This is a genomic window from Embleya sp. NPDC025285, assembly GCF_055558835.1.
This window is the reverse complement of sequence record NZ_JBVHLU010000026.1, coordinates 56332-114002: the sequence shown is the minus strand read 5'-3', so window position 1 is coordinate 114002 and position 57671 is coordinate 56332. Positions and strand designations below refer to the sequence as shown.

General features: G+C 71.1%; 53 protein-coding genes and 1 pseudogene (2 of these 54 only partly in view). 32 read left to right on the top strand and 22 right to left on the bottom strand.

Going from position 1 to position 57671, the window contains the following annotated elements; genetic code table 11:
• The 8 genes from ACZ4FV_RS19795 to ACZ4FV_RS19760 form a co-directional block, all read left to right on the top strand.
• Nucleotides 1-405 carry the 3' portion of a carbon-nitrogen family hydrolase gene (locus tag ACZ4FV_RS19795; protein WP_465322986.1) on the top strand. Its footprint begins 378 nt before the window's first position, so 405 of the gene's 783 nt are visible here — the last part of the coding sequence; the start codon falls outside the window, past its left edge; the stop codon is at nt 403-405.
• Nucleotides 406-782: 377 nt separating this feature from the next.
• Nucleotides 783-1070, top strand: a complete 288-nt coding sequence (locus ACZ4FV_RS19790; RefSeq protein WP_395872532.1) for a hypothetical protein — start codon at nt 783-785, stop codon at nt 1068-1070.
• Nucleotides 1067-1309, top strand: a complete 243-nt coding sequence (locus ACZ4FV_RS19785; protein ID WP_395872530.1) for a type II toxin-antitoxin system RelE/ParE family toxin — start codon at nt 1067-1069, stop codon at nt 1307-1309. The genes ACZ4FV_RS19790 and ACZ4FV_RS19785 overlap by 4 nt, the downstream gene beginning before the upstream one ends.
• Nucleotides 1310-1666: 357 nt before the next feature.
• Complete coding sequence (locus tag ACZ4FV_RS19780; RefSeq protein WP_465322985.1) at nt 1667-2752, top strand: acyl-CoA dehydrogenase; 1086 nt, start codon at nt 1667-1669, stop codon at nt 2750-2752.
• A complete protein-coding gene (locus tag ACZ4FV_RS19775) occupies nt 2749-3531 on the top strand; it encodes a PIG-L deacetylase family protein (RefSeq protein ID WP_402241041.1) in 783 nt (260 codons plus the stop codon). The genes ACZ4FV_RS19780 and ACZ4FV_RS19775 overlap by 4 nt, the downstream gene beginning before the upstream one ends.
• Nucleotides 3528-4169, top strand: coding sequence for a class I SAM-dependent methyltransferase (locus ACZ4FV_RS19770; RefSeq protein WP_395872524.1), 642 nt, complete (start codon nt 3528-3530; stop codon nt 4167-4169). The genes ACZ4FV_RS19775 and ACZ4FV_RS19770 overlap by 4 nt, the downstream gene beginning before the upstream one ends.
• 35 nt (nt 4170-4204) lie before the next feature.
• Nucleotides 4205-4894: a glycosyltransferase family 2 protein gene (locus tag ACZ4FV_RS19765; RefSeq protein WP_395872522.1), complete on the top strand. Its 690-nt coding sequence runs from the start codon at nt 4205-4207 to the stop codon at nt 4892-4894.
• Nucleotides 4895-5338: 444 nt separating this feature from the next.
• A complete protein-coding gene (locus ACZ4FV_RS19760) occupies nt 5339-6574 on the top strand; it encodes an NAD(P)/FAD-dependent oxidoreductase (RefSeq protein ID WP_402241038.1) in 1236 nt (411 codons plus the stop codon).
• A 929-nt stretch (nt 6575-7503) separates the two neighbouring features.
• Here ACZ4FV_RS19760 and ACZ4FV_RS19755 read toward each other — a convergent pair.
• Nucleotides 7504-8721 (bottom strand): MFS transporter, encoded by a 1218-nt coding sequence (locus ACZ4FV_RS19755; RefSeq protein ID WP_402241036.1) that lies wholly within the window; start codon nt 8719-8721, stop codon nt 7504-7506.
• Between the two features lie 124 nt (nt 8722-8845).
• Between ACZ4FV_RS19755 and ACZ4FV_RS19750 the strand changes: the two genes are divergently transcribed.
• Nucleotides 8846-9178, top strand: a complete 333-nt coding sequence (locus ACZ4FV_RS19750; protein WP_402241034.1) for an ArsR/SmtB family transcription factor — start codon at nt 8846-8848, stop codon at nt 9176-9178.
• Nucleotides 9179-9193: 15 nt separating this feature from the next.
• Here ACZ4FV_RS19750 and ACZ4FV_RS19745 read toward each other — a convergent pair whose 3' ends face one another.
• From ACZ4FV_RS19745 to ACZ4FV_RS19725, 5 genes are all read right to left on the bottom strand, one after another.
• A complete protein-coding gene (locus ACZ4FV_RS19745) occupies nt 9194-9445 on the bottom strand; it encodes a hypothetical protein (RefSeq protein WP_402241031.1) in 252 nt (83 codons plus the stop codon).
• 246 nt (nt 9446-9691) lie between these two features.
• Nucleotides 9692-10666 carry an alpha/beta fold hydrolase gene (locus tag ACZ4FV_RS19740; RefSeq protein ID WP_465322984.1) on the bottom strand — a complete coding sequence of 325 codons (975 nt, stop codon included), beginning with the start codon at nt 10664-10666 and terminating at the stop codon, nt 9692-9694.
• A gap of 593 nt (nt 10667-11259) precedes the next feature.
• The gene (locus tag ACZ4FV_RS19735) at nt 11260-12183 is read right to left on the bottom strand and encodes a hypothetical protein (protein WP_402241026.1); all 924 of its coding nucleotides are present in this window, start codon (nt 12181-12183) and stop codon (nt 11260-11262) included.
• 755 nt (nt 12184-12938) lie between these two features.
• Entirely contained in the window at nt 12939-13214 is a 276-nt protein-coding gene (locus ACZ4FV_RS19730) for a DUF4873 domain-containing protein (RefSeq protein ID WP_395872508.1), read from the bottom strand.
• Entirely contained in the window at nt 13211-13474 is a 264-nt protein-coding gene (locus ACZ4FV_RS19725) for a hypothetical protein (RefSeq protein WP_395872506.1), read from the bottom strand. The genes ACZ4FV_RS19730 and ACZ4FV_RS19725 overlap by 4 nt, the downstream gene beginning before the upstream one ends.
• Before the next feature lie 315 nt (nt 13475-13789).
• Here ACZ4FV_RS19725 and ACZ4FV_RS19720 point away from each other — a divergent pair, with 315 nt between their 5' ends.
• Entirely contained in the window at nt 13790-14230 is a 441-nt protein-coding gene (locus tag ACZ4FV_RS19720) for a VOC family protein (RefSeq protein WP_395872504.1), read from the top strand.
• Between the two features lie 379 nt (nt 14231-14609).
• Here ACZ4FV_RS19720 and ACZ4FV_RS19715 read toward each other — a convergent pair whose 3' ends face one another.
• Complete coding sequence (locus ACZ4FV_RS19715; protein WP_465322983.1) at nt 14610-15281, bottom strand: DUF4097 family beta strand repeat-containing protein; 672 nt, start codon at nt 15279-15281, stop codon at nt 14610-14612.
• Between the two features lie 242 nt (nt 15282-15523).
• On the opposite strand from ACZ4FV_RS19715, the gene ACZ4FV_RS19710 reads away from it, so the two are divergent.
• Nucleotides 15524-16258 carry a GbsR/MarR family transcriptional regulator gene (locus ACZ4FV_RS19710; protein WP_395872501.1) on the top strand — a complete coding sequence of 245 codons (735 nt, stop codon included), beginning with the start codon at nt 15524-15526 and terminating at the stop codon, nt 16256-16258.
• Between the two features lie 63 nt (nt 16259-16321).
• Here the strand turns inward: ACZ4FV_RS19710 and ACZ4FV_RS19705 are convergent, their stop codons facing one another.
• Complete coding sequence (locus tag ACZ4FV_RS19705; RefSeq protein ID WP_395872499.1) at nt 16322-17191, bottom strand: aldo/keto reductase; 870 nt, start codon at nt 17189-17191, stop codon at nt 16322-16324.
• 629 nt (nt 17192-17820) lie between these two features.
• Between ACZ4FV_RS19705 and ACZ4FV_RS19700 the strand changes: the two are divergent.
• The 4 genes and pseudogenes from ACZ4FV_RS19700 (at nt 17821) to ACZ4FV_RS19685 (ending at nt 22670) form a co-directional block, all read left to right on the top strand.
• Nucleotides 17821-19288, top strand: a pseudogene (locus tag ACZ4FV_RS19700) (carotenoid oxygenase family protein).
• A 767-nt stretch (nt 19289-20055) separates the two neighbouring features.
• Entirely contained in the window at nt 20056-21357 is a 1302-nt protein-coding gene (locus ACZ4FV_RS19695) for a phosphatase PAP2 family protein (RefSeq protein ID WP_395872497.1), read from the top strand.
• A gap of 184 nt (nt 21358-21541) precedes the next feature.
• Entirely contained in the window at nt 21542-21910 is a 369-nt protein-coding gene (locus tag ACZ4FV_RS19690) for a VOC family protein (RefSeq protein ID WP_465322982.1), read from the top strand.
• A gap of 364 nt (nt 21911-22274) precedes the next feature.
• Complete coding sequence (locus ACZ4FV_RS19685) at nt 22275-22670, top strand: PPOX class F420-dependent oxidoreductase (protein WP_395872493.1); 396 nt, start codon at nt 22275-22277, stop codon at nt 22668-22670.
• Between the two features lie 439 nt (nt 22671-23109).
• On the opposite strand, the gene ACZ4FV_RS19680 is transcribed toward ACZ4FV_RS19685, so the two are convergent.
• Nucleotides 23110-23454, bottom strand: a complete 345-nt coding sequence (locus tag ACZ4FV_RS19680; RefSeq protein ID WP_395872491.1) for a hypothetical protein — start codon at nt 23452-23454, stop codon at nt 23110-23112.
• A 721-nt stretch (nt 23455-24175) separates the two neighbouring features.
• Between ACZ4FV_RS19680 and ACZ4FV_RS19675 the strand changes: the two genes are divergently transcribed.
• Nucleotides 24176-25057, top strand: a complete 882-nt coding sequence (locus ACZ4FV_RS19675; protein WP_465322981.1) for a hypothetical protein — start codon at nt 24176-24178, stop codon at nt 25055-25057.
• A gap of 405 nt (nt 25058-25462) precedes the next feature.
• Nucleotides 25463-25993 (top strand): hypothetical protein, encoded by a 531-nt coding sequence (locus tag ACZ4FV_RS19670; RefSeq protein ID WP_402241008.1) that lies wholly within the window; start codon nt 25463-25465, stop codon nt 25991-25993.
• 394 nt (nt 25994-26387) lie between these two features.
• Here ACZ4FV_RS19670 and ACZ4FV_RS19665 read toward each other — a convergent pair whose 3' ends face one another.
• Nucleotides 26388-26993, bottom strand: coding sequence for a TetR/AcrR family transcriptional regulator (locus ACZ4FV_RS19665; RefSeq protein WP_465322980.1), 606 nt, complete (start codon nt 26991-26993; stop codon nt 26388-26390).
• Between the two features lie 101 nt (nt 26994-27094).
• On the opposite strand from ACZ4FV_RS19665, the gene ACZ4FV_RS19660 reads away from it, so the two are divergent.
• Complete coding sequence (locus tag ACZ4FV_RS19660) at nt 27095-27529, top strand: VOC family protein (RefSeq protein ID WP_395872483.1); 435 nt, start codon at nt 27095-27097, stop codon at nt 27527-27529.
• A 298-nt stretch (nt 27530-27827) separates the two neighbouring features.
• Here ACZ4FV_RS19660 and ACZ4FV_RS19655 read toward each other — a convergent pair whose 3' ends face one another.
• The 3 genes from ACZ4FV_RS19655 to ACZ4FV_RS19645 all read right to left on the bottom strand — a co-directional run bounded on the left by ACZ4FV_RS19655 (nt 27828) and on the right by ACZ4FV_RS19645 (nt 31298).
• Complete coding sequence (locus tag ACZ4FV_RS19655) at nt 27828-28169, bottom strand: hypothetical protein (protein WP_465322979.1); 342 nt, start codon at nt 28167-28169, stop codon at nt 27828-27830.
• A 263-nt stretch (nt 28170-28432) separates the two neighbouring features.
• Nucleotides 28433-29908, bottom strand: a complete 1476-nt coding sequence (locus ACZ4FV_RS19650) for an MFS transporter (protein WP_402240997.1) — start codon at nt 29906-29908, stop codon at nt 28433-28435.
• Between the two features lie 493 nt (nt 29909-30401).
• Nucleotides 30402-31298 carry an aminotransferase-like domain-containing protein gene (locus ACZ4FV_RS19645; RefSeq protein ID WP_465322978.1) on the bottom strand — a complete coding sequence of 299 codons (897 nt, stop codon included), beginning with the start codon at nt 31296-31298 and terminating at the stop codon, nt 30402-30404.
• On the opposite strand from ACZ4FV_RS19645, the gene ACZ4FV_RS19640 reads away from it, so the two are divergent.
• From ACZ4FV_RS19640 to ACZ4FV_RS19630, 3 genes are all read left to right on the top strand, one after another.
• Nucleotides 31181-32437, top strand: coding sequence for a trans-sulfuration enzyme family protein (locus ACZ4FV_RS19640; RefSeq protein WP_465322994.1), 1257 nt, complete (start codon nt 31181-31183; stop codon nt 32435-32437). The two genes, ACZ4FV_RS19645 and ACZ4FV_RS19640, sit on opposite strands and share 118 nt — an antisense overlap.
• A 261-nt stretch (nt 32438-32698) precedes the next feature.
• Nucleotides 32699-34063: an NAD(P)/FAD-dependent oxidoreductase gene (locus tag ACZ4FV_RS19635; RefSeq protein WP_395872473.1), complete on the top strand. Its 1365-nt coding sequence runs from the start codon at nt 32699-32701 to the stop codon at nt 34061-34063.
• A gap of 65 nt (nt 34064-34128) precedes the next feature.
• Nucleotides 34129-34863: a DUF1365 domain-containing protein gene (locus tag ACZ4FV_RS19630; RefSeq protein ID WP_465322977.1), complete on the top strand. Its 735-nt coding sequence runs from the start codon at nt 34129-34131 to the stop codon at nt 34861-34863.
• 221 nt (nt 34864-35084) lie between these two features.
• Here the strand turns inward: ACZ4FV_RS19630 and ACZ4FV_RS19625 are convergent, their stop codons facing one another.
• From ACZ4FV_RS19625 to ACZ4FV_RS19615, 3 genes are all read right to left on the bottom strand, one after another.
• Nucleotides 35085-36191, bottom strand: coding sequence for a hypothetical protein (locus tag ACZ4FV_RS19625; protein WP_465322976.1), 1107 nt, complete (start codon nt 36189-36191; stop codon nt 35085-35087).
• 2 nt (nt 36192-36193) lie between these two features.
• Nucleotides 36194-37270, bottom strand: a complete 1077-nt coding sequence (locus ACZ4FV_RS19620) for a hypothetical protein (protein WP_465322975.1) — start codon at nt 37268-37270, stop codon at nt 36194-36196.
• 505 nt (nt 37271-37775) lie between these two features.
• Complete coding sequence (locus ACZ4FV_RS19615; RefSeq protein ID WP_465322974.1) at nt 37776-38108, bottom strand: SH3 domain-containing protein; 333 nt, start codon at nt 38106-38108, stop codon at nt 37776-37778.
• A 394-nt stretch (nt 38109-38502) separates the two neighbouring features.
• Between ACZ4FV_RS19615 and ACZ4FV_RS19610 the strand changes: the two genes are divergently transcribed.
• The 4 genes from ACZ4FV_RS19610 to ACZ4FV_RS19595 all read left to right on the top strand — a co-directional run bounded on the left by ACZ4FV_RS19610 (nt 38503) and on the right by ACZ4FV_RS19595 (nt 42274).
• On the top strand, nt 38503-39051 hold the full coding sequence (locus tag ACZ4FV_RS19610; RefSeq protein ID WP_465322973.1) for a hypothetical protein: 549 nt from the start codon (nt 38503-38505) through the stop codon (nt 39049-39051).
• A 511-nt stretch (nt 39052-39562) separates the two neighbouring features.
• Entirely contained in the window at nt 39563-40240 is a 678-nt protein-coding gene (locus ACZ4FV_RS19605; protein WP_395872461.1) for a class I SAM-dependent methyltransferase, read from the top strand.
• Between the two features lie 514 nt (nt 40241-40754).
• The gene (locus tag ACZ4FV_RS19600; protein WP_465322972.1) at nt 40755-41813 is read left to right on the top strand and encodes an MDR family NADP-dependent oxidoreductase; all 1059 of its coding nucleotides are present in this window, start codon (nt 40755-40757) and stop codon (nt 41811-41813) included.
• 41 nt (nt 41814-41854) lie between these two features.
• A complete protein-coding gene (locus ACZ4FV_RS19595; protein WP_395872458.1) occupies nt 41855-42274 on the top strand; it encodes a MerR family transcriptional regulator in 420 nt (139 codons plus the stop codon).
• 269 nt (nt 42275-42543) lie between these two features.
• Here the strand turns inward: ACZ4FV_RS19595 and ACZ4FV_RS19590 are convergent, their stop codons facing one another.
• Nucleotides 42544-43206 carry a response regulator gene (locus ACZ4FV_RS19590; protein WP_402240983.1) on the bottom strand — a complete coding sequence of 221 codons (663 nt, stop codon included), beginning with the start codon at nt 43204-43206 and terminating at the stop codon, nt 42544-42546.
• Nucleotides 43181-44353, bottom strand: coding sequence for a sensor histidine kinase (locus ACZ4FV_RS19585; RefSeq protein ID WP_395872454.1), 1173 nt, complete (start codon nt 44351-44353; stop codon nt 43181-43183). Before ACZ4FV_RS19585 ends, ACZ4FV_RS19590 begins: the two co-directional genes overlap by 26 nt.
• A 175-nt stretch (nt 44354-44528) precedes the next feature.
• On the opposite strand from ACZ4FV_RS19585, the gene ACZ4FV_RS19580 reads away from it, so the two are divergent.
• The gene (locus tag ACZ4FV_RS19580) at nt 44529-46799 is read left to right on the top strand and encodes an MMPL family transporter (RefSeq protein ID WP_465322971.1); all 2271 of its coding nucleotides are present in this window, start codon (nt 44529-44531) and stop codon (nt 46797-46799) included.
• Nucleotides 46800-46999: 200 nt separating this feature from the next.
• Here the strand turns inward: ACZ4FV_RS19580 and ACZ4FV_RS19575 are convergent, their stop codons facing one another.
• Nucleotides 47000-47644 carry a response regulator transcription factor gene (locus ACZ4FV_RS19575; protein ID WP_465322970.1) on the bottom strand — a complete coding sequence of 215 codons (645 nt, stop codon included), beginning with the start codon at nt 47642-47644 and terminating at the stop codon, nt 47000-47002.
• Between the two features lie 1114 nt (nt 47645-48758).
• On the opposite strand from ACZ4FV_RS19575, the gene ACZ4FV_RS19570 reads away from it, so the two are divergent.
• A complete protein-coding gene (locus ACZ4FV_RS19570; protein ID WP_395872446.1) occupies nt 48759-49430 on the top strand; it encodes a FadR/GntR family transcriptional regulator in 672 nt (223 codons plus the stop codon).
• A gap of 154 nt (nt 49431-49584) precedes the next feature.
• On the opposite strand, the gene ACZ4FV_RS19565 is transcribed toward ACZ4FV_RS19570, so the two are convergent.
• The gene (locus tag ACZ4FV_RS19565) at nt 49585-50427 is read right to left on the bottom strand and encodes a fumarylacetoacetate hydrolase family protein (RefSeq protein ID WP_395872444.1); all 843 of its coding nucleotides are present in this window, start codon (nt 50425-50427) and stop codon (nt 49585-49587) included.
• A 322-nt stretch (nt 50428-50749) separates the two neighbouring features.
• On the opposite strand from ACZ4FV_RS19565, the gene ACZ4FV_RS19560 reads away from it, so the two are divergent.
• From ACZ4FV_RS19560 to ACZ4FV_RS19550, 3 genes are all read left to right on the top strand, one after another.
• Nucleotides 50750-52144, top strand: a complete 1395-nt coding sequence (locus ACZ4FV_RS19560) for an L-fuconate dehydratase (RefSeq protein WP_395872442.1) — start codon at nt 50750-50752, stop codon at nt 52142-52144.
• Nucleotides 52141-52929 (top strand): SDR family NAD(P)-dependent oxidoreductase, encoded by a 789-nt coding sequence (locus tag ACZ4FV_RS19555; protein ID WP_395872440.1) that lies wholly within the window; start codon nt 52141-52143, stop codon nt 52927-52929. Before ACZ4FV_RS19560 ends, ACZ4FV_RS19555 begins: the two co-directional genes overlap by 4 nt.
• Nucleotides 52930-53031: 102 nt before the next feature.
• Nucleotides 53032-53976, top strand: a complete 945-nt coding sequence (locus tag ACZ4FV_RS19550) for an aldo/keto reductase (protein ID WP_395872438.1) — start codon at nt 53032-53034, stop codon at nt 53974-53976.
• A gap of 192 nt (nt 53977-54168) precedes the next feature.
• Here the strand turns inward: ACZ4FV_RS19550 and ACZ4FV_RS19545 are convergent, their stop codons facing one another.
• Entirely contained in the window at nt 54169-54480 is a 312-nt protein-coding gene (locus ACZ4FV_RS19545) for an L-rhamnose mutarotase (RefSeq protein ID WP_395872436.1), read from the bottom strand.
• A 331-nt stretch (nt 54481-54811) separates the two neighbouring features.
• Between ACZ4FV_RS19545 and ACZ4FV_RS19540 the strand changes: the two genes are divergently transcribed.
• Nucleotides 54812-55705 (top strand): amidohydrolase family protein, encoded by an 894-nt coding sequence (locus ACZ4FV_RS19540; RefSeq protein ID WP_402240968.1) that lies wholly within the window; start codon nt 54812-54814, stop codon nt 55703-55705.
• Nucleotides 55706-55790: 85 nt separating this feature from the next.
• Complete coding sequence (locus tag ACZ4FV_RS19535) at nt 55791-56477, top strand: hypothetical protein (RefSeq protein ID WP_395872433.1); 687 nt, start codon at nt 55791-55793, stop codon at nt 56475-56477.
• 412 nt (nt 56478-56889) lie between these two features.
• Here ACZ4FV_RS19535 and ACZ4FV_RS19530 read toward each other — a convergent pair whose 3' ends face one another.
• A protein-coding gene (locus ACZ4FV_RS19530; RefSeq protein ID WP_395872431.1) for an ROK family transcriptional regulator crosses the window boundary here: on the bottom strand, nt 56890-57671 show its 3' portion. It continues 406 nt past the right edge of the window; 782 of the gene's 1188 nt are visible here — the last part of the coding sequence; its start codon lies off the right edge, out of view — the gene reads right to left on this strand; its stop codon occupies nt 56890-56892.

The following is a 57671-nucleotide window of genomic DNA, read 5'->3' as shown; positions in this document are numbered from 1 at the left end:
CCGGGCGACACGTTGGAGGTCGCCGACACCGGGCTCGGCCCGATCGGCGCGACCACCTGCTACGACCTGCGATTCCCCGAACTGTGGCGGGGGTTGATCGATCGCGGCGCGAAGTCGGTGATCGTACCGGCCGCATGGCCGGCCGCCCGACGCGAGCACTGGCGGCTGTTCACCACCTGCCGCGCCGTGGAGGAGCAGGTACTCGTGATCGCGTGCAACGCGGTCGGCACGCAGGACGGCGGCGTCGAACTCGGCGGCCACAGCCGGGTCGTCGACCCCTGGGGCAAGGTGCTCGCGGAGGCCGGCACCGCGGAGGGCGTGACCTTCTGCGACGTCGACCCCGCAGTGATCGACACGGTGCGGGCGGAGTTCCCGGTGCTCGCCGATCGCCGTTGGCCGCTGTGACGGTCGTGGGCACCGGCGCGAAGTACCGACGACCGGAGCGCGGACCGCCGAGGGGCCCGCTGATCCCGCGGGGGCCTCGATCGAGCCGGTTGCACGAGGCATGCGTGCATCCGGCTCGGCGAGGTGCGTGACCGGATCGAACCGGGTATCGGCCACCGACTCGGAAGCAACTCGGATCGGCACATCGACGACCAAGCCGGTGGTGCCGAGGTCGTGGTGGCCCCGGGTATGACCGTGGCGAACCGGACCGTTCTCGAGGAGGCGGAGTCCTGGCGCCGGAGCGTGCGGATGTTCATCCGTTCGGTGTCTCGGATCACGGTCCCGGCACGAACACATCCGGACCGGTCGGCGGTTCGATGCCCATGGAAGGAGCGGATATGGAAGCGGAGCCAGGCGCCGTGTGGCGTACGCGGATCCGCGGACGGTCGACCGATCTGCCCGCGACGCTCGACGATATTCGCGCTGCCCTGCCCGAGGCTCGGCGGGCGGGCTTCGACCGTTGCGTCGGGTCGGCGCTCCTGGTCGATGTGCCCCTGGTGGCGGCACGGTGGAGTCTGCCCCCGGAGGCGATCGCCGAGGACGACACACTGATCGCAGCCCTGCGAGCCGGCGACGACTCGGGCTTCGTCGGATTGCACGACCCCGACGAGGAGGCCCGGCGATGAGTTTCCGAGTGCGATACGCGAAGGACGCCCAGGCCGACGTCCACGATCTCGCGTCCGAACCCCGCCGGCGCTTCGACACCGAACTCGCTCGCCTCGCCGGCGATCCGTTCGGCAGGGAATCGATCGCACTCGGGGAGCGCGACTACCGTCAGGTGCGCCTGGGCGGTTGTATCGCCACCTATCACGCGGACGAGGACGCGCGAATCGTGTCCGTCGTGCGTGTCATGGGTCCGCAATGACCCGTATGCGCCCGCCCGGAGCCCGCCCGACCCGGCGTCGCCGAACGAATCGAACTTCGGCGGCGCCGAGCCCGGTCGCCGCCCGGTGCGTCGGCGCTCTCGGCGTCCTGTCCGGCAGCCACGCCGCCCGGGACGACGAGGCGGCGCCCGGCGACGAAGGGGTGTAGGTCCAGCCGTCGGGACCTGCGGCGGACCGGCACCCACCCCGCCGTCGACGCGGGTCCCCCCGAGCGGCACCCGGCACCACACCGTGCCGAAGACCGTGGAGCGACCACTTCGTCACCCGCCCGGCGGCTCGGCCCTTGCCGCTCTCGTGTGACAGAGCGTGCAGATGGGCGTGAGGGGTAGCGGTGTGGGATGAGTATCGACAAGATCAGCGCAGATACGCGCGGTCTCCGGGAGCGGGATCTCGAGGTCGGGGCGTCGGCGGAGACTATCGCTCGGCTCCACCGGGAGGACGTGCGGGATTGGTTCGTCGACTTCGCCCGCCGGTATCCGACCGGCCTCGACGCGCCCGGGGGAGGGGCGACCCGAAAGCGGTGGGAGACGCTCACCGCCACGGCCGAACGGGACCTCGCCCTGGGGCGGTTGGCGGAGGGTCATGCCGATGCTTTCGCGATCATCGCCGAGGTCGGCGACGGCGTCGCGGTCGCGGCCCCGGGGGCACGCTGGGGGGTGTGGGCGGCCGAGCCGCCCGGCAGCAAACTCACCGCCGAACGGCTCGACCGGGGCCGGTGGCGGGTGCACGGGACCCGACGCTGGTGTTCGGGCGCCCTGATGTGCACGCACGCGCTCGTGACCGCCGACGCCCCGGACGGCCCGCGCCTGTTCACCATCGACGTCGGCGCCCCCGGATATCGCGTTCTGCCCGACTCGTGGCCGGCGATCGGCATGGCCGCGAGCGAGACCCTGGACGTCGAACTGGACGCGGTCCCGGCCGAACCTGTGGGCGACGTGGGCGCCTACCTCGACCGTCCGGGCTTTCATCACGGCGGAGTCGGCGTGGCGGCGTGCTGGCTCGGCGGCGCCCGCGCGGTGAGCCGACCACTCGTCGAGGCGGCGGGCAGGGGTCGGCTCGACGAGCACGGGCTGGCCCACCTCGGCGGCGTCGACCTCGCCCTGACCGTCGGCCGGACGCTGCTGGCGCAGGCCGCCGCGGACATCGACGCCGATCCCCTGGACCGGTCGGGCGCCGCACAGGTCCGGGCGTTGCGGGTCCGCGCCGTCGTCGAGCGCACCTGTGCGGAGGTCCTGGAGCGGGTCGGGCGGGCACTGGGCGCCGGGCCGCTGGGTCACGACGCCCGACACGCTCGCGCGGTCGCCGACCTGACGGTGTACATCCGCCAACACCACGCCGAACGAGACCTGGCACGCCTGGGGGCCCTGCGGGCCGCCGCGGTGTCGACCGAGGCGGACGGCCGGCTCCCGGGGGCGACCTCGTGACCGGCGAGCGCGCGCCCGCAGATCCCATCCAGGCCCCCGGCACGCCCGAGCGGGTGTGGCGTGCCTGGCGCGCATTGACCGACCTGCCCCGCGTGGACCCCTCGGAGGTGGCCGGTCCGTTCCGCGCCGGTGGCCTCGTGGTCGTCGCCGCGCACCCCGACGACGAGATCCTGGGCGCCGGCGGCCTGATCGCCGCCCATCTCGACACGGGTTCGCGCGTACGCGTGGTGCTGCTCACCGACGGCGAGAAGTCCCACCCGGGCGGGCCGATCCCGCCGCCGCTCCTGCGCGCGCGCCGAATCCGGGAGACGGAACGAGCCCTGGGCCTGCTCGGGCCGGCGGGGACCTCGACCGCCGAGATCGTGCGCCTGCGGCTGCCGGACACCGGGGTCGCCGAGCACGAGGCGAAGGCCGCGGACACCCTCGTCGCGCTCGTGGCCGGCTTCGGAATCTGCGCCGCCCCGTGGTCGGGAGACGTCCACGGCGATCACGAGGCGGCGGGGCGGGCCGCGGCGCTCGCGTGCGCGTCCGCCGACGTGGCCCATGTCCAGTACCCGGTGTGGATGTGGCACTGGGCCCGCCCCGACGACCCGCGGGTCCCCTGGGATCGCGCGGTCCGGGTGGACCTGACCCCCGAACGGCGACGGCGCAAACGTGATGCCGTCGGGTGCTTCGAGACGCAACTGCGCCCCCACGCCCCGGGCCGTGACGATCGGGTGATCCTGCCGCCCGAGGAGATCGAGCACTTCGTCCGCCCCTACGAGGTGGTGTTCCGATGAGCGAGGCATTGCCGAGGAAGGCGTTCGACGCGATGTACGCCGCCGCCGCGGACCCGTGGAGCCTCGCGGACCGCGCCTACGACCGGCGCAAGTACGCGCTCACGGTTGCGTCGCTGCCGAGAACGCGATACCGCGACGCGTTCGAACCGGCGTGCTCGGTCGGTGTGCTCACCCGGCTGCTCGCCGACCGTTGTGATCGGCTGCTGGCCTGCGATCTCTCCGAGGTCGCCGTCACGCAGGCCCGCACGCGCACGGCCGACCTCCCGCACGTCCGGGTGGAATGCCTCGTCCTGCCCCGGGAATGGCCGGACCGCCCCGGCGGATTCGATCTGATCGTGCTGTCCGAGTTCCTGTACTACTTCGAACCTTCGGAACGGGACCTGGTCCTGGCCCGGGCCCGCGCGTCCCTGGCCCCGGGCGGAACCGTGGTCGCGGTGCACTGGCGCCCGCCCGCGCCCGGACACGTGGACTCGGCCGAGCACGTGCATGCCGCCGTGCGGGCGCTGCCCGACCTGGTACGCGTGGTCGAACATCGTGAGCCCGACTTCCTTCTCGATGTGCTGATCGACACCCGGGACCGGCCCGGTACGGTCTCCGCCGCGCACGTGTCCCCGGCCGCGGTCGAGGGACTGCGTTGAGGGTCCACGGCAGTCGCCCGCCTCGGGTGCGGCGCGTGCTCGTGGTGGTGCCCGCACGCGACGAGGAGGACGAACTCCCGGGCTGCCTGCGGGCGCTCGCTCGCGCCAACGCGCGCGCCGCCGCCTCGGGCGTACCCGTCACCACGGTGGTCACCGCGGACCGTTGCCGTGATCGTACGGCGGACGTCGCCCGCGCGTTCGGTGCGCACGTGGTGGAAACCGACGCCGGGGCGGCCGGGGTCGCGCGCGCCGCGGGATTCGCGGCGATGTTGGGCGACAGGTGCGACGTACGGGACATGTGGCTGGCGACCACCGACGCCGACAGCCGGGTGCCCGCCCGGTGGTTGACCCGACAGATCGCGTGGGCCGGCGACGGCTGGGACGCCGTCGCCGGAACCGTTCGCGTGCGCGACTGGTCCGGGCACCCACCGGGCGTGCGGGAGGCATTCGAGGCCCGGTACGACCGCCGTGCCGACAGGAAGCGGCACGTGCACGGGGCGAACCTGGGGTTCTCCGGCGCCGCGTACCTGGAAGTCGGCGGATTCGCGGCGATGGCGGTGGGCGAGGACGGCGCGCTGGTCGAAGCACTGAAGGCGGCGGGCCGTCGTGTACTGCACACCGACGCCCTGCGCGTCCTCACCTCGGCGCGCACCGACCCACGCGCGCCGCGCGGTTTCGGCCACGACCTGCTCGATCTCGACGGCGCCCGCCCGGTGCCCCGGTGACCCTTGCGACGGGCGTGCCACCGCCGTCGGCGACCATCGCCGCCCAACCCCACGCCTCGAGTGGCGCCCGTCCACACCCGAACGCGAACGGCGGACCGGATCGTCGGCCGAAACCCATCGGAGCTTCGGCGCCGGTGACTTACCCGGGAAGCGGTTCGATGTCGTCGTCCGCCACCACGCGGATGCTGTGCTGGGCCGTTCGGGTGGTTGGGGGGCGGCGGGGGCGTCCGGACCCGTCGGCGGGTGCCCGGGGCGGTCAGGATGGCGGGGCCGGTTCCCGGATTTCCCCGGCGGGAGGTCCACTCGCTGTGTCGGTCCCGCCTTCGCGGCGTGGTGCCGCGGACTGTGTCGGTCGCCGTCGTGGGAGCCGTGCGTTCGATCCCGCCTCCGCCCCCGTCCCGGTGACCGGACCGGTGCGGAAACCCGACAAAGGAGGAAGAGAACATGACCGCGAACCGTGCCCATGTGATCGTCGGAGCGGGTCTGGGCGGGGCGAAGGCCGCGCAGACTCTGCGGGAACAGGGCTTCGACGGCCCGCTGGTGCTGATCGGCGACGAGCGGGAGCGCCCGTACGAGCGCCCGCCCCTGTCCAAGGGCTACCTGCTCGGGAAGGAGGAGCGCGAGAAGGCGTACGTCCATCCGGAGCGGTGGTACGCCGACCACGGGGTGGACCTGCGTCTGGACACGACGGCGACCGCGCTCGATCCCGCCGCGCACCGGCTGACCCTCGGCGACGGCAGCCGGCTCGACTACGCCGCGCTGCTCCTGGCCACCGGTGCCTCGCCGCGCCGGCTGCGGGTTCCCGGCGCGGACCTGGACGGGGTGTCGTACCTGCGCAGGTTGTCGGACAGCGACCGGCTCAAGGCCGTGTTCCGGCCCGGGGCCGCGATCGTCGTCATCGGTGCCGGCTGGATCGGCCTGGAGGCGGCTGCGGCCGCGCGCGCCGCGGGCGCCGACGTGACGGTGCTCGAAAGCGCGGCCTTGCCGCTGCTGCGGGCACTCGGCCCGGAGGCGGCCCGGGTCTTCGCCGAGCTGCACCGCGATCACCGAGTCGACCTTCGCCTCGGCGTCGAGGTCGCCGAGATCAGCGGCGACGCCGGCGCGGTGGACGGTGTCCTGCTCACGGACGGCACCCGGATCGAGGCGGACGCGGTGGTGGTCGGGATCGGCGTCACCCCCAACACCGGCCTGGCCGAAGCAGCGGGGCTCGCGGTCGACAACGGCATCGTCACCGACGAGCACCTGCGTACGTCCGCCCCCGACGTCTACGCCGCGGGCGACGTCGCCAACGCCCGCCATCCGCTGCTGGGGCGGCACATCCGAGTCGAACACTGGGCCAACGCGCTGAACCAGCCGCAGACCGCGGCCCGGGCGATGCTCGGCCAGGACGCGGTCTACGACCGGCTGCCGTACTTCTTCACCGACCAGTACGACCTGGGCATGGAGTACACCGGCTACGTCGAACCCGACGGCTACGACCGGGTCGTCTTCCGCGGCGACCTTGCCGCCCGCGAGTTCGTCGCCTTCTGGCTGTCCGGTGGCCGGGTCCTGGCCGGCATGAACGTCAACGTCTGGGACGTGGTCGAACCCGTCCAGGCCCTCATCCGCTCCGGTGCGGCCGTCGACCCGGACCGCCTGACCGACCCCCGGGTCCCGCTGGAGTCCCTGCTCCCGAACTGACCGCCGGGCAGCCCTCGCCGACTCCGTCCCCACGGGCGGCAGCACCGCCCCGGTGGCTCGGGCACTTGCGTGGCAGAGGATCCCGTCGCCTAATCCCGCCGGGGTCGCATCGGTCGATCCGAATTCCCTTGGCACACCCTCGAACGTGGGTCCAGGCCCTCCCTCGACTCTGGTGGTGCCCGGTTGCCGCGTGACCGCATGGGGGCACGATCGTGGTCACGTTCGCGGACGACGCGAGATCGCGGGTGCGGATCGGCCGGGTGCCGAGTTCCACTTCGGCGCCGAACTCCGCTCCGGTGCACCTCCGTTCCGGATTCGATGGGCACGCCCCGCGCTCCATGAAAGGGAACGGAATGACCAGATTTCGCAGCGCGTGTTCGGCGGTCGCGGCGGCCTCCTCGGTGCTGGTGTCGACCGCAGACGCTACCGCGTCCGCCGGCACCGGCGCGGCTCGACCGCCCGCCTTGGACGGCGTGTGGCGCATCGACGGATGCGGCATGCTCGTGACGATCCAGGACGGCACACTGCGCCAGTACCAGACCACTTCGGTCGGTTGCCCGCCCGGGCCGAGCGCACGGCGTTCCGGGCGCCCTGCCGCCCGTCCTGGTGGTCAACGCCACCCACGACCCGGCTCCCCCGCTGCCGGGTGCACGCCGCATGGCCGCGCCTTCCCGAAGACGAACCTGGTCATGGTGGACACCGTGGGCCACTGGGTGTGTACCCGCGAGGAACCGAGGCAGGCGATCGACGCCTACCTCAGCGGTCGAAGGGCCTGAGTCCCGACGTCGATCCGTACGAGGGACCCGCCCGGCCGACCGGGCGGGTCCCTCGTACGGTGACGGTCGCAGTCGCAACCTGTCTCCGACCGCGAGCTCGTGGCGTCTCGAATGCCGACGACGGGGTGTTCCCGAGGCCGTTTCCGGGGGTTCCTACGGGGCTGTCTTCGATGTCACGCCTTCGACGGTTTCGGCTCGGCCGTGGTCGGCGCGGGTGTCGCGGGGGCCAACCCCCGCGGGGTGGCGTGCGGTTCCCAGGTGGCAGAGGAGCGTCACGGCGGTGACGCCCGCGGCCACCGGCCCCAGTTGGGCCGGGGTGAGGTCCAGCCACTCCTGGGCCAGCCCGCCGAGGCCGCCGCCGAGGGCGACGCCGAGATAGAGGGCGGAGGAGTTGAGGCCCAGCAGGATCGGGGCGGCGGCGGGGCCGAGGGCGATGAGTCGGTGCTGTTGTGGGACGACGACGACGCCGACGCTCGCGCCCCACAGGGCCGCCCAGAGCAGGGTGGGTGCGAGGGCGCGGGTGGCGAGCGGGGTCAACGCCAGGACGAGGGCGGCGAGAGCGAGGGCGGCGGTGAGGACACGGGCGGGGTCGTGGCGGTCGACCAGGCGTCCGGCGGTGATGTTCCCGGCGAGCGTACCGACGCCCCAGGCCAACAGAATCAGGGTCGGCAGCGATTCGTCGCCGTCGGTGGCGTCGCGCAGGGTGGGGCCGATGTAGGTGTAGAGCGTGTAAGTGGCGAGGAAGGCCAGTGTGGTGACCGCCAACAGGGCCAGGACGCGGCCCTGCGCGAGGGGGCGCACGCGGTCGGGCAGGGAGGCGGCGGGGAGCGTCACGTCGGGCAGACCGAGGGCGATGCCGACGGCGGCCAGCAGGCCGATCCCGGCGACGGCCCACAGGGTGAGGTGCCAGTCGGCGCGGCCGATCAGCGTGCCGAGCGGCAGTCCCAGCGCGGTTGCCGACGTCAGGCCGCCCAGTACGAGGGCCAGTGCCCGGCCCCGGTGTTCCGGTGGGGCGATGGCGGCCGCGGTGCTCGAGGCCGCGGCGGTGATGATGCCCGCGCCCACGGCGGTGACGACGCGGGCGGCCATCACCACCTCGTAGCTGGTCGCCAGCGCGGTGACGGCGTTGCCGACCACGAACACGCCCAGGGCGATCAGCAGCGCCGACCGCCGACTCAGGCCGCTGATGAGGGCGCCCATGACCGGTGCCGACAGGGCCAGTACCAGCGCGAACACCGTCACCAGTTGGCCGGCTGCCGGGGTGGACACGCCCAGATCGGCGGCGATGGAGGGGAGCAGGCCGGCGATGACGTAACCGTCGGTGCCGACGGCGAACGTCGCCAGGGCAAGGGGAAACAGTCGTCTCAGCATGGATCGTGCCGCCTTTCCGGAGCATCACGGAGGTGGGTGATCGGCACTGTATGCAATACATGGATGCTTGTCCATATATCAATGAGTGGGTAGGCTGAGAGCTCGCCACGGACGGAGTGAAGCGATGCGTGAGGTGTCCCAACCTGCGACCGGCGCGATCCGGATGGTGGAGGTGCTGCGAGCGCTGGCCGATCCGGTGCGGCTGGAGATCGTGCAACGGCTCGCCGTGACCGGCGAGGAGAGCTGCAATGCCATCGGCAGCGACCTGGATGTGCACCAGACGACGCTGTCCCACCACTACCGGGTGCTGCGCGAGGCGGGCGTCACCTGGACAACCGTCGTGGGCCGATCCCGGCTGGTGCGACTGCGCCGCGACGACCTCGACGCACTGTTCCCCGGCCTGCTCGACGCGGTTCTCGAAGGATCCTGCCGCACGCAGCCGGCCGGGGAGGGCTGACCGGCGCGATCGTGCCTACCCGGTCGTCGAGCCCGCAGGCGGGTCCGTGTCGGTGAGGACGTCGAAGGACGGGCCGCTGGAAGCCTCGGTGCGGCCGGGGCTGCGGCGGGTGGCGAGCCGGAGCGCGACCCGACCGTCCTGACAGTGCGTGCGGTTGTAGGCCACGGTGATCCCGGTGCCGGTCTGCGGCACCTCCTCCTCGTTGACGAAGTACGGCGGGGTGGCCTTGGGCGCGGTGGCGGCGGTCCTTGTGGCCGGGGCGTCCATCCGGGGCAGCGGGGCAGCGGGGCGGCCGGCGGCGATTGGCCGACGCCGAACGGCAGGGTGCGCATCAGTCGCGATCCCGCCGGGTGATGCGCCGCATGGCCGGCATTCCGCCGAACCTCGGCGAACTCCGCCCCTCCACGGGCGAACCCCCCGACGCGATTCCGGCACCGATGTCATCCGCCCGGACCAACCCGACCGCGGCGCGGGGTTGGGTGTGGCACCCCGCGCCGGGATTGGGGTGGGAGGTCATCCGTCGAGGAAGCGGAGCAGTTCCGTGGTGACGAACTGTGGGTTCTCCTCGACGAGCCAGTGGCCCGCGTTCGGTACGTCCACCGCTTGCACGATGTTGGTGATGCGTGGGGCCGCGGTGGCTCGGATCGGGTCGAGTTGACCCTGGGCGGTCATCAGCAGGGTCGGAATGTGTACCGGTGCCGCGGCCGTGGTGTCGCGGACGTCCTTGTCGAGGGCGCGGTAGAGCTCGAAGCCGCCGGACAGGGCCTCGGGCCGGCGGTAGGTCCGCGCGTACTCGTCGATTTCGGCGTCGGTGAACGGGGAGCGATCCGAGGTGCCGCCGAACGCCGTTCCGCCGAAGGAGACTTGGGGGTAGAACAGCGCGAGGTATGCGCGGACGTCGTCGCCGACCACGGTTTCGGGGACCCGGCGTTGGGAGTGGAAGGCGATGTGCCAGCTCAGTGAGCGGTATGTGGGCGCGTCGACCGCGGGGCCGGGGAGCGGTAGGTCGAGGTATCCGAGGCGTGCGGTGTCGGCGGGGAATTGGGCGGCGTACTGGAATGCCACCGCGGCGCCGAAGTCGTGTCCGACGACCCGGGCGTCGCGTACGCCGAGCCGATCGGTGACAAGGGTGTGGACGTAGCGCGCCAGGGTGGCTTTGTCGTAGCCGGTCGGGGAGCCGGTGCTGTCGCCCAGTCCCGGAAGGTCGACCGCGTAGACGGTGTGGTGCTCGGCGAGCGCCGGCATGACCGGCCACCAACCGAACCAGGTCTGTGGCCAGCCGTGTATCAGTACCACCGGCGGGCCACTTCCGCCGGTCACGTAGTGCATCCGGACGTTGTCGACGTCGGCGAACTTGTGTTGGAACCTGCTCGTGAACTTCGGGTCGTTTCGGGTGGCGGCGGCGTAGGACGGGATGTCGTCGTCGGTCTGTGCGCTGCAGGCGGCGGCACCGATCGTCAGGAGGAAGGCGAGGATGACGGTCGCCATCGTCCGCGCCGATCGGAGGGCGTGCTGCGCTGGTGATCGTGGTGCGGGAATCATCTGTTCCTGTCCTGGAGGGGGCGGTGCAGTCGGCGTCCGGTCGCGTTGATCGATCCGTGGCGGATGTCCGGCCGGCCGGTGTGGGAGCCGGTCGGTTCGGGAACATCGCCTGGCAGTCGGTGACTTCGCCCCGATGAATGCCGAGCGCTCGACGAACGCCCGCGTCGCCGGGGGCGGATCGATACCCGCGGAGGACTTCCCGCGGGGTCGATCATCGGGGTCGGGATGCCGGTGCGGTTCACTGAGGTTCCTTGCGTCGGGACACGCTCAGTCTTGTCAGGACCATCGGATACGGCACGAGAACTTGCGGTTCTGGCAAGGTGATCTCGTGGGAAGCCAACCGGAGGACGCGCTCGACGCCGCCCTGAGTACAGGGATTTCAGCCAAGGGCTCGGGAGGGGTGAGTCCGCGGCCTTCGACCACCGGCCGGAGGGCGACCTCCAGGGTGGCCTGCCGCCTGGCCAAGTACGCGGGGACTCGGTGAGAGTGTCGGCCCCGTTCCCGTCCGGGGAGTCACGGCCACCAGGGCCGCTCGACTCCTAGAAACCGCCGTTGCCGGGGGTGCTCTCCCGCCCAAATATCACGGGGGCGATGTGCGCACGCTCCTGCTGGGGCCGCGCGTTGATGCCGTGCACGGCCGGATTGAGGTCCGGAAGCGGTTGCCCCGGAGTCCACGGTCGGCCGAAGCCCAGGGACGCCGCGATTCTGGTCTTGCGGAGCTCGGCCTCCTCCGGTTTCAATGCCAGACCGGTCGCGGGGTCCGTGTGGGCGTAGAGAGTATCGAGACTGCGCCGCAGATTAGCTGCCTGGCGGTCGATGTCGCCCCAGTTGTCGGCGTTCATCGCCACTCCTTGAGCCCATATCTCCTGAGCCACCCGAGGGGCCTGGGTGCCGTGGAACGCAACCATCGTCGAGCCCATTGCCCAGCGTTCCCCGTAGTTCCTTCCCGCATGGCTGCCCAAGCTGCCGATGATTTCGGGATCTCGCGTGAGACCCTTGAACAACCCGGCGAGAGCGCCCTTCTCGTTCTTGTCGTGAAGAAACGCCGCCTCGCGCGCGCCGGTATGTTGGCCCTCGTGGTAGACCACCATGGCGCCCCCGAACTCCCCGCCGCCGAGCACCACCCCTTTGGTGTGGGTCGTTTGCAACTGGTTCAGCAGCGTGTTCCGCTGCCCCGGCCCAAAGTATTTGGCGTTGAACTGCACGCCGCCATGGTCATCGGCGAAGGCATAGCCGTCGTTGGGGCCCATGTGCATCACGCCCATGCGCCGGAAGCCGTACTTCGGCAAGACCATTCGGGAGTGCAACATGACGATTGCGGCCTCCTTGGCGGTCAACAGGTCCATTTGCTTGAAGTTGGCCGTCGGCTTGCCGAGCGGCGTCCCCAACTCGCCCATGGATCTGGTGACGTCGAAGGACAGCCACTTGGTGTCGTAGGCATGCAGAACCTTCTGGAAGTGCACGCTCTCCGGAGTGATCCCGTCGGACCCGTGGTTGTAAGGGATGGGAGCGGCTCGGTCGCTGTACGAAACCGGTGGGCCGACAGGCGCACTCGACGCCTTCGTCGCTGCCGTGTCCCGGGTGATCCACGGGTTCCGGACGTTCGGCTGTGGAGCGGGAGACTGCGACTGCGGTTGCGACGTGCGCTCCGGCGACGGGCGGAATCTGCGTCGCAATCGCTTGCCCAAACCAGGCTCTTCCGTCATTTCTCCCCCCGGAGAGTAGCCTGCCTTCAATTATGAGTCGGACGATCATAGAAGATGATGATCTTTTGGCGTTTCGTGTGACCGCGGGCGAGCCGGCTTTCGATGGGTCGGCACTGGGTGCTACCGGGCAGGAGCGTCGCCGGCCGGCCGTGAGAAGCGGCGCCGGCAGTCGAGTGCACACCCCAGTCTCAGGAAGACACCGGACGAAGTGTTGCCGACGGGTCGCTGCGGCCGGCGGCGAAGTCGGCTGTACCGTCCACGTCGGCGACCTGATCGTCTCGCGCGACGCCAAGTCGCACTACCCCGCTCAGGTGCCCGACGCCGGTGGCGGGGTTGTGCCGCAGCCGATCGTGATCATTTTGCCCGGGTCTCGGGCGATGGGTCGGCCGGGTCGGGTGGACGGGAGCGCAAAAGGTGGATCCACTCGGTGATCCGACCGGGACTCCCCGTGATCGACGAGCCGCATGGCACGCTGCCCGCGCCGACCGGGGTCGGTGGTCGCACATGTGTGGTCAGAAGGGCGGGACGCCGGTGCCGGTGATGTGGGCGTGGTGGTCCAGGACGCGGTCGACGGTGAAACTCGCCGCGCGTTGGTCCACACGCAGGAGGCGGATGCGGGCCGAGGTGATCCGGTCGAGGTCGACGGAGGGGTCGTCGGTCCACACCCGTCCGTGCCAGGCACCGTCCGCGCCCAGGCGCAGGTGGGCCTCGACCGGGATGCTCGCGCCGTCGGCGGCGACGATGGCGGGCCCGTCGTAGTGGTCCTGGGCTCGTGAACTCCCGGTCACGATGCCCCGTGTCCGATGATCTGCGAGACGTGGTCCCCGCCGGCGGCGACGACGAAGGGGTGGCCGAGGGTGGTGGGTTCGGTGTCCAGGTGCAGGACGCCGTGGGTACCGGCGTCCATGATCGGGCCGTCGTCGATGATCGCGCTCCAGGTGCGGGGGAGGGTATCGCCGTCGACCGGCCAGTCGAACAGGTCGAGCGTCACCTCGGCGTCCCCGCGACCGGGGATCGTGACGTATCCGTGGGCCTGGTGGATCTCCATCCTTCGAGTCTGCGTCGGCCCGCCGAATACCGCCGGCGAACCGGGCGGGCTTCAGGGAAGGCCATTTACAACCATACGGTTGTCCCGTGATGTCGCGGGCTGGACGTGGCGGCGTGTCGTCGGAATTCGCGTGTGCAGATCGTCCATCTTGATCTGCGCTGCTTTCGCCCGAGTTGGGACGGTCGGCGCGTGACGAGCGTCCCCGCGCCGCGAGGTTCTCGAAGAAGATGCGGCAGAGGATGTCGAGAAAGGGCCGGCGGCCCCGTCTCAGGGTGGAGGGCCAATCCGGCCCCCACCACGCCAAGGAGACTCGGCATGACGATCAAGCGGATGGACAACGTTCTCATCGTTGTCGAGGACCTCGACGCTGTCATTGCGTTCTTCGTCGAACTCGGCATGGAACTGGAGGGCAGGGCGCCACACGAGGGAAGTTGGGTGGACCGCATCATCGGGCTCGAGGGCGCCCGACAGGAGATCGCGATGTTGCGGACACCGGACGGCCATGGCCGCGTGGAGTTGGCGATGTTCCACACGCCGAAGGCGATCGGCGCCGAGCCGAAGCAGCCGCCGGTGAACACGCTGGGCATTCGTCGCATCATGTTCGCCGTCGACGACATCGAGGACGTCGTCGCCCGACTGCGCACTCACGGTGCCGAACTCGTCGGCGAGGTGTCGCGGTTCGAGGACAGCTATCTGCTCTGCTACGTCCGCGGTCCCGAGGGCATCATCGTCGGACTGGCCGAGGAACTCGGCTGAAGGGTGCCGGAGGGACCTTGCGCCCAAAAGACCGTCCCGGCACCCGCGCCGCGTCGGGCCCTGCGGGTGCGACTCGGCACTGGGAATGATCCCGGGGTGGTGTCGGTTGTGGTGGAGGTCGGTGAGGGTGTGCCCCCGGGCCCAACCATTGCCTCCGTGGACTACCGTTCGGCTGGAGCCACGGTGTGCCTTCCGCCGTGAGGCGGCCACCCTCACCGACCTTCGACGTTTCGTGGCGCCGTTCCCGCATCGGGAGGGGCGCCCTTCTTCGTTTTCGGGTACCGCTGCGGACGCGGCGAGGTCGAGGACGACGCTGTCGCCGCGGGGGCTTGCGCAGCCCCCGCGCGGCGACGGTCGGGTCGGTCGTGGTGGGTGCTTGTCACAGGCTGCGCGCGGTGATGTTGCCGTAGGCGGTGGTGGCGTGGATGTCGAGGCCGGCGGTGGCGCCGTCGGGGTTCTTGAGGGTGTTGTGGATGCGACCGTGAGTGGTGCCGGCGTCCAGGGTGGCGGAGACTCCGCGGGCGGCGCCGACGGAGACCTCGCCGTACTCGGTGCGCAGCGCGAGTGCGCCGTGGACGGCCTCGGTGATGTGGATGTCGCCCTTGCGGGTGTCGATCTCGGCGGGGCCGCCGAGACGGCCGACCGAGACGTCGCCGGCCTGGAGGGTGAGGCGGGCGGTCGCGGTTTCGTCGAGTTTGACGGTGCCCTGAGCGCCCTCGAAGGTGACGTCCCCGAGGCGACCGACGCCGCGGAGGTCGGCGGCGGCGGCCTTCGCGTCGATGCGGGAGCCGGTGGGCAGCCGGACGGTGACCTCGACGGAGCCGGAGGCGCCGAGGATCCGGTTCGTCGCCGATGCGGCCTCGATCCGCAGGACGCCGCCGTCGTGTTCGACGGTGGTCTGCTCGACCGCCTTCAGGTCGCGGGCCTTCGAGGCGTCCGCGGGCAGGATCTCGACCGTGGTGTCGGTCCGGTCGGCGGCGATGAAGCGGATGCGTCCCGCGGGGATGTCCAGGACGGCGGTGACGGGGGTGGGGGTGTCGAACTTCTGCATCGTGCTCTCCTTCCGGTGCAGCGTGGCCCCTTGCGGCCCGCTGTTTCCGATGAGGGAAAAGCTACGTTGCGTTCATTGGATCGGCAATCCGGTCGTTGCATAAAATCGACATATATGCAGGTCAAGGCGGGCTAATTGTTGCAATGGTTGTGTGGATAATGCAACGATCTCTGCTTTGCTCGTTGCAATAAATTGAGAGTGAACGCTAGCGTGAGGCCCCACCGAGCATGAAGGAGACCGCGATGCCGGGAGGCAGGCTCACCCAGCAGGAACGTCGGCAGATCGCGCTGGGACTGGCCGACGGCCTCGCCTATGCCGAGATCGCCAGGGGGCTGGACCGTCCGACCTCGACGATCACCCGCGAGGTGATGCGCAACGGCGGCCCCACCGCCTATCGCGCCGACGTGGCCCACCGCGCCACCGAACGGCGCGCCCGCCGGCGCGGGCAGGCCGCTCATCCGGGGTCGGAGGCGCCCCCGCAGGCGCACGGGCGCGATGCCGAGGCCGTGCGCGAGTACGAGGAGGTGTTCACCACCGTGCTCGTGCAGTCTGGCCTGGCCAGGATGATGTCCCGGGTCCTGGTGTGTCTCTACACCACCGACGCGGGCAGCCTCACCGCGTCCGACCTCGTCCGGCGCCTCCAGGTCAGTCCGGCGTCCGTGTCCAAGGCGATCGCGTTCCTGGAGAGCCAGGGCCTCGTCCGCCGCGAGCGCGACGAACGCCGGCGCGAGCGCTACTTCGTCGACGACGACGTCTGGTACCAGTCGATGATGGCCAGTGCCCGCTCCACCGCCCACCTCGGCGACGTCGCACGCCAGGGTGTCGACGTTCTCGGTGCCGGAACCCCCGCCGCCACGCGCCTCGAAAACATCGGCCGCTTCGTCGACTTCGTCTCCGAGAGCATCGCCCGCGCCGCGGAGCAGGCCCGCGAGGTCCTCCACACGAAACCCGAATCGGCCCCGGACGGCACTGCCTGAGCCACGTTCCGATCGCGGAAGGACACTGGTCTCGACGCTCGCGACCGGCGGCGTCCGTTCAGGTCACCGGGCGGGAAGTACCGTTTCGTCGAGGCGCTTGCGCTGGGACTCGGTCAAGCGGAAGTCCGCCGCGGCGAGATTCTCGTCGAGATGGGCGGTCGAACTCGTTCCGGGGATCGGCAGAACGACGGGGGAGCGGGCGAGCAGCCAGGCGAGCAGGACCTGGGGCGTGGTGGCGTCGAGTTCGGCGGCGACGGCATCGAGCGCGGCTGCCGGCCCGGGCGTCGCTGCGGCCACGGGGCGCCAGGGGAGAAAGGCGATCCCGGCGGCTTCGCAGGCGTCCAGAACGGGTTCGTACTCCCGCTCGAGGAGGTTGTAGCGGTTCTGCACGCTTGCGATCTCGGTGGTCTGTCGGGCCTCGGCGAGTTGTGCGGCGGTGACCTCGGACAGGCCGATATGGCCGATCTTGCCCTCTTGGCGGAGCTCGTGGAGCGCACCGATCTGCTCGGCCAAGGGAACATCCGGGTCGATCCGGTGTAGTTGGAGCAGGCCGACGCGTTCGATCCGGAGTCGGCGCAGGCCCTGCTCGACCTGCTCGCGCAGGCTCTCGGGCCGTGCGTCGTACGCCCACCCCTCGGGGCCGGTCCGGGTGACGCCGACCTTGGTGGTGATCAGCAGGTCGTCCGGGTACGGATGGAGGGCCTCGGCGAGGAGTTCCTCGTTGGCTCCCCAGCCGTAGAGGTGGGCGGTGTCGATCAGAGTGACACCCGCCTCCACGGCATGTCGGGCCACCGCGATGGCGGCGTCGCGTTCGGGGCCGGGGTCGGTCGACAGGCGCATGGCGCCGAACCCGACCCGGGATACCGGGAATTCGCCTCCGACGGAGAAGGTGGTGGTTGCCGTGCCGGCCGTGCCGGGCGGATGGGAGGTCATTGGCCACAGCCTTCCCGATGGGGCACCGGGGGACAACCCCATTCGAGGGGCGTACGACAGTCATCGGAAGGTGAGACGCCGCCGGCTTCCGCGACGCACGGTGGGCACGGCGGAGGCGTCGCCGCCCGTCGGCGTTCCCGCCGGTGTTCCCTTAGCGCGGCAGCGGGCGGGCGTCGACGACGTTCTTCGACGTTCTTCGACGTTCTTCATGACGATGGTGGAGGTCAGCGCTGGACCCCCGGCAACTTGGCGAGTTGCCGGTCGTAGAGCCGCTGGAGGCGCCCGGGTCGGTGGTCGCCACGCGCAGGAGGTAAGCGGGTTCACCGAACGGGCGCTGGGTTTGGATGACGTGCGGGACGGCGACCAGGGCCTGCTCGAAGCCGCGCCGTCGGCTGCGTCCCCGGACGTGTGCATCCGAGGGTGGAGGCCGATGCGCACTCGTGCTTCGTTTCGGCGTCGACGTCGGGACGGATCGCCGTACCGGGGCATCGGGGTCGCAGAGACGCCTCGCGCTCGTCGATTTGCGGACGCCGATCGGGGCAAACTGTAACAAGCGGGATGCCGCGCGCGACGGTGCGTGCTTTCTGTGGGGAGGGAGTTGAGCGGGGCCCTCTGGAGGTGATTTGGTCATGCGACCCGGCCCGGACTTTGATCCGACGCGCAATCCGTATCTGTCGGGACGATTCGCACCGGTGATCGAGGAGATCGACGCGCCGGACCTGGAGATCCGGGGTGAACTTCCGAGCGGTCTGGACGGAATGTTCCTGCGCAACGGGCCCAATCCCCGGTTCACCCCCATCGGCTCGTACCTGTATCCCATCGACGGCGACGGCATGCTGCACGGCGTGTGGCTGTCGGGCGGAAAGGCCCGCTACCGCAATCGGTTCGTGCGTACGCCGGCGCTCCTGGCGGAGGAACGCGCGGGCCGCGCCCTGTGGGGCGGTATCGAATCGATGATCCTGCCCCGGGAGCCCGACGTCCCGGCACCGCTCGTGGGTACTTTCCGCGACCTGCCGGACATCAATGTCGTCCGCCATGCGGGACGCCTGCTCGCGCTCGCCGAGTCCGCGTGCCCGTTCCGGATGACGCCGGACCTGGAGACCATCGGTCGGGAGACGTTCGAGGGGGCGTTGCCGGCCGGGATCACCGCGCATCCCAAGATCGACCCGACGACGGGGGAGATGGCGGTTTTCTGCTACGCGCTGGAGCCGCCTTTCCTGACCTGGTCCATCGTGGCCCGCGACGGAACCGTCGCTCGCGGCCCGACTCCCGTCCCGGGGGTCGACGAACCGGTGATGATCCACGACATGGCGCTGACCGCAAGATTTTTGGTACTCGTGCTCGCCCCGGTGTTCTTCGACATGGACGCCGCCATGAGCGGCGGCTCGATGATCGCCTGGCGTCCGGAGCGGGGCACCCGGGTCGCCCTGATCCCGCGCGACGGCGGACCGGTGCGATGGGCCGAGGACGACGCGTTCTGGGTGTGGCACACCGTCAACGCCCACGACGTCGACCCGCACGGGGACGTCGTGCTCGACTACGTGCAAATGGGATCGCCTATCGCTGATCGAGGACCCGAACGCCCCACGCACGCCCAACCATGGAGGGCTGACCCGCGCGATCCTGAATCCCGCCGCAGGCACCATGCGGCGCACCCGACTCGACGACGTCTCCGTCGAATTCCCCCGAGTGGACGACCGTCTCATCGGCCGTCGCCACCGCCGGGTCGCACTCGCCTCGAGGAGTGGCCGCATCGATCTGCCCCACGGCGAGCACGACGCGTTGCGCTGGTACGACACCGACCGATCCGATGGCCCCATCACCGCCACGACGTGGTCGGACAGCGACCTTTCGGTCGGCGAACCGGTCTACGCGCCTGCCGGGCGCGACAACGGAATGGACGACGACGGCTCCGAGACGGCTGCGTACGGCCACTGGCTGACCTTTGCCATCGACCTTACCCAAGACATGAGTTGGCTCCTGGTCATTCCGGATGAGGACCCCGGATCCGGGCCGGTGGCGCGCATTCGAATCCCGACGCGTGTTCCTCTCGGACTCCACGGGAACTGGACACCGGCCGGACCGCCGGAGACGTGACGCACGAAGGCGCACGCTTGCGTACCGGCCGAGGTTCCGGCCCGCGCGGGAGGTGCTCCGGCGGCCGATGCCTTCCGCCGAGATCGGCGCCCTGAACGCGATCGGGGCGCGCCACGTCGAGCCCGGCGACACCGACCTCCTGCTGGACGCTCTCACGCGCACGGACTCGGACGTGGTGCGCGGCAAGGCCGCCCGGACGGTCTACGGCGTGCTCGACGAAGCTTCGCACGCTGCTCGAAAGCGACGACCGGGCGGCCGTGGGTATCGCCCTCGACCACTGGTGCAGTCCCGACGGGGCCGTGAAGCGGGGCGGCGAGGAAGCACGTGAGCCGGCGAGGGCACTCGTGCTGGATCGCATCCGGGAGGTGCAAGCCGCTGCGGCGTGGGGGTTGATGCGGGAGGCGGTCATCGAGGACCATCGCGCCATGCTTCGGAAACCGAGCGCGAACCGGCCCGTGGAGGACGCGCCGTGGGAGGTTGCGCGAGTGCGGGACATGCTCGACGGAGCCGAGCGGTGAGGCGGCTGCGGGCGTGTAGGCATCCATGGTGGCCACCGGCGTGGAAACACGAGAAGAACGCCTTCGGACTCGCCCGTGGCGCTCCGATAACATGATCGATCTCACGACGATCACCCCAAGCGCCGTCCTTCACCAAAGAACCACGCAATCCGGCACGAAGGGTGATCTATTTACTGGAATCCAACAAAATTGGCCGAGTAATTGATATTCATAATATTGCGAAAGTTTTCGCGAATAAGTCGCGAAGGCATGGTCGCCGTGCAGCGTCGGTCGCGGGCGATTCTGTGGGCCGCGGTGAGTGTGGCAGCCCTCGGATTTCTCATAACCTTGGAGATCATCGCACGGCACTACGGCTCCGGGGGGCCGATTACCGCTCAGGCGCGGGAGGTGATATTCCCTCCCGACTCGGGGCCGCTGCTGTACGCGGGCCTGGCGCTGACGATGGTGGTGCTCACCTGGCGGGAGCGGTTTATCGCGGCCGGTGCGGCAATCGGTATCGACCTCGCCTTCTGGTTGGTGCGGTGGGTGGTCGACGCCAGGATGAACTTCGGCAACGGCGCGCTGTGGGTGATTCTGGGCTGCGCGGTCATTGCCCTCACGCGCCGTACCGGCCGGGAACGTGTCCTGCTGCTGAAGGGCGCGGGGCTGGGACTGCTGTTGGTGGCGGGCCACAAGACCGGCGATACCTGGCTGCTCATCACGTCGGTGACGCGCCCGAACGTGCTCGACGAGTACGTGGCAACCGCCGATCACGCACTGGGTGACCCGTCGTGGCTGGTAGGCCGGATGCTCGAGGCCACCGACCCGATCGGCTCCCATGTTCTCGGCGGCGTCTATGGGCAGCTGCCACTGGCAGCGGCCATCGTCGCGCTGTACCAACTGCGTCATGTGGCGGTCGAGCGCCGCTTCCCGGGCCACCACCTGGTGCGGACCTTTCTGGTCATCGGTTTGCTCGGGCCCGGCATCTACATGATCTTCCCGGTGGTCGGACCGGTCTTCGCCTACAGCGCCGAAGGCGGGCAGTGGGCGGTGGCCAACCTATGGCCGGATACGCCGCCGTCGATCGGTACCCCGCACCCGTTCCGGTTCGACGAGATCACCCCTCGCAACTGCATGCCCAGCCTGCACACGGCGTGGGCCACCACGATCTTCATTCATTCCCGCAAGGGATCGCGGTTCATCCGATTCGCCGGATCGTTCTGGTTGATCGGCACGCTCGCGGCCACGCTGGGATTCGGCTACCACTACGGCGCGGACCTCGTGGCCGGCGTGGTGTTCGTGCTCACGATAGAGGGGGCGCTGCGCTCGCTCGACCATGGCTGGAACCGGTCCGGAATTCGGTTGGTCAGCTACGGCGCGACGGTTTTCGCGGTGCTCTTGGTGTCATATCGCTATCTGCCGATGGAGATGGCCAGACATCCGTGGGTGTTCGGACCACTGCTCATTCTGGCGATGACCTCGGTCATCTACTGCTACGTGCGGACAACCAGGCTGTGGGAGCCGAAGGCTGCGCCGGCGGAGCAATTGGAACCGCAACTCCTGCCGGCGTGATCGTCGCACGCCCGCAGTCGTTCGAACGCGTCCGACCCCGGTCCCACGACGCTCTTCCCGCCGGATGAGCCCACCCACGTTACTGCCGGTCGTCGCACGAGCCCGCCAGGTGCACCGTTCGAGCGGCAGGTATGGCCCCTCACCACAGGTATGGCCCCCAGGCAGGGGGCCATACCTGTTTGTGATGTGCGGGAGCGTGCCGTGGGCCGGCGACCGCGCAGGCTGCCGCAGGTCGGCAGCAGAGCCTGCGGTGGCTCATCCGCGCGCACCGCGCCCTCGCCTCGGCTTGGACGCGGACGAAAACGGTCTGTGGCACCAGGAGGCGGGCCCCACCGTCTTCGCGCCGTTCGAGATCGGGACGGACTACTTCGGCTCCCGTACCCAGCAGACCATGCTGAACTTCCGGGTCCGCGACCTGGACGCCATGCTCGCGCAACTCCGCGCCAAGGGCGCGGATGTAGCCGACGAGACCCAGGATATGGAGGGCGTCGGACGCTTCGGCTGGGTTACCGACCCCGAGGGCAACCGCATCGAACTCTGGCAGTCCGCCTAGTCGGCGCGCCGAACACGGACGTCGACCGGGATGTACGCCCGGCAAACGCTGCGTCGAAACCGGGACGGGAAACAGGCGCGGACGGGGGCACGCCGTACGGTACTTCGAAGGCGAGCACGATCGGCACGCCCACGGGTGGCACCGGTGACCTGCGTGCGCCGGGAGCGGCGGTGGCGTCATCGACAGAGCGGAAGGCCGGACGGGCACGGGCGGCTCATCGGGTCGGTGGTTCCGTTACCTGGATGTTCCGCTGTGACATGAAAGTGCCTTCTTCCGTCGCTGTCCGGGGGCGCAGAGGATGGGTCCGTAAGACGAAGTGCCCCAAGGGGCGCGCGGGTCGGATGCACAGAACCGGGAGCACCCCATGTCCACAACGCTCGACGAGTCGACGCGCAAGCTGCTCGACGGCAGGAACTTCGCCACCGTGTCGACGCTCAACGCCGACGGAGGGCCCCAGGCCTCGGTGGTCTGGTATCAGCGGGACGGCGACACCGTGGTGTTCTCCGCGACCGAGGGTCGGGCGAAGGTACGCAACCTCCGTCGTGACCCCCGGGTCAGCGTCACGGTCTTCGACCTGGACAACCCCTACCACTCGGTCGAGCTGCGAGGCACCGCCGAGATCGTGCCGGACCCGGCTAAGGAGCTTCCACTCGCGCTCTCGCTCAGGTACCTCGGCGAGGCCCCGCCGCCGGAGCCCGACGAGATCGCCCGGGTGATCGTCCGCGTGACACCGACCAGGGTGAACAGCTTCTCGGTCTAGTGAGGTGCCCGGATCGCTCTGCCCTGTCGATGTGTCGTCGGCGGCGCGGAGCCGGTCCGGGACGGCCGCCCGGTTCGATCAGCCACACGTCGCGGGCGGAGGCGACACGCTGCGGTTCCCCGTGCCTCGCACCGAGATCGTCTACGGGCGGAGGGCGAAGTCATGGACGAGGACTTCTCCGATCGTCCGGTGCCCCGGTTCCGATCCTCGGCTCCTGTCGGCGACCTCGGCCACATCGGGACGCGAAACGTGGTGCGACCACCGCGCGGATGCGGTCGGGCGCGACCGACTGGCGAGTGATGTCGGCTGCCGCGTGATTGTGCCGGACCGGATGGGCCGGGCGGCCTGAGCGGGTGGTCGGTGATGGGGGCGGGCCGCTGAGGGTTCGAGGGCCGGGTGATCGGGGCCACGGGTGGCGGCGGTGAGTCGCGGGCGGCTGTCACCCGCTGCGTTCGGAGCCGCGCGTGGAGCGGGTGCGCCACCAGGCGTCCAGGTATTGCCGCACTTGGTCCGCTTGTGAACGGCCCTGTTCCTGTGCTTTCGGCTTGCGGAACGCACCGCTTCTCAGTTCGTCCCGGGCGGGGGCTATCCGTACCGCGGCGCCGAAGCCGGAGGCGGCGATTCCGGGGGTGGCCGCGCCTTCCCGCCGGTTCGTGGCCACGTGGACGCGCCCCGACGTGCGCTTGGCGGAGGCGAGTTGATGGCGGACCATGCCCTTGTCGGCACGACGCAAGCTGCTCGCGCCCCGCAGGCGGCTCGCCGCCTGTACCGCGTCGGAGCGCACGCGGTGTTCCCGGGCCGGTTGTCCCGGCGTCCTGGGCCGCAGTCGGGACGGCGACTTCGTTCCCACGCCATCGCCGACCGCCGTTCGCAGCCGATACGAACGCGTCCGTGTGTACAGGCGAGTTCGCGATGGTCGATCCTGCGACGAATCGCGGCCGGAGGAGTGCCGGACGACGGGGCTGGAAGGGACGCCGACCGTCATCCGCGTGCGTGAGACCGCTCTGCGCCGCACTTGAGGGGCGCCGGGGCCGCCGGTACGCGTCGACAACTCGCGCCTGATCCGCTGGATGGCGGCTGCTTCGGATCCGGATCCGCGTTCGGAACCGCTTCCGGATCCGCCCGCCGGCACCTCGGCGCCTCGTCCGCGCGATCGCCATGTCGCCGGGTTCCACCAAGCCATGCCGTTCCCCGACCTTCGTGCGTAGGCGCCCGGCCCGCCAGGAGCGTGGGCGCCGGGCGCGACCTTCTCTCCAGTGGATCATGGTAGTCCGCCGACCGGAGAGCGGTGCGGTCGAGCCGTTCCGCACGTCGGTGAACCGTTTCCCGAGACGCCCGGTGGCTTGGAAAGTCCTTGCCGTGAGCGTGCCTTCGACACGGGTACGGGGAACGACCCACGTGGCCATCGCGGTCGAGTCCGAAATTGCGACGACCGGGCGCGATGATTGATCCTGTCGGCGCGGATCGCATCCACGACCTGACCTGTCCCGAGGAGGAGACCTGCGGTGGTCAACCAGGAGAACACCCGCTGGGAGCGACTGAGGGAGGCGGCCTCGCGTGCCCGGGAGATCGTCGGCCAACCCGTGGCCGCTCCTTCGGACAACGTTCTGAAGGATAAGCGGCTGTTTCGTCGACAACTGGACGACCTCGAACAGCCGGACTACTGGCGGTCTCTCGACCAGGGGCTGCGCGAACTGCAAACGTTGCGGACCACCGCGATCCTCGAGCGTGACAGCAAGACGCTCGCACAAGTCACCGCCTGGGCAGCCGCCCGCGGCCGCTTCCCACATCGCACTCGGGCGGCCTTGGCGCGCCCGGGAGTGACCGCCGCCCAGGTCGAGGTTGGCGAGAACTGGTCGACCGGACCCTCCCAGGGCTTCCCCGCGGTGCGAAAGCTGATTCTCGACACCTTTCGCGACGCCGATGCCGCGGCGGACCGGCAGGATGCCCGAACCCAGCCGAGCGGCCCACAGGCCAAGTCCACCCTTCGGCTTCTGGACGCGAGACTGGCCCCGCTGCGTACCCTGCTCGACAGCGACAACTCGTACTATTCCGCGGCGGCATTGGCGAAACTGGGCGAATTCCGCACCCAACGCGAGACGACATCCGCCGCACGCACACCGAACGACACCCCTGCGCCGTCCCGTACGGCATCGCAGCCGGCCCGTGACACGGAAACCGGCGCCGGGGGCATCGAGGCGGCGAACAAAGCGCGCCTGGGCCTGGGCGCCGCACGCGGCGACGCGGCGACGGCGGGCTCCTCCGACCCGCAACCCCAAGAGCGCGGCACCGGCCAGGGTCTGGCGCGAGGCAACCCCGGCGCCACACCGTCCGGCCCCGCCCAACCACCCCCGACGAAGCGTCACGTCCGCGGCAACGAAGTCTGATCCCGAGCATGGTGAGCGCGGCGTGGCCGATTCCCGGGCAAGCCGGTCGTCCTCGGTATCGGGTGCTTCTCCGGTTCCGCCGTCGGATGTTCCTCCGGCGGTGTCGCGTGGGCGGGTGAACCGAGGCCGGGCGATCGATGGTTGCGATGACGCGTCGCGGATCCGGCGAGCTTCGGCAATGGTCTCCGGCCGGTGATGGAACGCTTCGCGGCGGATGGGCGTCAATGCTCGGCGTGCCGATACTGACCCTGCCCGGCGGCAAGGCGGTCCGAGGCCCGGCGCGGAGGTGTGGTCGGATCGCTTGCCGGGGTCCGCCGGCGACACCGGGAGAATGGGCTCATGGGTACGGACATCGACGGGTGCATCGAGACGCGGGCGTTGGGCAGGGGCCGGGGACAGTGGCGGGTGGCGGTCGATCTCGCGGAGTTCGGCATTGATCGGAACTACGACGCGTTCGGTTGCCTGTTCGGTGTCCGCAATCTGGCGAACTTCCGTCCTCTGGCGGCCGATCGGGGGCTTCCGTCCGATGCCTGCGCCCTCGCCCGTGCGCGGCACGCGGAATGCGACGGTGATCGGGCGACGTGGATCGACTGGGCGCAACTGAGGGCTGTGGACTGGGACGAGCCCGCCGAGGGCCTGGACGATCGGGTCCATGAGTACCGCCGGACCCGCGACGGGCTCGCATATGTCGGCAAGTCCACCCAGAGCCCCCGCCTGGCCCGTGTCCTCGGAATCGGCGGGCTTGTCAGGGGAGCGGATTACCCACCGGGTACCGAATGGGCCGTCGACGAGCGCGTGTTCCGCGTCGAACGCATGCGGCGACGAGAGGCGGTGCCGCCCGACGGGCGATGGGGGCGGGTGTGGGCGGAGATGGCACGGGCCGCGAAATCCTGCGGAGACGACGGCGTGCGCCTGGTCGTGTGGTTCGACGCGTGACACCGGCAAACCCGCCCCGGATCCCACATCTGCGCACCCCCCGCCCAGCTCAGTGCCTCGTGCCGGGTTTGGGCGAGGAGTCCCACCCGTTTCTCGGCAGGCGAACCGCGCCGTGTGCGTCGGTTGGTGATCCGCTGGCGGGGGCGGATCACGGTCAGTACCCTCCAGCGAGCCGACCGCGCGGACCAGGCCCATCGGTAGGGCAGCAGGCGGGGTAGCGCCGACCAGTCGGCCCCGGCCTCGGCCCCGACACCGGACTGGTGTGTCGCCGGCGCATTGTCTTCCCGGCATGGAGGAGGTTGCCGGTGTGCACGTGGTTGTGAGCCGTGGCGGCGACGTCGCGGGGGTCGAAGGTGTTGATTTCGGGCTCGACGAGTGGTGGTGAGCAGCGCTTTCACGGCTGCTCGTTGTTCCGGGATCGCAACCCGTTCAGCAGTCGGTCCAACGCTTGCTCCGTCTGTGCCAGTGCTTCCGTGCTTGCCGACCGGGCCAGCCACAGCGCGGCCTCGTTCATGGCCCCCGACAACAATCGCGCGAGCGGCTCCACCGGTTGGTCGGCGATGGCTCCGGCCTCCACCAGGGCATCGAGAGCCTCGGTCAGATGCCGGGCGGAGGAGTCTTCGTCCATGGCCCGCCATTCGTCCCAGCCGAGTACGGCCGGCGCGTCGATCAGCACGATTCGGCGCACCGTCGGATCGCATCCGGCGGCGAGGAAGGCCCGGCAGCCGGCCCGCAGTTGCTCCCATGGGTCGTCGTCGTACGGTTCGGCGGCGTGCGCGACCCGGTCACCGAGTTCGCGCTGCACCCCGGCGACCACGGCCCGGAAGAGTCCGGCCTTGCTGTCGAAGTGGTGATAGGCGGCCCCCTTGGTGACCCCCACCGCCTGCGCCACATCGGTGAGAACCACGTCGTGATAGCCGTCGGCGGCGAACCTCCGGCGCCCCTCGGCCAGCAGTGCCCGCCGTGTCGCCGCCCGCTGCTCGGCCCTCGTGACAGCCATCCTCGGTTCACCCTTCCTTTCGCATACCCCGGGTATGCTACCGTGCATTTCACATACTCAAGGTATGTGAAAGTTGGCCCGCAGGCGGATGGAGACGTGTCATGAAGGTCAAGCTCGGCAGCTTCTACCCGGTGATCGCCACCCGCGATGTCGCCGCATCACGCCACTTCTACGCCCGACACTTCGGGTTCGAGGTGTCCTTCGAGGCCGACTGGTACGTGAGCCTCCACCGCCCGGACGCCCCGCAGTACGAACTCGCCCTGCTCGACCACGCCCATCCGACCATCCCCGACGGGTATCGCACACCTCTCCAGGGCGGCCTGCTGCTCAACTTCGAGGTCGACGACGTCGACGCCGAACACCACAGGCTGGTCACACTGGCCGGCCTGCCCGAACTCCTCTCCCTGCGCACGGAGGAGTTCGGGCAGCGCCACTTCATCGTCGCGGCGCCGGACGGCGTCATGATCGACGTCATCACCGTTGTCCCGGCCACCGGGGAGTACGCCGAGCAGTACGCCCCGGGCCACACGCCGTGAACCCAGGGCGCGTGAGCCCGACGGTCACGGCCACTCGTCGACAGGCGCGTCGAGGACAGCCGCCCCCGGGCACACGCGGCCCCCGGGCAGATGCCGTTCCGCGCCGCGCTCCCCTCTCGGCCGCGTGCCGCCCCTGGTCGGGGCGGGCCGGAGCCGTGTGATCAGTGCGTCCGATCCGAGTGCCGGGGAGGGTCCGTCCCACGCGCGCTGGCCGGGGTTCTCGCCGAGTATGTGGTTCGGCGGGCGTGGGCGAGGCCGGCTTCTCCACATCGCCCGCCGGCATCAGCCCCAGCAGGCATCACCCGCGGGCCGCCGTCCGAGCGACCGGGTCTGCGCTGCCACGCCGGGCGACACGGCTGAGCTCCAGGCTGCCGCGCACCGGGAGGTCACCCGTCGCCGGCTCCGCCAGACGGTGCCGCTCGTCGGCCGGCCGGTCGACCAGGTCGTCGACCGCCCATCCCGGGCGTTCGCGCAGACGGGCCGCGGCGATACGCAGGCCCAGCGGCAGGCCGCCTGTGGGTGTTGCGCCTGCGGTCTTCCGTACGGCCGTCGTGGTGACGACGGCGGCGGTCTGGAAGGCGTCGGCAACAGCGGTGCCGTCAACGCCCCTTCCGCTGCGCCGGGATGCGGGTGGCGGCACGTCTGTCGCGTCTCGGCGGAAAGGCATCCGCCTCACCGGGTGCGGTCTCCCGTTCCGTAGCGGCCGGGTCAAGCTACGGCTGTCTGCGTTCGCCGAACGGGTCTGGGAAAGCGGGCGTTTCGTCAGCCTCCGGGGGCGGAGTGACGCCGACGTGACGGACTTCTGGGCAGACCGCACGCCGATGACGCGCCGACGAGATGCCGACGACATGCCGATGCGCGAACACCGCCCCGGCAGGGCGGTGTTCGCGCATCGGCGTCTCGTCAGATGTGGACGACGGGTCGTCCCTCGGTTGCCGACGTGTGTTCGGCGATCCGCTTCGTCTCCGGCTTGCGCAGGCCCAGGGCCACCAGGGCGGTCACCGCGATCCCGGCCGCCGCGATGAACACCGCGGTGCGCAGTCCGTCGGTGGTCGCGCCGCGGAGGGCTTCGCCGGTGAGGCCGTCCAGGCCGGAGTTGGCGACCGCGACCAGCAGCGCGAGGCCGACCGCGCCGCCGGTCTGCTGGCTGGTAGACGCGACGCCGGACGCGATGCCCTGCTCCTCGGCGGGCACGCCGAGCGCGGCGGCGCCGAACATCAGGGTGTAGCCGGCACCCTGCCCGATGCCGAGCACGACGAGCCCGGGGACGAGCGCGGCGTACGACGCCCCGACGGCCATGGTGGAGCCGACGATCACCGCGCCGCCCGCGCCGACCAGCAGCGCCGCGATCATGGTCGGGCGGATGCCGTACCGGGTGGCCAGGCGCCCGGCGGTCTGCGAGCCGACCGCGATCGCCACCATCGGGACCAGGAAGGCCAGCCCGGTGGTCAACGCGTCGTAGCCGTGCACGCCCTGGAAGTAGACAGTGAGGAAGTACAGCAGCGTGCCGAAGGTACCCATGTAGAGGAACGTGACGACGGTGCCCACACTCAGGTTGCGGTTCGCGAACAGCCGAAGCGGCAGCAGCGGATCGGCGCTGCGGCGCTCCACGGCGACGAAGGCGGCGAGCAGCAGGGCGCCCGCGATGCACGCGGTCAGGACGGCCGGGGACGTCCAGCCCGATTCCGGACCCTGCACGAGCGCGAAGACGACAGCGGTGACTCCGATGGTGGAGGTGAGCGCACCGGCCAGGTCGAACGAACGCCCCTTGGCGCGCGGCGAGTCCGGGGCGATCAGCACGAACGCGAGCAGCGCGGCGGCGCCGGCCGGCGGCACGTTGACGAAGAAGACCGACGCCCAGCCGAAGGCGTCCGTGAGGACCCCGCCGAGGAGCGAACCCAGGATCATGCCGCTGCCGCCGGCCGTGCCCCACACCGCGAACGCCCGGTTCCGCTCCCGTCCTTCGGCAAAGCTCGTGGATACCAACGTCAGCGTCGCGGGGAACAGGAACGCACCGCCCACCCCCTGGATCGCCCGGGCGGCGATGAGCAGGCCCGGGCCGCCGGCGAGGCCGCCGAGCAGCGATGAGACGGCGTACAGGCTCAGGCCCAGGGCGAACATCCGGCGCGGCCCGAACAGGTCGCTCGCCCGACCCCCGAGCAGCAGGAACCCGCCGAACGCGACGGCGTACGCGCTGATCACCCATTGCAGGCTCTGCGCCGAGAACCCGAGGCCGGCGCCGATCTCGGGCAGCGCGACGTACACGATGTTGTAGTCGACGGAGATGATGAGCTGGGCGAATGCCAGCAGTGCCAGGGTCGGCCCGAGGCGGCGGCGCGGCGGGGCCGCGGACACGGTCGGGGACGTGGTCGAGGACATGGCGAAGCCTGCTTTCGTGAGGACACCGGGGCGTTCTCCCGGCCTGGGGCCGGGGCTTTCGTTGCTGACATGAGCAAATCTATGTCTGCGAAAGACCCATGGAATGGTTCATTCATAACGTCATTTCATGGGTCAATCTCGCACCGGGCCGCACCGGGCCGCACCGAAGCCGCGCCGGTCAGCGGGGCAACATCGTGGGTGATGTCGTTGTCGAGGGTTGCCGGGAAGGCGTCCGGCCCGCTCGGTCGTGGTGGCGACCGGAGTGCGGGCAGCGCAACGTCGGTTCGCCGAGCCACACAGGCCCCGTCGTCGACGTGGAGGCTCATGTCCTCCGGGAACCAGTCGGCCGGGGCGTCCGGCCGGGCTTGGTCCGGATCACGCCGGGCGGGATGTCGGTGCGCAGCGCGGCGACGAGGCGCTGCCGGTGTCGGACTGCGCCCCCGGCTTCTGCGACTGTGACCGCGATCCGGTGGGGTCGTGGATGTCCCGTGGTCTATACCGCAACGCCGGAGGGCACGGTGTTCGACCTCGGCTCTCCCGGATAGGCGTTCCATGCGCGGACCAGGCGGTCCACGGCCTCGTCGAGGACCCCTACGTCGGCGAGGAAGGAGATCCGTACACAATCGGCGTTTCCGCCCGCCGGATGCAGCGACGAACCCGGCAGCACCGCCACTCCGTGCCGCATGGCCGTCTGTGCGAAGGATCCTCCGTCGCCGTGCGGCAGTCGGATCCACAACGTCTGGCCGCCCTCCACCGGGCGAAAATGCCAGTCGGGCAGGTCCGTGGTCAGTCGTGCGCACAGGTGGTCGTGTCGCGCGCGCAGCAACCGCGCGCGGTGGCGGGAGAGGGCGGGGATGTTCGGGACGAGTTCGGCGGCGGCCAGTTGTGCCGGTACGTCGCCGCCGAGGTCCTGGGTGGCCTTGAGTCTGGCCAGGCGGGCGATCAGGTCGCGGTCGGCGCGGATCCAACCGATTCGTAGGCCGCCCCACACGATCTTGCTCAGCGACCCGACGCTGACGATCCGTCCGGCGGAGGCGAACGCCGCGAGTCCCGGTGGCGGGTCGCCGACGAAGGACAGGCCCGAGAGCACCTCGTCGTCGACGATCGGTACATCGTGCGCGACCGCCGTCTCCGCCAGGCGCCGGCGCACCAGCGACGGGATCACCGTCCCGGTCGGGTTGTGGAAGGTCGGCACCAGGTAGGCGAACGCGGGCCGGCGATCGACCAGCGTCCGACACCACGCCTCGACATCCAGCCCGTCCCAGTCTCGCTCTGCCCAGAGCGGATCCGCCGCGGCCTCGCGCAAGGGCTCGAGCATGCCCGGATACGTCGGCCCCTCCACCAGGACCGCGTCCCCGGGGGAGACCCAGTGCCGGACGAGCAGGGCCAACGCCTGCTGCGCCCCCCTCCCGACCGATCGCGGTTCCGCTCCACCAGGCGTCGACGTTCGCGTTCGACGACGCCGACGCGTTGGCCGACGCGATGTCCCGGTCGGACGGTCCCTGTGTGTACAGCCGCTACGGGAACCCGACGACACACGCCCTGGAAACCGCGATGACCGCCCTGGAGGGCGGGGTCGCCGCGCTGGCCACCGGCTCCGGCATGGGTGCGATCAACGCCGTTCTCGGTGCCCACCTCGCGTCCGGGGACCACGTGATCGCACAACGCCGCCTGTACGGGGGGACGTTCGCGACGCTGTGTGACCTGGAACGGCGCTACGGTGTGCAGGTCACCTACGTCTCGGGCGAGGACCCGGCCGAGGTGGCGGCCGCCGTGCGCCCGAACACGCGCCTGCTGTACCTGGAGACGATCGCCAATCCGATGACGCAGGTGTGCGACATCCCCGTGATGGCCGCCGTCGCCCGCGCCCACGACGTGCCCACCGTCGTCGACAACACCTTCGCCACCCCCGTGCTGTGTCGCCCCCTGGAACACGGCGCGGACATCGTCGTGCACTCCACCACCAAGTACGTCGGCGGCCACTCCGACGTCGTCGGCGGCATCGCCGTCTTCGCGGACACCGGCGCACACCACCGGGTCTGGGAACGCGCCGTCGAAACCGGCGTCAATCCCGACCCGTTCGCGGCCTGGCTCACCCTGCGCGGCCTGCGCACGCTGCCGTTGCGGATGCGGCGGCACTGTGAGGTCGCCGAGGTCCTGGCCGGGCGTCTCGTCGGACATCCGGCCGTCGCCGCCGTGCACTGGCCCGGCCTGGCCGGCCACCCCGGGCACGAGATCGCCGGCCGGGTCCTCGACGGCCCCGGCGGGATGCTCGCCTTCGACATGATCGGAGGGCGCGACGCGGCACACGACTTCGTCCACCGCGTACGCCTGGCCCGGCTCGCGGCCTCGCTCGGCGGGCTGGAGACGCTGGTCGTCCACCCCGCCGGCACCTCACACCGTCAACTCGACGCCGGACAGTTGCGCGCGGTCGGCATCGGCGAGGGCACCATCCGGGTCTCGGTGGGCATCGAGGACCCCGAGGACGTGTGGGCCGACTTCGACCAGGCCCTCGGCGCCACGGGCTGACCTCCACACGCAGACTCCCGCCTGCTTCGAGGCCCCGGCCACGGAAGCGGACGCGGGCGGTGTGCGGCGGGGGAGGGTGATGCCCTGCCCTGAGCGGGCCGAGAGGCCGAGAGGTCGAGGGGTCGAGTCGCGGAGTGGGGTGCGGATCGCGTTCGGACGGTTCGGGCTTCTGCGGCCTGTCAGCGTTGTGCCGGGTGGTCGCACACCGTTCGGATTCGCACCCATCCGCCGGTGGCGCCGCGACGAATTCTTGATATGAGGATGGCGAACCACTACGGCGACGGCGATCGGCTCGGCGGCGACGGCCACGCCCACGAGCGCGGCGGGCCCTACGGCGGGGCCGATGCGTCCGGAGCGCTCTCGGGCTCCGGGCCGGAGCCGCCACGGCGCTTTGCGGTGATCGGGTCGGGCATCGCAGGTCTGACCGCCGCATACGTGCTGCGCGCCGCCGGCGAGGTGACCCTGTACGAGGCCGACCACCGGCTCGGTGGGCACGCGCACACCCACGAGGTGACCGGCTCGGGCGGCCGGCCGCTCGCGGTGGACTCGGGCTTCATCGTCTACAACGAACGCACCTATCCGCTGCTCACCCGCCTGTTCGGAGAACTGGGGGTGAGCACCCGCGAAACCGAGATGAGCATGTCCGTGCGCTGCGACGGCTGCACACTGGAGTACGCGGGCGGGCGCGGCCCGGGCGGGCTGTTCGCCGCCCCGGGGACCGCGGCCCGACCGGCGTACCTGCGGATGCTCGGCGCGGTGCCCCGGTTTCATCGCGCCGCGCACGAACTGCTCGCGGGCGACTCGGACATCACCCTCGGCCGGTTTCTCCGAGAACGCGAATTCTCGCCCTACTTCGCGCAACACTTCGTGCTGCCGCTGGTGTCCACGGTCTGGTCCTGCCCGGGCGTACTGGCCACCCACTACCCCGCGCGGCACCTGTTCCGCTTCCTCGCCAACCACGGCATGCTCGCCGTTTCCGGCTCGCCGAGGTGGCGCACCGTGCTGGGTGGATCGCGTGAATACGTGGAGCGGATCGGCAAGCAGATCACCCGGATCCGCCGGTGCACCGAGGTACACGCGGTGGTCCGGCACCCGGACGGAGTCGCCGTGCACGATCGGGCGGGCGGCGTACGCACTTACACCGGCGCGGTCGTGGCCACCCATCCCGCCCAGGCACTCGCGCTGCTCGACCGGCCGACCCGACACGAGCGCGACGTGCTCGGTGCGTTCGCCTACGAGCGCAGCAGCGCCGTGTTGCACACCGATACCACGCTTCTGCCGCGCCGCGCGCACGCGTCCTGGAACTGCCGCCTCCCGGCCTGCGGGGCCGGCACGGCGGGCGTGCGGGTCAGCTACGACATGAACCGGCTGCAAGGGCTGCCGACCGGCGAGAGGTACGTGGTCACGCTCAACGACGACCGGGCGATCGCGCCGGAACGGGTGCTCGCGAGGATGGCCTACGAACACCCCGTGTTCACCCCGGAAGCGGTCGCCGCGCAGCGTCGATTGCCCGAACTGAACCGGGACCGGATCGCGTTCGCCGGCGCGTACCACGGGTGGGGCTTCCACGAGGACGGCTGCCGCGCGGGCCTGGCGGCGGCACAGTCGTTGGGCGGGCGGTGGTGACCGTGCACCCGACCGCGCGTGGGCCCGGGCGCGGGTCCCGATCCGGCTCCCCCGCGAGCGGGGCGGTGTCCGCCGCCGCTTCGTTCGCACCGGCGTTGTTCGAGTGCGCCATTACGCACGTGCGCGCCGAGCCGGTGCGTTCGGTGTTCACGTACCCATCCTTCATGTGGCTGATCGATCTCGACGCGCCGCCGCGTCTGCCGTGGCCGCTACGCCCGTTGGCCCGATTCGACGCACGCGACCACTTCGCCGGCACCGGGCCGGTCCGCCCGGCCCTGGAGCGGGCAACGGCGGCGCACGGCATCGACATCCGGGGTGGGCGGGTGCTGATACTCACTCAGGCGCGGGTGCTCGGCCATGTGTTCAACCCGCTCTCGGTCTACTGGTGCCACCACCGCGACGGCACGCCTGCGTGCGTGGTGGCCGAGGTGCACAACCCCTACGGCGGCAGGCACGCGTACGTACTTCGCACCGACGGCCGGGGAAGAGCGGCGGCCGAAAAGGAGTTCTACGTTTCGCCGTTCCTCCCCGTCTCGGGCAGCTATCGGCTGAGCCTGCCCGCGCCGGACGGTGATCTGGCGCTGACGGTCACGTTGCACCATCCGGGTGCGCGGCGGCCGTTTGTGGCTCGGGTGCGAGGGGAGCGACGCCCGTACACGGTGCGATCCCTGCTCGGTCTGACCCTGCGGCACCCGGTGGCACCGCTTCTCGGTGCGGCCCGGATCCGCCGGCGCGGCCTGGGTTTGTGGCTGCGCGGCGTGCCCGTGGTGCGACACGGGACCGAAGGCAACCTGCGTTGACCGTGATCGAGGCCGCCCCGACTCGGCTCCACCCGACGCGTCGGCCCGATCCGCCGGCCGCCCGCGAGCACGCGGCGTTCGTACGTCCCGCGTCACACGGCGGCACCACGGATTGGGTGCCGCGCGTGGTTGAGGTGCCACGGAGTGCGTGCCGCGCGTGGTTGAGGTGCCACGGGCCGAGGCGATTGTCGTCCGCTTCGGACGGACTCCTGGTCCCCAGGTCAGCCGAACCGCAGGATGCGTGGGGCGAAGGTGCCTTCGGGACCGGCGGCACGGCCGACCGACCACACCGTCGCCGCGCCCGGCACCGGCGCCAGTCGCAGCACCCACGAGTCACCTTCCCCAGCCACCGCCGGTTCGCTGTACTCGGTGAACGACTGTCCGTTCCAGGCAAGCAGATCCGGCCCGGGGACCAACGGCGGATAACTGCCCGGCGGGCCCCACTTCTGCGAGCGGGCCACCGAGACCCAGGCAAGTCCGCCGGATGTGCCGGGCGCCAGTGAGTCGATCGAGCCGAAGTCGGTGGGCACGGCCACCCGGCTCCACGCCTGCCCGTCCCAGCGCACCAGCAGTGGCGGAATCGGCTTGCCCGGTGGGCCGCCGACGAACCCGGCCGTGCCACCCGCCCACACCTCCGTCGGTGAGACCGCCAGCACGCTGCCGACGGCCGACCGCGGGAACCCGTTCACGATCGTCTGCTGCCACGCCTGCCCGTTCCAATGCGACACGGCCGCACCCGAGTTGCCGGCGCCCGCGGCCCAGACGTCGTCGGCCGCCAGGATGTGCAGGCCGTACACGAAACCCGGCGGCACCGGCACGTCCCGCCAGCCGCGGCCGTCCCAGCGCAGTAGGACCTGCGCGCCGCCCCGCGAACCGATCAGCCAGGTCTCACCGCCGCCGGCGACGACTTCGGTGAGCAGGACACCGCGCGGCGGTCGGCTCTCGTACCAGGCGATGCCATCGGAGCGGAGCAGGCGGGCGCCGCCCGCCGAGTCGCGGCCGACCGCCCAGATCGCGGTCGGTGAGGTCGCGGCGATGGACAGCAGTTCCCCCTGCCAGCCGATCCCGGGCAGACTCTGGCGCTGCCACGCGGTTCCGTCCCAGCGCAGCACCAGCGGGAAGCCCGGCGCCTGGCGACCGACGGCGTCGGTACCCACCGCCCACGCGCGGTCCGGCCCGAACGCCACGGCCTCGTTCAGCCCGGCCTGCGGGCGTACCTGCGCCGGGACCGGAACGTGTTGCCAGGACAGGTTTTCCGCCGCGACCGAGGCCGTCATGGTCATGGTCATGGCGACGGCGAGGGCCGCGACGAGCAGTCGGCGTGCCATGGTCAGCCTCCCAGCCGCTCACTCATCAGGTTCGGTTTCGAGCCGTAGATCTCGACGGTCCCGAAGGACAGCAGCGAGAACCCGGCGGTCGCCAGCGCACGCGGTTTGACGTCGATCGCGTTGGCGCGCACCGGGCCGTAGGAGAAGGTGGTGCGGGAGCCGCCCACCCGCGCGTACTTCGACTGGAACGCGCGGTCGCTGCGCACCGGCAGCCACAGCGCACCGTCGGGGCCGCGCACCATGGCCTCGGTGTAGGTATCGCCCAACGGCGGGTAAGTGGTGTGCCAGGCGCGCCCGTTCCCGGTCATCAGGTAGGTGCGGGCCACGCCGTCGGTGTACCGGCTGCCGCCGATCGTGATCCGGCCGGACGGTTCGAGCAGGATCGTGTGTACGTTGCTGTTCGGCGGCAGCGACACCTTCGCGTCCCGCCACACCCTGCCGTTCCAGCGCAGGATGGTGGTCCCGGTGTCGGTGTCCGCCCAGGCCCAGACGTCGGTGGCGGTACGCGCGGTGATCCCCATCAGGAACAACACACCGTCCGGAGCGGTTTGCGTGGCCCAGCCGGAACCGTCGTAGTACAACACCTTCAGCCCGGTTTCGTCTTCACCGACCACCCACGCGGCACCCGGCACCGCGGTGAAGTCCTGGTAGGTCCACAGGGTTTGCGGCAGCGAGACGGCACTCCATCCTCCCGACCCGCCCATCGATCGGCGCAGGATCTCGACCGCTCCCGCGCGGTTGCGCAGGATCCACACCTCGTCGCCGACGAACTGCACCTTGCCGAGCCAACCCGGTTCGCCGGCGCCGGGGAAGGTTGTGTCCCGGCTCCACGCCGTGCCGTCCCACCGGTACAACATCGGCCGCGGTCCATCGGCGGCCTGCTCGTACCCGGTTGCCCACGCCTCGCCCGGTCCGCGCGCGGCGAGATCGGACACGATCACCTGCGGGGCGGCCGCCGGCACCGGCAGGGCCGACCAACCCGGCGTCACGGCCGCGGCCGGGGACACCGCCGCAACCGGCGACACCACCGCGGCACACGCGATCACAAGGCAGACGAGGAGCGCACGGAGACCGTTCACGACACCTCCCGAGAACGCGAAGGTCGCTCAGCCTATGGGCGCTCGTCCACTTGTGAATAGAGGGCAAACAGCCAATCTTCATGACCAAGCGGGCGCGTCGGCAGGGGACATCGTCCATCGACGCGCGAGTGCACGGTTTCGGCGCGAACGGGTGGGGCGGCGGAACGGCGGGCGGCATCCCTTGATGGGACGCGGGTCCACATCGCGACCGTCCGACCCCTACGGGAGCCGGCCGCACGTGCGGCGTCACCGTTGACGATGCCCTCCGGTTCGGGCCTGACCTGCCGGCTTACCTGGAAGGATGCCGGGATCCGGTACGCGGGTGGTGTGGTGCCGGGTGAGGTGACCTCCGGGCGGAACGGTGCTCGCCACGCCGTGATGCCTCCGGCGAAGGGTCACCGGAGGCATCGGGGTGCTTCGGGGACGGATCGTGTGCGAGCGAGCGGCTCCCGGCGGCGCGTCGTGGTCGGCGCGCACCATCAACGGGCGGGCGGCCCTGGCTCGGTCAGGGGTAGATCGCGCAGGCGCGAGGGATCCAGCCGGTGGTGCTCCCGTAGCGGATCTTCTGCCACACGTTGCTCTTCTCGCCGCAGACGTCCAGGTTCTGCCCCCACCCCAGGGCGACGTTGCAGGCCCTGCTCCCCCCGGGGAAGACACCGAGCGCAGTGCTCTGGGTCGTCGGGGTGGCGCGAATCTTGAGGTTCGTCTTGGCCTTGACGTACATGCCGCTCGAACAGGACGCGGCCGCGGTGGACGTACCCGCCGCCTGCGCGGGCGCCGCGAGACCGAAGGCCATCAGGGCGACCAGACCCGCACCCACCAGCGTCTTCTTCACCATGTGCGCCACCCCTCGTCTTGAGCACTGTTGCCCGAATCCAACACCGGGGGATCCGCTTCCCGTTGAGGTTTCATGGTCATCTGCCGTGATCGTCATACCGTCCGCGCGAAATGGCCATCATGCGCCGGCGGGGAGTCGACCTTGACCGCGACCGTGTCGGGGAGGCCGAGCGCGGCCTTCCGTGTGGGATGAGTTCACCGAATCCGTTTCGTTACGGTGTGCGTTCGGCTACTCTGGGTGATGCATTTTGATCCAAAGCCGTGGAGGCGACGATGCCCGGACGTCATCGTGGCGGGGACGATCCGATCGAGGGCGACGGTCAGCATCGTGGATCACCCAGACACGCCCCGGGGGTCGGATCGTCACCCCGTGGGGGAGCGCCCTGTACAACGGCGTGCTGCTTGTCCTGGACGTCGACGCGGACGTCGACTCCGGGCCGCGTGCGTCGGGACGGGTGGTGGGCGACGCTGCGTTCATGTGGGAACGCGGCCAGGGCGTGCGCGGCGCCGTCATGGACACCGTCAGCGAACAGGACCCCGGCGTACCCGGTAGCACCACCCTCGACCCCCGGCTTGTGATCGACGACCGCGACGCCGCCTTCTGCGTCGGCGTGTTCGTCCCCGGAGTGCGCCGCTCGGTCGGCCGCCCCCCGGGCGCGGCGCCGGGCGACGACGAGTTCACCCTGTGGCTGGTCGACGCGGACACCCGCTCCTGGGCCTGCGTCGACCACACCCCGGGCACGGACGTGTCCGTGACGGCGGCACACGGCCCCCGCCCGATCCTCGCCGAGGTCGAGGCCGCGCTCACCTGGTGGATCGACCACGGACGCCCCGAACGCACCCGCTTCGGTCTCACCGCCACCTCCAACGGACAGACCCCGTGGCTGGACGATCCCTCGAACCCCCTCCCCGCCGGCAAGTCCCGCCCGGACACGCGCCCTTGACTCCCCGCCGGCCGGCGGGACTCGAACCGTCGTCCGGAGCGTCGTCGTTCACCCCCTGGACCGCGCGAGCGGACTGCCGGCCGAGCGGGCCATGCCGGAACACGCCGATTCCGGTGTCTCCAAGCCGGTTCGCTCCGCGGCCCAGGGCCTTGGGTGGTGTCGTCGCGTTCTCGCCGCGCCGTCCTGCGCCCGCTCGTGGTGAGGACTCGACCAGGCGAGGGGCCGTGTCTCCCGGACCCTGGCACGGCGGGCGGCGCGGCGCCGCTCCCCGCTCGTGCCGTGCCGTACCGCGCCGCGCCGCCGTGCCGGGCCCCGGGCGGCCTCGTGGCCAAAGGGCAGGCCCGACGCCCGTACCCGGTGGCGTTCGCACGCGGGCGGGGTGGATTTCCCTGGTAAACGGCCGCCGTTGCGGGGACCATGCGGTGCCATGGACATGCGTGAGCTTGCTCGCCGGGGATTCGGGTCCGGCGCCGATCGCTACCACCGGGCGCGGCCCGCGTACCGTCCCGAGGTGATCCCCTATCTCCGCGACGCGGTCGGCCTCGATCCCGGTCGCGACGTGCTCGATCTCGCGGCCGGGACCGGCCGGATGACCGCCGAACTGGCCGCGCTGGGCGTCGGAGTCACCGCGGTCGAACCGTCCGAGGCGATGCGGGCCGCCTTCGCCGCGGCACTGCCCGGGGTCTCGCTGCACAGCGGCACCGCCGAGGAAATTCCCTTCCCCGACGCCTCGTTCGACGCGGTTGTGGTCGCGCAGGCGTTCCACTGGTTCGACGGCCCCGCCGCGTTGCGCGAGATCGCCCGCGTACTGCGCCCGGGCGGCGGCCTTGCTTTGGTGTGGAACGAGCGCGACGAGTCGGACGCGGAGGCGCTCGCGCTGAGCGAGGTCACCGAGTGGAAGGAGTTCCAGCCGTACGAGGTGGGCCGCGACTTCCGCACCGACCTCGACGCCTCGGGCCACTACGTACCGGCGGTGCGCCGCAGCTTCCACTGGACCGAGACGCTCACCCACGCGCAACTCGCCGACCGCATCGCGACACTCAGCTACGTCAACGCGATGCCCGAGGCCGAGCACGAGGCATTCTTCGCGCGACTGCACGAACACCTGGCCACACGCCCCGACCCGATGGACATCCCGTACGTGACCGACACCTTCGTAACGCACAAGCACACCGGCCGACACACCTGACCAGGGGCCGGGCCCGAACCCGATCAACCGGAACACCCCGCACGACCGACGTTCGACGACCGAGAACCGGAGCCACCGCAGCGGAAGTTCGGGTGCGCCGCCGTGCGCACGCGACGATGCCCTTCGACCCGGGTACCCGGCTGGTGACATCGGGCGCAATCCTGCGCGAGGTCGCGGCCTGCCGACGCTGACGGCCTGCGACATCCGTCAGGGAGTCCTCGTCCTCGGGGTTGTCCAGTGGTGGACGTCCTGTACCGTCGCCGCGCCGACGACCGGCCGGGAACCGACTGGGTTTCGTCGACCCGGCGATCGCCGTCGAGGCACCTGTCGGCGGCCGGACGCTGTGCGCGGACCGGCCGATCGAAGGGCGCCGGGCCGGCACCACGAGGCGGGTCGCGGCCGGGAGGCCGAAGTGGGCGGCACCGGAGACGAATTCCGACGCAGGGCTTGAACTTGACGTAAGCGTCAAGTTCTACCGTCGTTGCGACCCAATCCTCGGATCCCAGGAGTTGTGATGACTGGCGACGTTTCCGCTGTGCCCGCCGTCCCCGCCGTCCCCGCCGTCCCCGCCGTCCCCGCCGAGCAGCGCGAGGTGTGGTTGCGAGCCAGGCCGGACGGGGCGCTCAAGGTCGACGACTTCGAGCTGGTCCGGGTTCCGGTCCCCGAGGTGAGGGCCGGGCAGGTGCTCGTGCGCAATCGGCTGATGAGCGTGGTCGCGGTGATGCGGACGTTGGTGGAGGGTGGCGACGATCTGCCCGTCCCGGCGGCCGAGTTGGGCGAGCCGATGTGGGGGCCCGCGCTCGGGGAGGTGGTCGCGGCACCCGGCGGCGAGTTGGTGCCCGGAGATCTCGTGACGCACATGCGGGGCTGGCGCGAGTACGCGGCCGTCGACGTCGGCGAGGCCCGGCCCGTCGACACCGCGGTGCTGCCCGACGCGGCCGCGCATTTGTCGCAGGCGATGACCGGCTGGCTCGGCGTCGTCCGCGGTGCCGAAGTGCGGCACGGGGACACGGTGTTCGTGACCGGCGCGGCGGGTGGGGTCGGGACGATGGCCGGGCAGTTCGCGCGGCTGCGCGGCGCGCGACGGGTGATCGGCAGTACCGGCTCGCGGAGCAAGGCGGACTACCTGATCAAGGAGTTGGGATACGACGCCGTGGTGCTCCGGGGCGGCGCCCCGATCGAGGAGCAGTTGCGCGAAGCGGCTCCCGAGGGGTTGGACGCGGTCTTCGACAACGTGGGCGGCGAGCAACTGACGGCGGCCCTGGCGGTGGCCAATCGCGGTGCCCGCGTCGGCCTGGTCGGTGCGCTCTCCGGTCAACTCGGCGGCGGGTTCTCCGCTCCCGTCGAAGTGGACACCGGCGCGCTCATCCTGCGCGGGATCACCCTGCGCGGCATGGCGGGCATCGATCACCTGGACGCGATCCCCGAGGGCATGCGCGCGTTCGGGCGCGGTCTGCGCGCGGGCACCCTCGCCTTCCCGCACGTCCGGCTCTCCGGCATCGATCAGGCGCCCCGGGCGTTGTGTGAACTGCTGGAGGGACGACACATCGGTGCGGTGCTCGTGGAATTGTGATGCGTGACCGTGCCCGGGCACCCGCCCCGAAAGGATCACGCGTGCGTATCGGTGATGCGGCGGCAGCCGCCGGCCTGACCCCTCGGGCCCTGCGCTACTACGAGCAGGAGGGCCTGCTCAGGGCCGGGCGTTCGGCGTCCGGCCACCGCGAGTACGAAGCGGAGGACGTGCATCGGTTGTCGGCCGTACGCCGACTTCTCGAAGCCGGTCTGACCATCGGCGACCTGAAGGACTTCATCGACGTCCTCGACATGGTCTTCCCGCTCCACGGCGAGCCCCCGGGCCCGGGTCCCCGGGTCCGTGCGGGCGACTGCCCCGTCGCCGAGGTCGCCGTGCGCCGCCTGGCGGAGCTGGACGCCCGCATCGCCCGCCTGACCGAGGCCAGGACCCGTCTGGCCGACGCCCTCGCCCACCGCTTCGGTGACATGTTCCCCGCCGGCAGCCCGAACCGGGCGGCCTGACCGGCCGAGGCACCGGACCGCGGCGGGATCGGGCCTGCCCGGGAAGTACCATCCACGGATGCCGAGCATCGAGACGTTGATTCCGGGCGTGCAGGTGGCGGCTGGCGAGGTGGCTGTCGGGAGTCTTGTCGAATCGGGTGTCTCACCGTTTCGGTTCCGGCCTCCTGGTACGTCACGCTCTGGGGCGGTGAGGCACGTGGAGTCGACGTGAGCCGACGGGTGCACTGATGTCCGGGCGGGGACTCATGGGACATGGCCCGGCATCCGGCTCAGGTTCCGGGGAGGATACGGCGCGTTTCGTAGGCCCACATCGCGATCTCGACCCGGTTGCGGGCGCCGAGTTTGGCCATCAGGCTGGCCAGATGTGTCTTCACCGTGCTGAGGCTGATGTGCAGTGCATCGGCGATCTCGGTGTTGGTCAGCCCGCGAGCGACGGCGAGGAGCACCTGCTCCTCGCGGGCGGTGACGGGGGAGACCGGCTGGGCCGCGGGCCGGCCGGCGGGCAGGTCCGCGAATGCCTGGAGCAGACGGACGGTGACGCTGGGCGCAATGAGCGCCTCACCGCCGGACGCCGACCGTACGGCCTGGGCCAGAAGGTCTGGTCCCGTGTCCTTGAGGAGGAATCCGCGGGCGCCGGCACGCAGCGCGCCGTAGACGTACTCGTCGAGGTCGAAAGTGGTGATGACGACCACGGCCAGCGGGTCGGCGACGCCCGGGCCGGTGACCAACCGGGTGGCCTCAAGCCCGTCGATCACGGGCATGCGGATGTCGAACAGGCAGACGTCGGGGCGCAGTTCGCGGGCCAGACGTACCGCTTCCCGTCCGTCGGCGGCCTCGCCGACCACCTCGATGTCGGGCTGGGCGTTCAGCATGATCCGCAGCCCGGTGCGGATGATGGTCTGGTCGTCAGCGACGAGGACGCGGATGGGCACCGCTCTCGGTCCTCCCTCTCGGCAGCTCGGCTTCGACATGCCAGCCCTGGTCGGGGCCGGGGCCGGCTTGTAGTTTGCCGCCGAGCAGGGCAGCGCGCTCGCGCAGGCCGGCAAGTCCGTATCCGGCACGGCCTCGGCCGGTGCGGTGGCCGTTGTCGCGCACGCTCACCCGTACCGTGTGCCGTTCCGCGGTGACCCGGACGACGACCTCGGTCGCGTTGACCGCATGGCGCATGGCGTTGGTCACCGACTCCTGCACAATGCGGTAGACGGCCGCGTCCACGGCCGGGGGCAACGTGTCCAGTTCGCCGTCGAGCCCCAGGTCGACCCTGAGGCGACCACCCGGGGTGCGCGCCAGGCGCTCCAGATCCGCGACACCGGCAGGCGGCGCCAGCTCGGCGCCGGCCCCGCGGTTGCGCAGCGCGGTGACCATGGCTCGCATTTCCTCCAGCGTGCGCGCCCCTTCCTCCTCGACCCCCTCCAGCGCCTCGACGGCGGCGGACGGGTCGGTGCCCGCGAGCACCCGGCCCGCCTGGGCGCTGATCACCATGGCCGAAACGTGGTGGGCCACCGTGTCGTGCAGTTCCCGGGCGAGCTGTTCACGCTCGCGGGAACGTACCTGCTCCAACTGCCGCTCGCGAGCGGTCACCCGGAACCGCACGGCAGCCCCGATCAAGCCGGGCAGCAACAGGAAGACAAAGCCCCCGACCTGTTCGGCGGCCGGGGTTTCGTACGTGACGGTACACAGCGCGAAGGCCGTGAGGATCACCGCGCTGCCCAGCACGATCTCCCGTCCCGATCCCCACCGGGGCAGCGCATACACCAGCACGAGCACGACCGCGCCGGTGTCCAGGCCGACGGGCTCGCGCGGTGCGGCGAGCAGTGAGGCCAGCTGGAGCAGGATCACCGAGCCGAACGCCAGCGTGACCATCGCCAGTGGGCGGGGCCGGCGCCACAGGGGCAGCAGGCACAGCCACAGGGCGAACACCACCGCCACCGGCCGCCACACGACGTTCTCGCGCAGGGTGGCCTCCAGCATCACACCGCCCAGGCCCGCGGCGAGCAGCGCCCAGTCCCGCCACACCCGGGCGGGCGCGTCGGGCGGTCGGGGTTCGTTCCACAGGGTTCGCAGGTCGTCTCGCAGCACGGTTCTCAGCCTAGGGACTGCGCCGTGTCGCGCATCGGCCGAAAGGACGGGGCGTCGCTCCGCCCTGGGGCCGACCGATCCGCGGCCCGCGAGCCGATGCCGCGGAGCGCCGTGGCGACGAACCTCGGCATCGGCGGCCGTACACGGACGGCCGCCGCGGTGGTTGGAGGAACCGATGCTCTCGAAAGCCCTGTTGCGCCTGGGCGCAAGCGCCGCGCGCCATCCGTGGCGGGTGATCGCGGCGTGGCTGATTGCCGCCACGCTTGCCGTCCTCGCCGCGATCGCCATCGGCGGGCGGACCGCGGATTCGATGACCGCTCCGGGCCTGGACTCCCAACGGGCCGCGCAACTGATCGAGCGGGCCGGCACCGGCCAGGAGGGGATGACCGCCCAAGTGGTCGTCACCCCCCTCGACGGCGGTGCGACGTTCTTCGACCACGGCAGCGCGCGCACCGCTCTCACTCGGCTGCAGACCGAGGTGCGGCGGCTGCCGCACGTGCTCGGCACGAGCGACCCGGCGGGGGCACTCGACGCAGGCGGGGACACCACCGTGCGCGACGGCCTTGTCTCGGCCGACGGGCGGATCGCGGTCGTCCGGGTGCAGTACCCCGACCAGAGCCGGCTGTCGGCCGAAGACCTCGACGCCCTCGTCGATCTCGGCGACCGGCTGCGCGCCGAACTGCCCCTGCGCATCGAGATGGGCGGGAACCTCTTCTACGCCTTCTCCGACCCCAACGGCGGCACAAGCGAGCTGATCGGCATCCTCGCCGCGGCCGCGATCCTGTTCCTGGCGTTCGGTTCGCTCGTCGCCGCCGCGCTGCCGATCGGCATGGCGGTCTTCGGGCTGACCGTCGGGGTTGCCGCGATGACGGTACTGGCGGGGGTGACGGACGTCCCGACCTTCGCCCCTGTCCTGGGCAGCATGGTCGGGCTCGGAGTGGGCATCGACTACGCGCTGTTCGTGCTCGCCAGGCACCGGGAGTACCTCGCGCGCGGGCTCGATCCCCGCGAGGCGGCGGGGCGAGCGGTGGCCACGGCGGGGAGGCCCGTGGTCTTCGCCGGCGGCACCGTCGTCGTATCGATCCTCGGCATGGCGGTCGCGAACGTACCGTTCATGACGGTGGGCGGTCTCGCCGTCTCGATCGTCGTCCTGACCATGGTGCTCGCGTCGGTGACGCTGCTGCCGGCCTTCCTCGGCGCCGCCGGCCCACGCCTGGCCCGGGCCGGCCGGATCGGCCGGGCTCTGCAGACCTGGAAGCCGGGCCGACTCGCACGGCGGCGGGGCCCGGCGGCAGGCGCCGCCCACGCCGCCGGGTGGCGTCGCTGGATCGGGCACGTCAGCCGGCACCCGGTGCCGTACGCGGTCGGCGCGGCGGGGCTGCTGCTGACCGCGACGCTGCCCGTGCTCGGCCTGCGCGTCGGCCTGCCCGACGACGGCTCACTGCCGCACAGCCGTACCGAGCGCCGGGCCTACGACCTCGTCGCCGAGGGGTTCGGCCCGGGCACCAACGGTCCCCTCGTCATCGCCGCGGACCCCACCGGTGATCCGGGAGTGCTGGACCGACTCGTCGCAACGGTCGCGGCGGATCCGGGCATCGCAGCCGTCGCGCCGACGCACATCGATCGGGCCACCGGCATCGCGACCCTCGTGGTGTTCCCGACCACCAGCCCTCAGGACAAGGCCACGGCCGACACCATCGCCCGGCTGCGTGCCGACGTGCTGCCCACGGCGATCGGGCACGGCCCGGCCAGGGCCCACATCGGCGGCGCCACCGCGAGCCTGTCCGATGTGGGCCAACGCACCAGCCAACGTCTGCCGATGTTCGTCGCCGCCGTGCTGGCGATGTCGTTCCTGCTGCTGATGCTGGTCTTCCGCTCGATACTCGTACCGCTCAAGGCGGTACTGCTGAATCTGCTGAGCATCGGCGCGGCCTACGGCATCATGGTCGCGGTCTTCCAGTGGGGCTGGGGAGGCGCACTCATCGGGCTGGAAGCGACGGTTCCGATCGTGTCGTTCATCCCGATGTTCCTCTTCGCCATCCTGTTCGGCCTGTCGATGGACTACGAGGTGTTCCTCCTCTCCCGTGTACGCGAGGAGTACCTGCGCACCGGCGACAACGGCACGGCGATCGTCGAGGGCGTCTCGGGCACCGCCCGGATCATCACCTCGGCCGCCCTCATCATGGTGGCGGTCTTCACGTCCTTCGCCGTCGCCGACGACCCCTCCATCAAAATGTTCGGGCTCGGCCTGGCCACCGCGATCTTCATCGACGCCACGGTCGTACGCATGGTGCTGGTACCGGCGACCATGACACTCCTCGGCCGGGCCAACTGGTGGCTGCCGAAGTGGCTGGACCGGATGCTTCCCCGCGGCCCGGTCGGCACCGACGACACCGACGCGGAATCCACGGGTGAGGCCCCGCGTCCACGGCTGGTCGACCGTTGACTCAACTCCTGCCCGCCCTTGGCATCCGGCACCTCAGCGCGTCACCCAGTACCCGTCGCGGCTGTGGCCGGGGGGGTTGGGGCACGTGATCGATGGGGGTTGGGGCAGGCGCGGTCTCCGTGACCGGACGCCTGCGCCTGGCCCGTCGCGTGTCCCGCGTCGTTGGCAACGGGCCCGCGCCGCCTGCCGGTCGGCGGGCGTCACTCCGTGAGCAGGCCCATGCGTGCGGCCAGGCGTACACGGTTGTTCGTCCCGGTCTTGCCCATCATGGTGGCCAAGTGGGACTTGACCGTCGTCACGCCCACGTGGAGGCGGTCGGCGATCGCCGGGTTGGAGAGACCGTGGCCCACCAGGGTGAGCACCTCGATCTCGCGCCTGGTCAGCCGCGTCCCCTCGGTCGGCGCCTGCGGGTCCGGCGTGGTCTCGGCCGCGACGGCCCGGGCGACCACGCGGCGCAGCGTCGCCGGGCTGAAGGGCGAATTCCCGGCGGCCGCGCGGCGGATCGCGTCCAGGAGTTCCTCCGGGGCGACGTCCTTGGCCAGGAAGCCGCAGGCGCCGGCGGTCGGCGCGGGGTAGAGGTGATCGTCGTCGTCGAACGTGGTGAGCACCACCACCTTGGTCGTCGGCCGCTCGGCCAGGATCCGGCGGGTGGCCTCGGCGCCGTCGATGCCGGGCATGTGCAGGTCCATCAGGACGACGTCGGGACGAAGGCGCGCGGCGAGCCGGGTGGCCTCGTGGCCGTTTCCGGCCTCCGCGACCACCTCCAGGTCGTCGGCCGGCGCGCACAGCATGCGCAGGCCCGCGCGGACGAGTCGTTGATCGTCGACGATCAGGAGCCGGATCATCGGGCCGCCCCCGCTTCGACCGAGGCGGCCGGGAAGCGGTCGGCGGGACCGGCCGGCAACGTGGCCACGAGCAGCCGGCCCACCTCCCTCGGCCGTCGGGTCGGACCCGGGATCGGGGGCAGCGTGCAACGTACCGCCGAGCAGGGTCATCCGCTCGCGCAGCCCGACGAGACCCAGTCCCTGATCCGGCCGGGACCCGCCGTCCCGAGCCCCGCTCGGTGCCTTCCCGCCGTGGTTCGCGATCTCCACCCGGGTGGCGCCCGAGGGGTCGGGCCCGACGACGACCCGGACGGTCGGATCCGACCCGCCGTGCCGGGCGACGTTGGCCAACCCCTCCTGCCACCGAGATCGCCGCCGCGGTATTGTCCCTGGCCGCCGCGGAGTTCTCGTACATGACGGGCGCATCGATCAACTACACCGAGGACCTCGCCCTCGGCGACGTCGAGCGCGACGCCCTGCAGGACAAGGCGCGTTCCGCCGGCCATTCCCACCGTCGCGCCCCATCCGGGAGCCGCGCGACAAGGGGGAGGGAGAGGCCGCGAACGCCTCCGTGCCGTGCCGCTCGCGAACGACGCGCGCCGCTCGGTGGTACCCACCGTCGCCGGCGAGACGACCTGGCATCGGCCTCGCCCGACCGGTCGGGTCTCGCCGGAATCAGGACGCGGTCGCGCGAGATGGGGTATGGCCGGCGGGCAACGGTCACGCCGTGTACGGGATTCGTTCCTGGCGCGTCGCGGAAGATCGGACGGCTGAGGGCCTGCGGGGGCGCCGTGGCGCGCGCGACGGTGACCTTTACGTGACCTTGCCGGATCGTCCCGGAGCGGGATGCCCGTGTTGCCGCCGCTCGTGGTCGCCGCGGACGGCACGTGTGCCCGGCTCGGCGGGGACGGTGACGCGTGCGCCGTCGAGGACCTGTCGAGCCTGCCGCTACCGCATGTTCGAGCCGCTGTGCCCGCACCGATGGTGCGGCGGATCAGCCCAGCGCCGAACCCGGCGTGACCCGGGGCGCGGGTGCGCGGGGGAGTACTCGGCGCGCTGAGATCCGGACGCGCTGTCTTCTTGATCCCGGGCCCGTCATACTGGTAGTCATCGGACCTCTGGAAGGATCATCGGCGTGGCTGTGACGGACGAAGCCATCGACAGGATCAAGGAGATGATCGTCTCCGGGGAACTCAAGCCCGGCGACAAGCTTCCCAAGGAAGCCGACCTGGCCACGAAGCTGGGGCTCTCGCGCAACTCGTTGCGCGAGGCGGTCAAGGCGCTGTCGCTGATCCAGATCCTGGACGTGCGGCAGGGCGACGGTACCTACGTGACCAGCCTGGAACCGGGGCTGCTCATGGGCGCGATCGCGTTCGTCGTGGACTTCCACCACGACAAGAGCGTGCTCGACTTCCTCCAGGTCCGTCGGATCCTGGAGCCGGCCGCCACCGCGCTGGCGGCGGAACGCGTCGACGACGCCGGGATCGCCGAGTTGCGCGCCCTGGCACAGGTGGACGATCCGCACCCGACGCCCGAGCAGCTGATCGACCAGGATCTGCGCTTCCACCAGGCGATCGCCGGCTTCAGCGGCAACGTGGTGCTGTGCTCGCTGCTGGACTCGCTCTCCAGCCCCACCATGCGCGCCCGGGTCTGGCGCGGGCTGACCCAGGGCGATTCGTGGGCGCAGACGGTGCGCGAACACCAGGCGATCGTGGACGCGTTGGAGAGCGGCGACGCGGAGGCGGCACGTGCGTGGTCGACGGCGCACATCGCGGGTGTCGAGCAGTGGCTGCGCAAGATGGCATGACGCGTCGACGGGCCGCGCGGGCGTTCGACGGGCCGGGCGGCCACGCACACCCGCCGACGCGCCGGACCCGCCGCACACGCACGGGACAACCCGCACACCCCGCGGGCCGCACGGCCCGCCGGACGGACCCGGCGGGCGCGACACCTCCGAGGGATCAGGCGTCGGCGAAGGTCTGTCGCTGCGTGCCCAGCCCGGTGACGGCCAACTCGACGGTGTCGCCGGCGCGCAGGTACGGCTTGGGGTCGGGCTGCCCCAGGGCGACACCCGCGGGAGTCCCGGTGTTGATCACATCGCCCGGGTACAGCGTCATGAACTGCGACAGGTACGCGACCAGGAACGCGACAGGGAAGATCATGTCGGCCGTCGACCCGTTCTGCCGGAGCGTGCCGTTCACGCTCAGGGTCAGCGCGAGGGCCTGGGGGTCGGGCACCTCGTCGGCGGTGACCAGCCATGGGCCCAGCGGATTGAACGTCGCGCAGTTCTTGCCCTTGTCCCACTGGCCGCCGCGCAGGAGTTGGAAGTCGCGCTCGGAGACGTCGTGGCTGATCGCGTAGCCGGCCACATACCCCAACGGATCCTGATCCGCGGTCAGATACGCGGCGGTACGGCCGATCACCACCGCGAGCTCGACCTCCCAGTCGGTGGCCCTCGACGCGCGCGGCACCAGCACCGTGTCGTCGGGACCGACCACCGTGTCGGGAGCCTTCATGAACACGATCGGTTCGGCGGGTGTCTCCGCGCCGGTCTCGCGCGCGTGGTCGTGGTAGTTCAACCCGACGCACACGATCTTGCCGGGGCGGGCGAGCGGCGGCCCGAACCGTACGCCGGCGGGCGCGTCGAGCACCGGCAACGACGCCGGATCCGGCAGTACCGAGAGATCCGCGAGCAACGCCGCGTCGATGTCGCCGACCACGCCCGACAGGTCGCGCAGGACCCCACCCCGGTCCAGCACGGCCGGGCGTTCACAACCGGGCGCGCCCACGCGGACTAGCTTCACAGCGATCTCCTCTGGCATCTCGAACGTGTCGTTCGTCTGGGGCGGCCGACCAGCAGTCGACCGACTAGTCATCCGATGTATATGTCAGATGAGGCGACAAAACAAGTCGATTACGGTCAATGGCCGAACAGAAGTCAAGTATTGATCGGAGGAATGCTGGACGGGCGGACGCCAGTCGCGATATACATCGGATGTCTGGAGCGTCAGAGCCACGCCCGCCCCGGACACCCGCCACCGGGAGCCCACCACCGGGAACCCGTTCCAGGGAACCCATCCCGTTCGCGGCGGCCGGGCCGCACGGCCGAGAACCGAGGAGCCACACGTGACCCCGCAGCACCCGAACGGCGTGAGCCGGCCCACCCGGCCCACGCCACGGACCCCACACGTCGTCACCGAGCTCGCGACGGCCGACATCCGCTTCCCGACCTCCCGGGAACTCGACGGGTCCGACGCGATGAACCCGGACCCCGACTACTCGGCGGCCTACGTCGTGCTCCGCACCGACGCCGGCGACGGCCACGAGGGCCACGGCTTCTCCTTCACGATCGGCCGCGGCAACGACGTACAGGTCGCCGCGATCGACGCGCTGCGCCCCCACGTGGTCGGCCGCCCGCTCGACGACCTGCTCGACGACCTCGGCGCGTTCTCCCGGTCCCTGGTCGGCGACAGCCAGTTCCGCTGGCTGGGCCCGGAGAAGGGCATCATGCACATGGCCATCTCCGCCGTCGTCAACGCCGCGTGGGACCTCAAGGCCAAGCGTGCCGGCAAACCCCTGTGGCAGCTGCTCGCCGACCTGACGCCGGAACAGATCGTCGACCTCGTCGACTTCCGCTACCTCGGCGACGCGCTCACCCGCGAGGACGCGCTGGAGATCCTGCGCCGCGCCGAACCCACCCGCGCCGAACGCGCCCGGGCGCTGCGCCGCGACGGGTATCCCGCGTACACGACCTCGCCCGGATGGCTGGGCTACGACGACGACAAACTCGCCCGGTTGTGCCGCGAGGCCGTCGCCGAAGGCTTCACCCAGATCAAGCTCAAGGTCGGCGCCGACCCGGCCGACGACATCCGCCGCTGCCGGATCGCCCGGGAGAGCGTCGGCCCGGACATCCGCATCGCGGTGGACGCCAACCAGCGCTGGGAGGTCGACGAGGCGATCGATCGGATGCGCTCGCTCGCCGAGTTCGACCCACACTGGATCGAGGAACCGACCAGCCCGGACGAGGTGTTGGGGCACGCGGCGATCCGCAAGGCGATCGCCCCGGTCAAGGTCGCCACCGGCGAGCACGTGCAGAACCGGATCGTCTTCAAGCAACTGCTCCAGGCGCAGGCGATCGACTTCGTGCAGATCGACGCCTGCCGGGTCGGCGGCGTCAACGAGAACATCGCGATCCTGCTGCTCGCCGCCAAATTCGACGTCCCGGTGTGCCCGCACGCCGGCGGCGTGGGCCTGTGCGAACTCGTCCAGCACCTGTCGATGTTCGACTACGTCGCGGTCAGCGGTCGGATCGACGACCGGGTCATCGAGTACGTCGACCACCTGCACGAGCATTTCGTCGACCCGGTCGTGATCGTCGACGGGAACTACCGGGCGCCTACCGGGCCCGGCTTCTCCGCGACCATGAAACCCGCCTCGATCGCCCGATTCCGCCACCCCGACGGCGAGTTCTGGGTCGCCGACCGCGCCGCACAGGCGCTTCCCGTGGAGGTGTCCGCGTGAGCAACCCGCCCGCACCGGTTTCCACCCCGTCCGGGGACTTCGCCGGCCGCACCGCCCTGGTCACCGGCGGCGCGTCCGGGATCGGCCTGGCCACCGCCCGGATGCTGACCGCCCGCGGCGCGCGCGTGGCGATACTCGACCGCGACCCCGCCGCCCTCGCCGGTGACCGGGAACTGCCCGCGTTCACCGCCGACGTCACCGACGACGCCTCGGTCACCGCGGCCGTCCGGGCCGCCGCCGAACTCCTCGGCGGCCTGGACATCGTGGTCAACAACGCCGGCATCGGCGCGGCCGGCACCGTCGCCGACAACGACGACGCCGAGTGGCACCGGGTGCTGGACGTCAACGTCGTCGGCCTGGTCCGGGTCACCCGCGCCGCGCTGCCGTACCTGCGCGTTTCCGCACACGCGGCCGTCGTCAACACCTGCTCGATCGCCGCGACCGCGGGTCTGCCGCAACGCGCGCTGTACTCCGCCTCCAAGGGTGCGGTGCTGGCGCTCACCCTCGCGATGGCGGCCGACCACGTGCGGGAAGGCATCCGGGTGAACTGCGTCAATCCCGGTACCGCCGACACGCCCTGGGTCGGCCGACTGCTGGACGCGGCCGACGACCCCGCACGCGAGCGGGCGGCCCTGGCCGCGCGCCAGCCGATGGGTCGGCTCGTCGGCGCCGACGAGGTCGCGTTCGCGATCTGCTCGCTGGCGAGTCCCCTGGCCGCCTCCACCACCGGCACCTCGCTCGCCGTCGACGGCGGCATGCAGGGCCTGCGGCTGCGGCCGGAGTAACGCCCCATCGCGAAGACGCCGGGATCGTGGAGTCCGGGCAGGCGAAGCGTCCACTTCGCCTGCCCGGCCGCACGCCCGTCCACCGGACAAGGAGCATCGTTCGTGGAAAGCAATCGCATCGGCGACACGCGCGTCGTCGCGACCTCGATCGGCCTGGGCGCGGCGGCGTTCGGCAACCTGTACACGGCCGGCACCGACGCCCAGGCGCGCGCGAGCGTCGAGGCCGCGTGGGCGGCCGGGATCCGCTGCTTCGACACCGCCCCGCACTACGGCGTGGGCCTGTCCGAGACGCGGCTCGGCGCCGCCCTGCGCGGATACCCGCGCGACGCGTACACGCTCTCCACCAAGGTCGGCCGCCTCCTGGTCGACGACCCGGCCGCGCCCACCGCCGCGGAGGGGTTCGTCGACACGCCGCACCGGCGCCGCGTACGCGACTACTCCGCCGACGGCGTGCGGCGCAGCCTCGAATCCAGCCTGGAACGCCTGGGGTTGGACCGGATCGACATCGCCCTCGTGCACGACCCCGACGACCACTGGGAGCAGGCCGCGCACGAGGCCGTGCCCGCCCTGGTGGCACTGCGCGAGCAGGGCGTCGTGGGCGCGATCGGGGTCGGGATGAACCAGTCCGCGATGCTCGATCGATTCGTCGCCGAAACCGACGTGGACTGCGTACTGCTCGCCGGCCGGTACACCCTGCTCGACCGCAGCGGCGGCCCGTTGCTCGACCACTGTGCGAAGCGCGGCGTCTCGGTACTGGCGGGCGGGGTGTTCAACAGCGGTCTGCTCGCCGACCCGCGTCCCGGCGCCCACTTCGACTACGCACCTGCCGACGCCGACGTGCTCGCCCGCGCGCTGCGGCTGAAGGCGATCTGCGCGGGCTACGACGTGCCACTGCGCGCCGCGGCGATCGGCTTCGCCGCGGCACACCCCGCGGTCGCCACCGTCCTGGTCGGCGCCCGCAGCCCGGAGGAGGCGGCCGACACGGTCGCGATGGGAGAGTGGGACGTCCCGGCGGCCCTGTGGGCCGACCTCGCCGCCGCGACCTGAGACCGACTCGCCCCGCACTGGGGCAGGGCGAGCCGACGGGCCCGTTTCCCCACCGGGGAAACGGGCCCCGCCGCACGGTGCCACGTGCTCAGGTATGCCGCGTCGAACGCCCAGGGCGCGTCGCTCGTGCGCGACCGCGCCCCCGGTGGCGACTCCGGCTCCGGAATCACCACCGGGGGCGCGGTCGTGAGGTCACAGGCTCCAGATCAGCGGCAGGCTCGCGTCGGCCCCTTCGGCCGAGTAGTCGTGCGCGACCTCGGTCAACTCGCCCATCCGGGCCTGCCATTCGATGTTGACCGGCAAGTCGGCAAGGGACGCGAGCAGTGCGGCGTAGTCGTCGCACTCGATCAGGTGGAACAGGTCCCGGCCGCTGCGCCAGATGTTCCACTCGTGGGCGCCGCCCGCCTTGATCGCCGCGATCAAGGGCTCCGGTACCTCGCGGTGGGCTTGCTCGTACTCGCTCTCGCGGCCCGCTGCGAGTCGGGTGTGCAGGGCTACGCGCATGGCTTCGAACTCCTTGGTGTCGGTGGTGATTCGACGGCGCGTCGCTGGGTCCGACGTGGTCGGATCACAGGTATCCCGTGAGGGCGGCGCGGCGTCAAGTCTTGACACCGTACCGATCATGACGTTTCAGTGGTCCTATCAATTCGAGGGAATGTTCACAGAAATTCTGGCAATTCGGGCTTAATATCTTGAGTGACCCGATGAATGACGGTCGGGTGTGGGAGATTTACGAGATCGGGAGGGGCGTTTTCGTGAAAGATCCGCGTGCAGGAGCTCCCGGTGTCGCGCGCCCCGAGCGCGGCGTCGTGCCGCGCGTTCGTGTGGAGGCGGTGTGAAGGTTCCCGTCCGAGTCGACGCGCACCACCACCTGTGGGATACCGACGAACGCGAGTACGGCTGGATGGACGGTCCCTGGGCCGATCCGCTGCGCGGTCGATTCGGGTCGGCCGAACTCGCGGCAGCCGTACCGAACCCGGGTGAGATCGCGACCATCGCGGTCCAGGCGGTCACGGACACCGCGGAGAGCGCCGAACTCCTGGCCGTGGCGGCCGATCCGACCACGCCGGTCGTCGCGGTGGTCGGCTGGGTGGACCTGACCGCACCCGACGTCGCCGATCGGGTGGCCGAGTTGCGTGCCGGACCGGGTGGCGAGCGCCTGGTCGGGATCCGGCACCTGGTACAGGACGAGCCGGACCCCCGATGGCTGCTGCGACCGGATGTGGGCCGCGCACTGGCCGCGTTGACGCGCGCCGGCATCGTGTACGACCTGCTCGTCAAGCCGGCCCAGTTGGCCGCCGCGTGCCGAGTCGTCCGCGAGCATCCGGAACAGTCCTTCGTGCTGGACCACATCGGCAAGCCCGATATCGGCGCGGGCGCCGCTGCCTGGGAGCCCTGGGCCGCCGCGCTGCACGAGATCGCCGCGTTGCCCAACGTCGCGGTCAAGCTGTCCGGCATCGTGACCGAGGCCGACTGGCGGGCGTGGACGGTCGAACAGGTGCTTCCCTACGCACGCCACGCGTTGGAGATGTTCGGCCCCGAACGCACCATGTTCGGCTCGGACTGGCCGGTGTGCACACTCGCGGCGTCGTACGACGACGTCCTCTCGCTCGCGGAGCGCACCTGCGTCGGCCTGTCGGCCGCCGAGCGGGATCGCGTCTTCGGCGCCACCGCCCGGGCCGTGTACGGCTTCCGAGGGTTCGACCGAGGCGGTGGGGGAGGGCGGTGAAGTGCGCGCCGTATCGGACCTCGTCCCCGGTCGCCGAGTGCGGAGGATACGGTGGGCGGCCAAGCGCGCGACGATGGGAGCGGACATGGCGAATCGACCCGGACTTCCGGAAGACCTCGACGCTCCCGAGCAGTTGTGGACGCGCGCCGCCGCCTCGGTGTTGCTCGCACTCACCAAGAGCCCCCGATTTCCCTCCAACTATGCGCACGAGGAGGGCGAACTCGGGTTCTGGCACTCCAACGGCGCGTGGACACTGGTGCTGCGACCGGATGGGCGGGCCCTGCTGTACGGCCAGGACGTCGACTGCAGCGATACGACCTATGCGGGGGACGAGCCCGTGGATCTGTTGGCGGGCGCGCCTTCCTGGCTGCCGGTCGAGATGTTGCGGCCATTGATCGACGGCTACGAACTGGGCTACCTCTACTGGTGGGAACCCGGCTCGCTCGCGTGGGGACGCGCGTCCTATCCGGACTTCGTCCAGGACGACGGACTGGCGGCCTCCTTCGACGCCACGCCCGGCGTGCTCGACGCCGAGGAGTTGCCCGGGGTCTTCGACGAGTGCGGTTACCGGGACCGGGAGGTCAACGCGCGCTTCCTCGGCCGCGTACTCGCGCGCGACCTGGACGGCGCGGTGCTCGCGGAGCTGATGAACTCCGATCCGGGAGCGGGCACCGACGACCACGACGCGCTGCACGCGGGAGCGTTGGCCTGGGCCGGGAAACTCGGTGTCGGCGGGGACGGCTCGACGACCACCGGAGACGGGATCGGCTGACCCCACCGGTTCGCGCCGAAGCGGCCGTTCGGCGAAGCGGATGCGGCCGGTCGGCGGGGCACGGTCGAGGGGAACGCCGGTCGGACCGATCCGGTTGCAATGGCTTGTCCCACGTCGGCTTCGACCGGGTGGGGCGAATGCGGGAGGTGATCCAGGAAAGGTTCCGGGCTCCCTACGAGGAGCCCAGGCCTGGCTCCAGGCCAAGGGCAGCAAGTACGGCTGGTGCCGGATGTACGACAACGAGGCGTGGCACTTCGAGTACAACGCCTCCTGCACCTCCGGCTGCCCGAAGCGCCTCCCAGCGCGCTGGACTCGTAACGGCGCGAGCTCCTTGTCGTCGGCGACGGGCCGGGCCGGGGGCGGGGTACCGAGATCGGGCCCGCCGCCCGCGCCGGTCCGGCGATCGGGGTTCTCACGCGATGGTCAGGACGTGGTCGCTGATCAGGTGTGTCGCTCCGACGACGCCCGCGGCGCCGCCCAGTTCGGACAGCACGATGGGCAGGTTCTCCGTCGCCAGGGGCAACGACTGGCGATACACGACGCTGCGGATCTCGGCGAGCAGCGGGTGGCCGAGTCCGGCCACACCGCCCCCGATGATCACCATCGCGGGGTTGAAGAAGCTCACGAGCGCGGCGATCACCCGGCCGAGTCGGGCGGCGCCCTCACGCACGATGGTCACCGCGCCGGGGTCGCCGGCGGTGACCGCGTCGCCGACGTCGCGGGCGGAGAGGGGCCCGTTCTCGGCGGACCTGCGGGCGAGGAAGGGAGAGGCGCCCGACGCGGCCGCCGCTTCGGCCTCACGGGCCAGGGCCCAGCCGGAGAAGTAGGACTCCAGGCAGCCGGTGTTGCCGCACACGCACATCGGTCCGGACTCGTCGAGTCGGATGTGGCCGATGTCGCCGGCGCTGCCGGAGACGCCTCGGTAGATCCGGCCGCCGACGACGATGCCGCACCCGATACCCGTACCGATCTTGACCAGCAGGAGATCGTCGATCGACCGGGCGACGCCGGCGTGGCGTTCCCCCAGGGCCATGATGTTCACGTCGTTGTCCACCAGGACGGGACAGTCCAGTCGTCGGCCGACCACATCCCGGATCGGGAAACGGTCCCAGCCGGGCATGATCGGTGGGATCACCGGCATGCCCTCACGAAAGCTCACCGGTCCCGGGACGCCGATGCCCACTCCGTGGACTC

Coding starts and splice junctions, on each gene's coding strand:
- ACZ4FV_RS19770 (WP_395872524.1), top strand. CDS start 3,528: ATGAGCGAGGCATTGCCGAGGAAGGCGTTCGACGCGATGTACGCCGCC.
- ACZ4FV_RS19575 (WP_465322970.1), bottom strand. CDS start 47,644: ATGATCCGGCTCCTGATCGTCGACGATCAACGACTCGTCCGCGCGGGC.
- ACZ4FV_RS19720 (WP_395872504.1), top strand. CDS start 13,790: ATGACGATCAAGCGGATGGACAACGTTCTCATCGTTGTCGAGGACCTC.
- ACZ4FV_RS19685 (WP_395872493.1), top strand. CDS start 22,275: ATGTCCACAACGCTCGACGAGTCGACGCGCAAGCTGCTCGACGGCAGG.
- ACZ4FV_RS19665 (WP_465322980.1), bottom strand. CDS start 26,993: ATGGCTGTCACGAGGGCCGAGCAGCGGGCGGCGACACGGCGGGCACTG.
- ACZ4FV_RS19760 (WP_402241038.1), top strand. CDS start 5,339: ATGACCGCGAACCGTGCCCATGTGATCGTCGGAGCGGGTCTGGGCGGG.
- ACZ4FV_RS19705 (WP_395872499.1), bottom strand. CDS start 17,191: ATGACCTCCCATCCGCCCGGCACGGCCGGCACGGCAACCACCACCTTC.
- ACZ4FV_RS19635 (WP_395872473.1), top strand. CDS start 32,699: ATGGCGAACCACTACGGCGACGGCGATCGGCTCGGCGGCGACGGCCAC.
- ACZ4FV_RS19600 (WP_465322972.1), top strand. CDS start 40,755: ATGACTGGCGACGTTTCCGCTGTGCCCGCCGTCCCCGCCGTCCCCGCC.
- ACZ4FV_RS19755 (WP_402241036.1), bottom strand. CDS start 8,721: ATGCTGAGACGACTGTTTCCCCTTGCCCTGGCGACGTTCGCCGTCGGC.
- ACZ4FV_RS19690 (WP_465322982.1), top strand. CDS start 21,542: ATGTGCGGGAGCGTGCCGTGGGCCGGCGACCGCGCAGGCTGCCGCAGG.
- ACZ4FV_RS19625 (WP_465322976.1), bottom strand. CDS start 36,191: ATGGCACGCCGACTGCTCGTCGCGGCCCTCGCCGTCGCCATGACCATG.
- ACZ4FV_RS19740 (WP_465322984.1), bottom strand. CDS start 10,666: ATGGCGACCGTCATCCTCGCCTTCCTCCTGACGATCGGTGCCGCCGCC.
- ACZ4FV_RS19750 (WP_402241034.1), top strand. CDS start 8,846: ATGCGTGAGGTGTCCCAACCTGCGACCGGCGCGATCCGGATGGTGGAG.
- ACZ4FV_RS19615 (WP_465322974.1), bottom strand. CDS start 38,108: ATGGTGAAGAAGACGCTGGTGGGTGCGGGTCTGGTCGCCCTGATGGCC.
- ACZ4FV_RS19745 (WP_402241031.1), bottom strand. CDS start 9,445: ATGGACGCCCCGGCCACAAGGACCGCCGCCACCGCGCCCAAGGCCACC.
- ACZ4FV_RS19790 (WP_395872532.1), top strand. CDS start 783: ATGGAAGCGGAGCCAGGCGCCGTGTGGCGTACGCGGATCCGCGGACGG.
- ACZ4FV_RS19725 (WP_395872506.1), bottom strand. CDS start 13,474: ATGGAGATCCACCAGGCCCACGGATACGTCACGATCCCCGGTCGCGGG.
- ACZ4FV_RS19650 (WP_402240997.1), bottom strand. CDS start 29,908: ATGTCCTCGACCACGTCCCCGACCGTGTCCGCGGCCCCGCCGCGCCGC.
- ACZ4FV_RS19545 (WP_395872436.1), bottom strand. CDS start 54,480: ATGCGCGTAGCCCTGCACACCCGACTCGCAGCGGGCCGCGAGAGCGAG.
- ACZ4FV_RS19535 (WP_395872433.1), top strand. CDS start 55,791: ATGGCGAATCGACCCGGACTTCCGGAAGACCTCGACGCTCCCGAGCAG.
- ACZ4FV_RS19695 (WP_395872497.1), top strand. CDS start 20,056: ATGGTCGCCGTGCAGCGTCGGTCGCGGGCGATTCTGTGGGCCGCGGTG.
- ACZ4FV_RS19785 (WP_395872530.1), top strand. CDS start 1,067: ATGAGTTTCCGAGTGCGATACGCGAAGGACGCCCAGGCCGACGTCCAC.
- ACZ4FV_RS19715 (WP_465322983.1), bottom strand. CDS start 15,281: ATGCAGAAGTTCGACACCCCCACCCCCGTCACCGCCGTCCTGGACATC.
- ACZ4FV_RS19710 (WP_395872501.1), top strand. CDS start 15,524: ATGCCGGGAGGCAGGCTCACCCAGCAGGAACGTCGGCAGATCGCGCTG.
- ACZ4FV_RS19660 (WP_395872483.1), top strand. CDS start 27,095: ATGAAGGTCAAGCTCGGCAGCTTCTACCCGGTGATCGCCACCCGCGAT.
- ACZ4FV_RS19580 (WP_465322971.1), top strand. CDS start 44,529: ATGCTCTCGAAAGCCCTGTTGCGCCTGGGCGCAAGCGCCGCGCGCCAT.
- ACZ4FV_RS19780 (WP_465322985.1), top strand. CDS start 1,667: ATGAGTATCGACAAGATCAGCGCAGATACGCGCGGTCTCCGGGAGCGG.